Source organism: Antarcticimicrobium sp. (assembly GCF_029212575.1).
GTDB lineage: Bacteria > Pseudomonadota > Alphaproteobacteria > Rhodobacterales > Rhodobacteraceae > Antarcticimicrobium.
In genome coordinates this window covers 55,910-111,858 of the sequence record NZ_JARGPK010000056.1, presented here as the reverse complement: position 1 = coordinate 111,858, position 55,949 = coordinate 55,910, and the positions used below count along the sequence as shown (strand labels likewise).

Sequence of the window (55,949 nt, the reverse complement as noted above, 5' to 3'; positions counted from 1 at the left end):
GGCGCGGCCAGTGTCATGGCCGCTCAGGTGCCACGCGGCGTCAGAGGATGCAAGCGCCGCGCGGCGCTCAGCAGGCCACGTCGCTCAGCACTCGGGCCAGGTCGAACAGGCGGCGGCGCTGGTTCTCCGGAATCGCGTAATAGGAGCGCACCAGGTCCAGCGCCTCTTTGTCGCCCAGAAGATCGGCAGGCACGCCGGGCCTGTCGCCATCCTCGCGCGCTGTTTCCTCCAGCCCTTCGAAGAAGAAGCTGACAGGAACCTCAAGCGCCGCGGCGATGTCCCACAGCCGCGATGCGCTGATCCGGTTGGCGCCGGTTTCATACTTCTGGATCTGCTGGAACTTGATGCCGACCTGTTCGGCCAGTTGCTGCTGGGTCATCCCGACCAGCCACCGGCGATGACGAACCCTCTTGCCGACATGAACGTCAACTCGATGTGGCATGGATTTCTCCCCTAGATTTAATACTGCGTTTTTCACTACCTAGTGCTCGGTAACGCATTCTCCACACGCGAGGAGTGTCCTGGATCACACAAGCGCAGCCGCTGTGAATTTATTCCTAAGGGTATGACGATTCACGCCTTGCAGGCAAGTCAGTTGATTTTCACCCCCGATGACTGCCCTTGCGGTTGTGAATGGTGCCGGTTTGCCATCGGTTTGACAGGATAGCGAACATGCCTGCTTATAGCGTGAAAAGACAGGGGAATATCATGCGTGCCTACCGTATCGAACGCCCGGGCGAACCGGCCGGAATGACAGATCTGCCGGTTCCGGAGCCCGGCCCGGGGCAGATCCGTCTCGCGATCCGGGCCTGCGGGCTGAATTTCGCCGATCTGCTGATGCAGAAAGGCACCTATCAGGATACGCCCCCGGCCCCCTTTACCCTGGGGATGGAGGTGGCGGGCGTCGTCGATGCCATCGGGGCCGGGGTGGATGCGCCGAAGATCGGCGACCGGGTGGCGGTCTACTCCGGGCAGGGCGGGCTGGCCGATTACGGGGTCTTCGAGGCGGCGCGGGCGGTGAAACTCCCTGATGAAATGAGCTTTGAGCATGGCGCCGCGTTCCAGATCGCCTATGGCACCAGCCATATGGCGCTGGATTACCGGGCGCGGTTGCAGCCGGGCGAAACCCTTGTCGTGACTGGCGCGGCCGGCGGCGTCGGGCTGACTGCGGTCGAGATCGGCAAGCTGATGGGCGCCAGGGTGATCGCCCAGGCGCGCGGCGCCGACAAGCTGGAGGTCGCGCGCGCTGCGGGTGCCGACCACCTGATCGACGCCAGCGAGGATCTGCGCGCGCGGGTATTGGAACTGGGCGGCGCCGACGTGGTCTATGACGCGGTCGGCGGCGATACCTTCAAGGCTGCCTTTCGCGCCTGCAACCCCGAGGCGCGGCTGCTGCCGATCGGCTTTGCCGGCGGCGAGGTGCCGCAGATCCCGGCCAATCACCTGCTGGTCAAGAACCTCACTGTCATCGGGTTCTACATCGGCGGCTACCTTAAATTCCGCCCCGAGGCGGTGACCGACAGCCTGACCACCCTGCTCGGCTGGTATCGGGAGGGTCGGCTGAGGCCGCATGTGAGCAACCTGCTGCCGCTGGAACGGGTCGGGGAAGGCATGGAACTGCTGCGCGAGCGCCGCGCCACCGGCAAGGTCGTGATCACCCTGTAACGCCGCCCGCCGCCGGTCAGCTCGCCGCGCGCAGCTGGGTGCCGCCCAGGCTGCTGAAGGTCTGCCGGATCAGCGCCGCCAATTCGACCACCAGCGGGTTGTTCGTGGTCCCGGCGCCATAGAGGTTGATCTGCTGCACCGGCAGGCGCGGCAGGGCGCCGCCGTGGTCGATCAGCTCCTGATGCGAGGGTTCGGTGCCTTCGAGCAGCACCGTCACCGCCAGATCGGCGCTGACCGTGGCCTCGATGGTGCGGTCCGATTCGCTGTCAACCGCCATTTCCCAGACGATCCCGGCATCATCCAGTGCCCCGGTCGCCAGCGAGCGGAAGATGCAGTTGCGGCAGAAGGCCACCCGCAGCGGCCGTTGCCGCCAGGAAGACCCGCTGCGCGCCCCGACCCAGCGCAGCGGCATGTGGTGGATGGTCTCGCCGCCCTCGCCCGCGTTGCTTTCGGTGGTCAGGATCAGGTCATAGACACCGCGCGAGAACCCCTCTCGCAGATGGCGGGTGGCGGAATCGGTCAGGTTCACCTTGACCCGAGGGAAGCTGGCATTGAATCGCTGCAGAACGCGGGGGATGGCCGGATGCACGATGTCGTGCGGCACCCCCAGATTGACCTCGCCCTCGAAGGCCTGGTCGGTCAGCCGGCCGATCACCTCGTCATTCAGCGCCACCATGCGCCGGGCATAGCCCAGAAGCTGCTCGCCCGCCGCGGTCAGGGCGATGCTGCGCCCGGAGCGATCCAGCAGTTGCAGCCCCAGCAACTCCTCCAGCCGCTTGAGCTGCATCGACACCGCCGATTGGGTCAGGTGCAGGAACCCCGCCGCCCGCGTCACGCCGCCGGTATCGGCAACCGCGACAAAGGAGCGGAGCGTGGTGATGTCGAGATTTCTCATGATCACAAACCTTGATGCATCGGATCAAAAACATTCGTTTTTAAAATGGATCACACTCCTCCATATAAATCAAGGAAATTGATTGAACCTGCGCTTCGCATCACAAACCCCGGAAAGGACAAGAGTCATGACCTTTACCACTGCCTCGCACCGCTGCACCACCCGCCGCCCCTCCCTCCTCGCTGCCCTCGGTCACCTTGTGGGGGTCTGGCGCCAGCGCCAGGCGCTGCGCAGCCTCGACGACCGGGCCCTCAGGGACATCGGCGTGAGCCGTGACGCCGCCCGCGCCGAGGCACGCCGCCCGATCTGGGACGCCCCGGAAACCTGGCGCCGCTGATTCGGCCCTCTCCTCATGGATGAATCCGGCAGACCGGCCGCACGCCATTGCAGGCGCGCGGCCGTTTTCACGCGCATCCGGGCGCAAATCGCTCCGGATTGCCTTGAAAAAGCAACGGTCTTCTCCAATATTTGAGCATGAATGCCGTTCGCGCCTGCGAACGGGAAACCGGCTTTGATGGAGACCATGAATGGCTGAATTCGACACGATCCGGACGGCTGCCGGCGCGCGCGCCGCCCAGATTGACGCGGGCCTGCGCGCCCATATGAACAAGGTCTACGGCACCATGTCCGTAGGCATGCTTCTTACTTTCGCTGTGGCCTGGGCGGTGGGCAGCAACCCGCAACTGCTGGGCGTGTTCCGCGACCCGATCACGCTGCAACCCAATATCCTGGGCTGGATTGTCATGTTCGCCCCGCTGGGGATGGTGTTTGCCTTCGGCGCGGCGCTGAACCGGCTTTCGGCAGCCGGCGCGCAACTGTTCTTCTACGTGTTCGCCGCGGTGATGGGCCTGAGCCTGAGCTGGATTTTCGTCGCCTTCACCGGCTTTTCCATCGCGCAGGTGTTCCTGGTGACCTCGATCGCCTTCGCCGGGCTGTCCCTGGTGGGCTACACCACCAAGAAAGACCTCTCGGGAATGGGCACCTTCCTGATCATGGGCGTGATCGGCCTGATCGTTGCCTCGGTCATCAACATCTTCCTGGGCTCGCCCGCGATCATGTTTGCGATCTCGATCCTGGGCGTGCTGATCTTCGCCGGCCTGACCGCCTATGACACCCAGAAGATCAAGACCACCTATCTCCAGCATGCCCACACCGGCGACAGCGAGTGGCTGGGCAAGGCCGCCATCATGGGTGCGCTGAGCCTCTACCTCGACTTCATCAACATGTTTATGTTCCTGCTGCAGTTGATGGGCAATCGCGAGTAACCGCGACGAACCTGTACGTTTCGGGGGCCGGTCTGTACGACCGGCCCTTTTCATTTCGCGGCGACCTGTTGCCGCGCCGCCAGCGCCAACCCATCGACCACCGCAGTGAACGCCTCGGACCTCAGGATCTCGGCCCCCGGGCAGAGCGCGCGGGCCTCCTCCCCGACAAGGCGCATCAGGCTGGAGCCGCCGACGAGGATGATGCGCCCGATGCTCTCCGGCGCGACCCCGGCCAGCACCAGCGTTTCGGCCGCCGCCCCGCGCAGCATGGCGCGCGTCTCGGCCAGCGCCGCATCCAGACTGTCCGGCGTCACCACCTCGGACAGGCCGGGGTCGATGAACCCCATGTCTATGCGTCCCCCGGCGGTGGCGCCGTTGGCGGCGATCTTGCCCCGCTCCACCGCGAAGGCAAGCTCGTGGCCCAGTTCCATTTCCAGCACCGTGGCGAATCGGCCCATCCTTGACGGCTCGACGGCAAGGCGCGCCATGTCGGCCACCATCCTCCGGGTCTCTGGCGTGTAGAGAAACGGGATCCTGGCCCAGGTCGCCAGATCGACATAAGGCGCGCGTGGCACCGGCAGCAGACCCGCGCCCATCTGCCGACGCAATTGCCCGCCAAGGCCAAGATGCGGCATCGCGTGGGTCATCGAGACCGCGTGATCGAAATCGGTACCGCCAAGGCGGATGCCGTGGCTGGCCAGGATCTCGGGCCGCGCCGCGCCGGTGCGGAACACCGAGAAATCCGAGGTGCCACCGCCGATGTCCACGATCAGCCCGGTCTGCCCGGCCGCACCCATGCCCTGACAGGCGATGGCGGCGGCCTCCGGCTCGGGCAGGAAATCGACCGCGTCGAACCCGGCGGCAAGGTAGCAGGCGCGCAGATCGGCCTCGGCCCGGGCGTCCTTGTCGGGATCGGCGGTGTGGAAATGCACCGGTCGCCCCGAAAGCGCCCGGTGAAAACGTAGCCCGGTCGAAGCCTCGGCGCGCTGGCGCAGTTCCGACAGGAAATCGGCGATGATCCCGGACAGCGTGCGGCGGCGGCCGCAGATCAGGCGTTTTTCGTGTAGCAACGACAGGCCCAACACGCTTTTCAGCGCCCGCATGTAGCGCCCCTCCTCCCCCGCGATCAGCGCCTCGGCCGCAGCGGTGCCAAGGCGCATGGCGCCCTTGTCCGCGGGAAAGAACACGGCCGTCGGCAGGGTCTCGGCCCCGCGCTCGATCGGAATGCGATGGAGTCCCTGCGCGGTGGCGATGGCCGCCGCGGAATTGGAGGTTCCGAAGTCGATCGCAAGGGTGTCTGTCGGCATGGTTCTGGCGTCCCGGAAAGGGGGTCGCTGCTAACCTGTTCGCGCGTCGGGTGCAAGCCGGCCAGGCACGCGACAGGCGATCAGGGGGCTGATCCTAGCGGCAGTCGACCGGCACCGCCACACCGGCCGATTTCGCCGGGCGCGTATTCACGTAGGCCGGGCCTACGGCGACGCATCCGGTCAGGCGCGGCACCGCTGCGGAAAAGGCCGGGCCGGCCCCCGCCGCGAGCTTGCCGCGCTGCCCTTCGGGCAGGCGCATCACCGCGAACAACAGGCCGTTCACCTCGACCATGCTGACCCGCAGCGGCGCGTTGCCAAGGGTGGCGGGGATCGAATCCGCGGCGCCCTGCCCGCCGTAGGCAGTGGCGGTGGCCGCCATTTCGGCGGGATCGCCGGTGGCGACCCGGAGCCGCTGCGGCGGGCGTGCCGCCAGCGCCTGGATCGGCCCGGAGGCGCGGCTGACGGTGCCACCGGCCGATGCGGCCCGCGCGCGCGGTTCGCCGTCGATGCCGGTGAAGCCGATGCCGCGCTGGTAGTTCGGTCCGTTGCAGGCGGACAGCACGGTACAGATCAGGCAGGCGGAGGCGAACAGGCGTGTCATGTCAGGGCCATCGGTTGGGGCTGGTCCCGCCACGCTAGCGCCAAGCGCCACCGAATGACAAGCGCCGGAGGGAAAACGCAAAAAGGCCGCGCAATCGCGCGGCCCCCGCATCCGGCCAAGGCCGGTCGGATTGCAAGACCTACTTGATCTTGCCTTCCTTGTACTCCACGTGCTTGCGCACAACGGGGTCGTATTTGCGGACCACCATCTTCTCGGTCATGGTGCGGGCGTTTTTCTTGGCCACGTAGAAGTGGCCGGTGCCTGCGGTCGAGTTCAGGCGGATCTTGATGGTTGTCGGCTTCGCCATTTCATCTCTCCTGCGCCGGGCACAGCCGCGCCCGTGAAATTCTCATGAAGCCTGCCTTTTAACGATGGCGGGGCCCGAGTCAACCGGGTTTTCGCGGCCCGGCGGCAAAGGCCCCGCCCCCCGTGGGCAGTCCGGGCCGGCGCTTCAGTACGAAATGCCCACCGCCCGACGCAGGTATCGCGCGTCGGAAAGCTGGCGGCGCAGGAACTCGGCCACCTCGGCGCGCGGGATCTTGAGCCGAAGCGCCCGGTCGCCGGGGCGCACGCCCTCCTTGAAGGGACCTTGCACGGGGGCGTCGGTAAAGGCGCTGGGGCGCACGATGGTCCAGTCGAGGCCGCTGGCGCGCACCAGCATTTCCTGCAACTCGTGATCGCGGAACACCGGCGCCAGCAGCGCACCGAACATGATCCGCTTCCAGAAGAAGTTCAGGTTGCTCCAGCTTTCATGGGCGCCCAGCGTGGACTGGCAGATCAGCCGCCGCACGCCCTGGGCCTGCATCGCCTGGATCACGTTGAGGGTGGCGTCGGACCGCACCGTGCCCTTGCGCGACATCCCCGCACCGATGGTGATCACCGCCGCGTCCTGCCCCTCGACCGCCGCGAGAACGGCGTCGCGGTCGGTGGCGTCCCCGGCGAACAGCGTGAGGTTTTCGTCGCGCAAGGCCAGCTTCTCGGGGTGGCGGGCAAAGGCGGTGACCTGGTGGCCATCCTCGATCATGCGGGTGACGGCGAGGCGCCCGATGGTTCCGGTGGCACCGAATATTGCGATCTTCATTGGGAAACTCCTTTCCGGGGGTGACGTGTCTGGCGGATGAAACTTTACACTGCGTCAAGTTGACATGACGTCAAATAGGAGTACCTTGACGCTATGTCAAGAAAAAACCAGAGCACCCGAACCCGAATCCTCGACGCCGCCTGGACCTTGCTGGAATCCGGCGGGGCGCGCGGGGTCCGCATGTCCGACATCGCCAAGGCCGCCGGGATCAGCCGGCAGGCGCTCTACCTGCATTTTCCCAGCCGGGCCGAGCTGCTGGTCGCCACCACCCGCCATGTGGACGCGGCCAAGGACGTCGATGCGCGGCTGGCCGAGAGCCGGGCCGCGACGGGTCCGGCGCGGCTCGATGCCTTTGTCGCCGCATGGGGCGGCTACATCCCCGAGATCCACGGGGTGATGCGGGCGTTGGTGGCGATGATGGACACCGACGATGAGGCGCGCGCGGCCTATGACGACCGAATGGCGGCGGTGCGCCACGGCTGCGCCGCGGCGGTGGCGGCGCTGGTGGCCGGGGGGCAGCTGGCCGAGCATCTGTCCGAGGCGGAGGCGACCGATCTGCTCTGGGCGCTGCTTTCGGTCGAGACCTGGGCGCGGCTGACGCGCGACTGCGGCTGGTCGCAGGCCCGCTATGTCGAGGCCATGCAACAGACCGCGCGGGCAGCCCTGCTGCGGCAGGAGGATTAGCGCGGAGGGCCTGTAAGCCGGATTTTGTTCAGGGGTTGCCCCCGTCGATGACCATTCATCTGGGACGCGGCTCGCGCCGCGCCTCGTGCTGCCAACCCGACCCCTTTCGGCTGAAGCGGGCCTAGCGGCGGTTTCCCCTTGCGGGGACCGGCCCGCGCGGGGGTCCTATTTGGCATTGCTCCCGGTGGGGCTTGCCGTGCCGCCCCTGTTGCCAGGGGCGCGGTGGGCTCTTACCCCACCGTTTCATCCTTACCCCGGAGATCTCCGGGGCGGTTTCTTTTCTGTGGCGCTTTCCGTCGGGTTGCCCCGCCCGGGCGTTACCCGGCACCGTTGCTTCAGGGAGTCCGGACTTTCCTCGACGGCACAGGGCCGCCGCGGCCATCCGGCCCTCCGCGCTGTTGCGGGAAATAGGGAGGCCGGCGCGGGGCGTCAATGGGCAAACCCCGGATCGGCGCCGGGGCGTCAGGCGCTGCGCCCGCCGGTCTGCGCCGCGACGAACCCCGCCAGCGCGTCCATGTCCGCCTGCGAGAGCGGCCCCCGGCCCCAGGGTCTGAGCCGGTTTCGCACCGCGGTCAGAACATCCTGCTCCGCCGCCTCGGCCGGGTAGCCCGCCTGCTGCGCCAGCGCGCGGAAGTGGCCCGCCCCCACCGCGCCGCCCGGACACGGTACATGCGCCAGCGCCAGCCCCTGCCGGGCCAGCCGCGCCCAGTCAAACCGCGGGCCGGGATCGCCCTTGCGCCCCGGTGCCATGTCGGAATGGCCGATGACGCCCTCGGGTCCGATGTTCCAGCGGACCAGGATGCCGGGAAGCAGCACCTCCAGCGCCGCCATCTGCGGCTCGGAAAACGGGTGGTCGCCGCGATTGTCCAGCTCGATCCCGATGGAGCGCGAATTGATGTCGTCGCAGCCACGCCACGACCCTGCCCCGGCATGCCAGGCGCGGTCCGCCTCGCGCACCATCTGCCAGACCGTGCCATCGGCCCCGATCAGGTAATGCGCCGAGACCTCGGCCGCCGGACCGCAGAGCCGCTCCAGCGCGGCGCGGGCCCCTTCCATCGCGGTGTAATGCAGAACGACCAAGGTGGGACGCAGCCCGCCCCGCCGCGCGCCGAAACTGGGGGACGGGTGCCAGAGCGGCGTCACACGATCAGTTCTTGACCGCCTGGCGGAACGGCGCCGGATCCCAGTTGCAGGCATAGCCGTCGCCGTCCGGGTCGAGGCCGAGCCGGTCGCGTTGCGGCCCGCCCTTGGACAGGAACGCCATCTGCGCCAGGTCGGAGGAGCCGTATTTGGCGCAGTTGCGCTGCATTTTCGCCCTCGGGTTGGCAGTCAGCCCGCCGCGGGCGTAAAGCTGTGCGCCGCGCGGATTGTTGGTTTGCAGCGCGTATTGCACGATGTTGGGCTGCTGATCGCCGGGCCGGCGCGGCACGGCCGTGGGTTCGATCTGCTGGTAGAGGCCGCGGTTGCGGGCGATGCGCTGCGCGTCGCTTTTGATCGACTCGCGGGTGGAGACCGCCTGAAAATCGTTCTCGTCCGAGATTCCGGGGTTGCTGATGGCCGAGGGTGCCGGATTCGACGGGCTGGCCTGCAACGGCATCTGCCCGGAATTGGCGCGCGCGGCCTGCAGCGCGGCGGCGGTTTCGGCGGCGATATCCGCCGCGCTGTCGTTCGATGACGCCGCAGGCGCGACCGATGCGGTTTGCACCGGCACGGATTGAGGAACCATCGGCTGAGAGGGTTGCGTGCCCTGCTGCGGCACCTGAGCTGAAACCGTCCCGACCGCGGAGAGCGGTTCGGACGACACCGCCTGGGGTGGTGCCACCCCCGACACGGTCGGCGCCAGCCCGCTGAGCTGCGCCTCGCGGGCGCGCTGGGCCTCCACCGAATTGTCAAACCCGACCCCGGCGCCGCTGTCCGGGATCGCCGGAGCACAAGCACTCAGTCCGCCCAATATCAGGGCCGCATGGAGAAAACGCATGGCTGCTGTCCTGCCGTTCTTGTTTTTGTTGGCCGGTGTTTTACCACCATTTCTCCGGTTTGGCCACAAATCCGGCCGCCTGCTCCAGCGCATAGGCCGTATTCAGCAGATCGCCCTCTTCCCAGGGACGCCCGATCAGCTGCAATCCCAGCGGCAGCCCCTGACGATCCAGCCCCGTCGGAACCGCGATGCCCGGCAGGCCGGCAAGGTTCACGGTCACGGTGAAGACGTCGTTGAGATACATCTGCACCGGGTCGGCCTGGCCCATCTCGCCCAGCCTGAAGGCGGCCGAGGGGGTGGCCGGTGTCAGGATCGCGTCGATGCCCTTGGCAAAGACATCCTCGAAGTCCTTCTTGATCAGGGTCCGGACCTTGCGGGCGCGGTTGTAATAGGCATCGTAGAAGCCCGCCGACAGCACGTAGGTGCCCACCATCACCCGGCGCTGCACCTCGGCGCCGAAGCCCTCGGCACGGGTTTTCTCGTACATCTCGGTGATGCCGTCGCCCGCCTCCAGCGTGGCGCGGTGGCCATAGCGCACCCCGTCATAGCGGGCCAGGTTCGACGAGGCCTCGGCCGGGGCGATCACGTAATAGGCGGGCAGCGCGTACTTGGTGTGCGGCAGGCTGATGTCGACGATCTCGGCGCCGGCCGATTTCAGCATCTCGGCGCCCTCGTGCCAGAGCGTTTCGATCTCGTCGGGCATGCCGTCCATGCGGTATTCCTTGGGGATACCGATCCTCTTGCCCTTGATATCGCCGGTCAGCAGCGCCTCGAAATCCGGCACCGCCAGGTCGACAGAGGTGGAATCCTTGGCATCGTGCCCGGCCATCGCGCCCAGCATGATCGCGGCGTCGCGCACCGATTTGGTCATCGGCCCGGCCTGGTCGAGCGATGAGGCAAAGGCCACCACGCCCCAGCGCGAGCAACGCCCGTAGGTGGGTTTGAGCCCGACCGTACCGGTAAAGGCCGCCGGTTGCCGGATCGAGCCGCCGGTATCGGTGCCGGTCGCGGCCAGGCACAGGTCGGCGGCCACGGCGGCGGCGGAACCGCCCGAGGAGCCGCCCGGGGTAAGGGCCGCGTCATCGCCGCCGCGCCGCCAGGGGCTGACCGCGTTGCCGTAGACGCTGGTTTCGTTGGACGAGCCCATGGCGAATTCGTCCATGTTGAGCTTGCCCAGCATCACCGCGCCGGCGTCCTGCAGATTCTGGCTGACCGTGGATTCGTACTCTGGCAGGAACCCTTCCAGGATGCGGCTGCCGGCCTGGCTGGGCACGCCCCTGGTGCAGAACAGGTCCTTGATCCCGATCGGCAGGCCGCACATCGCCGGGGCATCGCCCGCCTTGATCCGCGCGTCGGCCGCGCGGGCGCGCTCCAGCGCGATTTCCGGGGTCTTGTGGACGAAGGCGTTGAGCGCATCGGCGCCCTCGATTTCCGACAGGCAGGCCTCGGTCAGTTCAACCGAGGTGACATCGCCCTTGCGCAGCGCGTCGCGCGCGCCCGCCAGGCCCAGTTTGTTCAGATCGCTCATGTCTTACTCCACCACCTTGGGCACCGCGAAGAACCCCTCGCGCGCGTCGGGGGCATTTGACAGGATCTTGTCCTGCTGGTTGCCGTCGGTCACCACGTCGGCGCGGCGCTTCAGCCGCATCGGCGTGACCCCGGTCATCGGCTCGACTCCCTCGACATCGACCTCGCCCAGTTGCTCGATGAAACCGAGGATGGTGTTGAACTCTGCCGCCAGGGCGGGCAGCGCCTCCTCCTCGACCCGGATACGGGCAAGCTTGGCCACGCGGGCGGCGGTGCTTTCGTCAATCGACATGGAAGACCTCTCGTTATATCCCTGCGGCGTTTACCCCTCCGGCGCGCGGCCTTCAAGACTGCGGTTGGTCACGTGGCGCGGGATTGCCCCGAAAGGGCCCGCACCCCTCTCCCACGGGCACACGCAGACCGGGACTAACGATCTGTCAATACACTTGCGCCATGGTGACCGGCGAAAGGTCATTCTGCGGAGCATGCGCCCTGTCTGGTATCTCCCTCAACGCGATCGCGGCGTCCCTCAGGGAAATCGCATGGCCGGCCATCGACCCCGATGACCGATTGTTGAGCGCACGGCGGCGGATCGTAAGTTCGTTTTCCCTGATCGCCCTGACGGGCAGCTTGATCGAGGGGCTATTGAGCTTCGGGGACTTCCACGCCCTGTCGCCTGCCCGAGCGTATTGGACACTGTCGAACGGGCTCGGCTATTTGCTTCCGCCCATCCTGTTGTGGCGCTCCGGTCATTTGCGCCTCGCTGCCTCGCTGTTGATCAGCTACTTCATCCTGACTGTGACCTACCAAGCCGTGTTTCCGGTCGGCGACGGCTGGTCGATGTCGCTCTATTTCTTCGTGGCACCCCCGATGGCCATATTGCTGCTTGAACCACGCGCCGGCGCGGTCGTCAGCGTGATCACGGTCGCCACAGTGATCACGCTGACCCATTCAACCCTACCCTGGTCGATCGGCGCGATCCTGTTCAACATCACTGCCGCGATGTCCATCGGCATGCTCATTTTCATCTCCGAGGCCGAAAAGACGACAGAGCACCTGGACAACCTGCGCCGGGAGGCACAGTCGGCGAACCAGGCAAAGTCGTTTTTCCTGGCCAACGTCAGCCATGAGATCCGCACCCCCCTGAACGGCGTGATCGGGGCGGTACAACTGCTGGCGGACCAGGCGGTGACGCAGGAGCAAAAGGACCTGCTGCAGACCGCCGACGCCTCTGGCCGGACCCTGCTGCGCATTGTCAACGACATCCTCGATTTCTCACGGATCATCGAACACGGGGTGACGCTGGAACAGACCATCTTCCGGCGCGAGGACCTTGTGACCAACGTCCTGTCCGCGCTGGCCGCCCCGGCCGAGCAGAAGGGAATCGACCTGCGCTGCCATTTCGACGAGGACGTACCGCGTTACCTTGTCGGAGACCCGGCGCGGCTGTCGCAGATCGTGATGAACTATGTCGGCAACGCGGTGAAATTCTCTGACCACGGCACAGTGGAGGTGCGGGTGTCGCGCCAGACGGAACCCGGCGGCAAGAGCGACAAGGACACGGCGCGCGAGATGGTCCGCGTCGAGGTGCGGGACGAGGGCATCGGGCTGACCGAGGAGGCCGCAGCGCGGGTCTTCGAGAAATTCGAGCAGGCGGAAAACTCGACCGCGCGGATCTACGGCGGCACCGGGCTTGGCCTCTCGATCGCCCGCAATCTCGCCGAGCTGCACGGCGGTGAAACCGGAGTGCGCAGCGCGCCGGGCAAGGGCAGCACCTTCTGGTTCACCTTCCCGCTGGTCGTGGGCAGCCGCCCCGCCGAACGGATCAGGGTCGCGTCCCGACCGGGGCGCGCGCGCGTCGGTCATGCCCGGGTCATGGTGGTCGAGGACAACAAGACCAACCAGTTCATCGCCCGCAAGTTCCTGGCCAAGCTGGGGGTCGAGCCCGAGGTCGCCGCCGACGGCGTCGAGGCGGTGGAGGCCGCCACGCGGGAAAAGTTCGACCTGATCTTCATGGACATCCAGATGCCGCGCAAATCGGGTCTCGAGGCCACCCGAGAGATCCGCGCAGGCGGTTTGAACAGGGACACGCCGATCGTGGCGCTCTCGGCCAACGTGATGGCCGATCAGAAGGCCAGCTATCTGGCGGCCGGGATGAACGGCTGCATCGAAAAGCCCTGCAAGCTGAACGACATCGCAGACAGCCTCGACCGCTTCGTCGCCCCCGGGGACCCGCCCGATGCCTGGGATCAGGCGGCAGACCCGCCAGCGGCGGCAGGCAGCGCCGAGGCGGAGCGCGGCAGCGACAACACCAGCAGCAGCGCCAGCACCGACATACCCGTCAGCGTGAGAAAGGCGGGCACGTAGCTGCCGCTGCGGTCGAAGACCATGCCGGTCAGGATCGGCCCGACCGAGCCGCCCAGAGTGCCGGAGAACAGCACGGTTCCGAAGATCGCCCCATGGGCGCGCATGCCGAAGTATTCCGCCACCGTGGGCGAGACCACGACGAAGAGCGCGCCGTGGGAAAATCCGTAGACCGCCACGGTCATGAACAACGCCCAAGGCACGGTCAGGCCGGTCAACCCGCCCAGCCCCGCGATCAGCACCACAAAACACAGGGCAAAGGCCCGACGCCCGCCGATCACGTCGGCCAGCCGCCCGACCGCCAGCCGCCCCGCCACGCTGGCGCCGCCCACCACCGACAGCAGCGCCGCCGCCCCCGCCGGGCTCATGCCGAGGTCCATGCCGTGGATCGGCAGGTGCAGCGGCACCGTCATCAGCGCGGAAAAGAAACAGAACTGCACCGCGCAAAGCGTCCAGAGCACCCGGCTGCGCCGCGCCTGGGCAAAGCTGGCCCCCTCTGCCGGCCCACCCGCCTGCCCCGAGAACCCGGTCCGCACCGGCGGGCTTTTCATGATCAGCGCGGCAAACACCAGCAACACGACCGCGCCACCGCCCATCACCATCACCGCCGGCCGCCATCCCATCCCCGAGATCATCAGCGCCGCCACCGGCGGCACCGTCACCTGGCCGACCGCCGTGCCCACCTTGACCACCGCCGTCATGATGCCGCGCCGCCCCTCGAACCAGCGCGCCACGGTCGACAGCGTGACCACGTCATGGGTGCTTAGCCCCAGCCCGATGAAACTGCCGCAAATGACGAAAAGCTGCCAGGGCTGACTCACCTGCGACAGCAATGCAAAACCCACTCCGTAGAGCACGCCGGTCACCGCCAGCACCCGGGTCGGGCCGAACCGGTCGTTCAGCCGCCCGCCAATCATGCCCAGCACCCCCATCGCCAGGAAGGACAGCGCCGAGGCCGCCGACATCAGCGTGCGCGACCAGCCATACTCGGCCTCGAACACCTTGAAGAACAGGCCAAAGGAAAACAGCAGCCCGATGACGGTGAACTGCGTCAGGCAGGCGCCCGCCACAACCAGATAGCGCGATTGCATTGGGTCTCCTCCCTCTGATCGCTTCAACTGTTAACGGAACTCCGCCGGGCGGTCCATGCGGTGTCGCCGGTAGACCTCGATCATCCAGCCCAGCATCGCCGCGTTCAGCAGGTGCCACATCGGATGCGTGCCCAGCGGCCAGGCGGCGCAAAGCCCCGCGTCGAGCGAGCGGAAGACAAGCGACACCACCAAAAGCCCCGCGCCCAGCGCCAGCCCCCGCGCCGTGCCCGGAGCGCGCCGGTGCAAGAAAGCCGCGTGACCCGCGATCAGCAGCGGCACCGGCCAGTAGCCCGCCGATTCGGAAAATCCCGGCAGCCGGGAAAACACTGGCACCAGAACCGCCGCATAGGGAAAGAACAGCGCCGTCAGCACCAGCGACCAGAGACGTTTCATGCCCCAGACCTCAGCATGAACCGCGTAGATGTAGAGCAGGATAAAGACCAGTATTGGCGCCACGTCCGCCACTCCGGCCCAGGCCCGCGCATGGGTATGCCACAGATAGCTGCCCACCCCGATCGCGGCGAGGATCACCACCATCGCGCGGGCCAGCGGCGCCGTCTGCCCGCGCAGCCGCCACGCCATCACCGCAGCCGCCGCGAGGAAGGCCAGATTGCTGAGCGCATTCGCCGGTTCGACCCAATAGCCGGGCCCGACCCGCTCGCAATAGGCGTCGATTTGCTGCATCCAGTCCATGGATTTTCAGATAACGGATGTTAGGGTCGGACCAAACCGAAAGGAGGCTTCTCATGAAAATCATCTGGCTCGGCCATGGCTCGTTCCGCATCGAGACCGGCAATCACGTTCTGCTGCTCGACCCCTGGCTCACCGGCAACCCGGTGCTGCCCGAGGACAGCCACGACGCCGCCGTCGCGGGCGCCACGCATATCCTGATGACTCACGCGCATTTCGATCACTCCGCCGATGCAGTGGCGCTGTCGAAGAAACTCGGTGTAGCGGTCCACGGACAATATGACGTGATGACCTTCTGGGGCGAGAGCGAGGGGATCGAAACCGTCGGCTTCAACAAGGGCGGCACCATCGACCTGGGCGGTGGAGTCAAGGTGTCGATGGTCAACGCGGTGCATTCCTCGACCTTCTCCTCGCCCAAGGGGCCGCGCAGCGGCGGCACCGAGGCCGGCTTCATGATCCATGCCGAGGGCAAGACCCTTTATTGCAGCGGCGATACCGACATCATGGCGGACATGGAGTGGATGGGCGATTACTACAAACCCGACATCGGCATCCTGTCGGCGGGCGGCTATTTCACCATGGACATGGACAAGGTTGCCTATGCCGCCAAACGCTATTTCAACTTCAAGACGGTGATCCCGGGGCATTACCGCACCTTCCCGATCCTGGAGCAATCGGCCGAGAAACTCACCGCCGCGCTTCCCGGCGTCGATGTTATCGAGCCGCAGGTGATGCAGGCGATCGAGGTTTGAGGCGGAGACAGCGCCGCGACGGTCAACCCTTGCCGCGCTTTTCCGCGAAGAACCGCTTCAACAGGTCTTCCGCCTCAACCGCGCCGATGCCGTCGTAGACCTCCGGCACGTGATGCGCCTGGGAATGCGAGAACACCCGCGCGCCATGCGCCACGCCGCCCGATTTGGGATCGGAAGCACCGTAGTACACCCGCGCGATGCGGGCGGCGGCGATGGCGGCGGCGCACATGGCGCAAGGCTCCAGCGTGACATAAAGGTCATGGCCCACCAGCCGCTCCGACCCGGCGGCGGCACAGGCAGCGCGGATCGCGAGGATCTCGGCATGGGCGGTGGGATCGTTCAACTCGCGGGTGCGGTTGCCCGCCGCCGCGACCACCGTACCGAAGGGATCGACGATCACCGCGCCCACCGGCACCTCGCCGCGCGCCGCTGCTGCCCGCGCCTGATCCAGCGCCTTGTCCATGTGGGATCGGAACACCATGCCCCTTCCCTGCCCCGCAATCGATGCTTTCGCAAGCCTGCCCGATCGGCTAAGGCCGATGCCATGAGCACCCAACCGCCCCCCGGCACGCCCCCCGAGACGCCAAAAGGCGACCGCATCGCCAAGGTCCTGGCCCGCGCCGGCGTTGCCTCGCGCCGCGAGGCCGAGCGCATGATCGAGGCCGGCCGCGTCAGCGTGAACGGCAAGCAGATCGACAGCCCGGCGCTGAACGTCACCGACACCGATCGCATCGCGGTGGACGGCAAGCCGCTGACCGCGCCCGAACCGGCGCGGCTCTGGCTCTATCACAAGCCCGCCGGGCGGGTGACCACGGCGCGCGACGAGTTGGGCCGCCCGACCATCTTCGACGACCTGCCCGAGGAGCTGCCCCGGGTGATGAGCGTCGGACGGCTCGACCTCAACTCCGAGGGGCTGTTGCTGCTGACCAATGACGGCGCGATCAAGCGGCGGCTGGAACTGCCCAGCACCGGCTGGCTGCGCAAGTACCGCGTGCGGATCAAGGGGCGACCGAAGGACGAGGATTTCGCACCGCTGCGCAAGGGGATCAGCATCGACGGCGAACGCTTTCAGCCGATGATCGTGTCGCTGGACCGGCAGCAAGGGGCGAACGCCTGGCTCACCCTCGGGCTGCGCGAGGGCAAGAACCGCGAGATCCGCCGCGCCATGGAGGAGATGGGGTTTTCCGTGAACCGGCTGATCCGGGTTTCCTACGGGCCATTCCAACTCGGCAGCCTGAAACCCGGAGAGGTCGAGGAGGTCCGCCGCCGCGTACTGCGCGACCAGCTCGGGCTGGAGGCCCCGCCGGAAGGCACGGCAACCGCCGAGCGGCCCAAGCCCCGGCTGCGCCGCGATGCGGCGGCAAAGCCGGATGGGCGGCCCGGCAAACCCGGCCCCGGCGGCAAACCCCGCCCCGGCGGCAAACCCGGTGCCAGTGGTAAACCCGGTGCCAGCGGCAAACTCCGCCCCACAGGCAACCGCGGGCCGAAACCGCGCGGCCGTTAGGCAGCGCAACGACCTGACGCGCCTGCACGCCGGTTCCCCCTAGCAAGCCTGCCCCGCATGGCTTACCTTTCCCCCGTAACGATAGGCTGGGGTGCCCGATGTCACGGAGCGGATTGCAGAAAATCGCCTATGCGGCGCTGCTCGTGCTGCTCATCGGGGTGGCGACCGGCTGGCTCGGGGGGCTCTAGGCGATGGCGCAACGTTTCGGCGGCAAATTCAGCCCCGACCCCGAGGCCGAATCGGAGACGCCGCCGCGCAGTGCCTATCACGGCGCGCAGGTCGATCCGGTGGGCGCGCGGGCCAACGCGCTGTTCCTGCCGGCCGCCCTTCTGGTGTTCCTGTCCTTCGGTGGTGGCGCCGTCTCGATGGCGCAGGGTCTTGCTGCCGCCGGCGCGCTGGCGCTTGCGGCCTGGCTGCGGCGCGAGGGGCTGCGCGCCGAGGCCGCCTATGCCGCCCGCCGGGTCGCCCGCCGCCCGGTCCTGCCGCGCAAGATGCTGGCCAGCCTGCTGACCGGCATCGGCGCCGCGCTCGCCGCCTACCGGACCGAGCCGGGTCTGGTGGCGCCTTTGCTCTACGGCGGGGCGGCGACGGTTCTGCATGGACTGGCATTTGGCATCGACCCCCTGCGCGACAAGGGGATGGAGGGGATCGACAGCTTCCAGCAGGATCGCGTCGCCCGCACCGTGGCCGAGGCCGAGGGGTATCTCTCGGCGATGAGCGACGCGGTGCGCCGCGCCGGCGACCGCAAGATCGAGGCCCGCGTCGAGCGATTCCAGAAAACCGCGCGCGAGCTTTTCCGCACCGTCGAGGAGGATCCGCGCGACCTGACCGGCGCCCGCAAGTACATGACCGTCTACCTGATGGGTGCGCGCGACGCGACGATCAAGTTCGCCGATCTCTATGCCCGCACCCCCGACCGACAGGCCCGCGCCGACTACACCGCGCTGCTGGACGACCTGGAACAGAATTTCGCCGCCCGCACCCGCAAGATGCTGACCGACAACCACAGCGATCTGACCGTCGAGATCGAGGTGCTGCGCGACCGGCTGCAACGCGAGGGCGTCCGCCTTGACTGACCCCATTCCCCTTTCAACGAGGATATTCCCCCATGTCTGAAACCATTCGCAAGAAAGCCGAGGAAACCCTGAGCGAGATCGAAGAGGTCACCGCTGTCGTGCTCTCCGATCCGTCCGGCGACATCGTGGTGATGGAGGAGGCCGGCGAAGAGGTCGGCGCCGACATCCGCAAGCGCATGGGCGAGATCGACATGTCCGACACCAACTCGATCGTCGCCTTCGGCTCGGGCGCCCAGGCCGAGTTGCAGGAGATCAGCCAGGCGATGCTGGCCGGGGTGCGCAACAAGGATGTCGGCCCCGCCGGCGACAGCCTGCGCACCATCGTCACCGCGATCCGCGGGTTTTCCGTCTCCGAACTGGACGTGCGACGCGAACGGAGCTTCTGGGAAAAACTGCTGGGCCGCGCCGCCCCCTTTGCCAAGTTCACCGCCCGCTACGAAGAGGTGCAGGGCCAGATCGACCGCATCACCGACGACCTGCTGAAGCATGAGCACACGCTGCTCAAGGACATCAAGTCGCTCGACATGCTCTATGCCAAGACGCTGGATTTCTACGACGAGCTGGCGCTTTACATCGCCGCGGGCGAGGAAAAGCTGGCCGAGCTCGACCGCAACGACATCCCGGCGAAAGAGGCAGAGGTGCAGGCGGCGGCGGAAAACGACCAGGTGATGAAGGCGCAGGAGCTGCGCGACCTGCGCGCCGCCCGCGACGATCTGGAACGCCGGGTGCATGACCTCAAGCTGACCCGCCAGGTGACGATGCAATCGCTGCCCTCGATCCGGCTGGTGCAGGAGAACGACAAGAGCCTGGTGACCAAGATCAACTCGACCATGGTCAACACCGTGCCGCTGTGGGAAACCCAGCTGGCCCAGGCGGTCACCATCCAGCGCAGCGCCGAGGCGGCGGCGGCGGTGCGCGACGCCAACGACCTCACCAACGAGCTGCTGACAGCGAATGCCAAGAACCTGCGCGAGAGCAACAAGATGATCCGCGAGGAAATGGAGCGCGGCGTGTTCGACATCGAGGCGGTGAAACAGGCCAACGCCGACCTGATCGGCACCATCGAGGAAAGTCTGCAAATCGCAGACGAGGGCAAGGCCAAACGCGCCGCCGCCGAGGCCGAGCTGAAAAAGATGGAGGCCGAGCTGCGCGACACGCTGGCCGCCGCCAAGGCGAAAAAGACCGGGTTGGGCGACACCGCCGGAACCGCGGTTCCGGGCTGAGGCGCACATGCGCGGTATGCACCGCATAAGGCGGGCCGGGGTTTCCGGCCTCGTGGCCCTGCTCGGGTCGCTGCTGCTGTCAGGCTGCGAGGAGGCCGGGCCGGTCAGTTCGCCCGCGCCGCAGGCACGCCCCGCCGCGCTCCAGCCGCAGGTGCCGCGACCGCGCTCGGAGCAAAGCCGCGCGCTGGCCCGCTACTATCGCGCGGTGCAGAACGATCTGCTTACCCGGGGCCTGCTGCGCACCGACGGCGGCGGCCCGGATACACCGTTCACCGCCGACCAACTGGCCGAGAATTTCGAGACCATCGCCTTTTTCGACGAATACGCCCGCGGGTCGGTCCCCGCCCGGCGCACCCGCGGTGCCGGCGGCGAGCTCAACCGCTGGACCGCGCCGGTGCAGATCGGGGTGGAATTCGGCGCCAGCGTGCAACCCGCCCAGCGCACCCGCGATGCCAACAACATCACCGGCTATGCCGCGCGGCTGGCCCGGATCACCGGGCACCCGATCTCGATCGCGCGGGGCAATAGCGCGAACTTCCACGTCTTTGTCGCGGGCGAGGATGACCGCGACTATTTCCAGACCCGGCTGCAACAGCTGATCCCTTCGATCAGCGCCCGGGAACTGGCGCTGTTTCGCAACCTGCCGCGCTCGTTCTACTGCCTCGTCGTGGCGGTCTCGGGCAGCCGCAATCCCAACACCTATACCCGCGCGGTGGCGCTGATCCGGGCCGAACACCCGGATCTGGTGCGGCTGTCGTGCATCCACGAGGAACTCGCGCAGGGGCTCGGCCTGCCCAACGACAGCCCCGAGGCGCGCCCGTCGATCTTCAACGATGACGACGAATTCGCGCTGCTGACCAATCATGACGAATTGCTGTTGAAAATGCTCTATGATCCGCGCCTGACCCCGGGCATGACCGCCGACGAGGCGCGCCCGATCACCCGGATCATCGCCCGCGAACTGATGGGACAGGCGCTGTGACCGCCTGCCCGAACTGACAGGAAAAGGATCGGTATTATGGGAATCTTCGACTTTCTCACCGGCGAGTTCATCGACGTCATCCACTGGACCGATGACACCCGCGACACCATGGTCTGGCGTTTCGAACGCGAAGGCCACGAAATCAAGTACGGCGCCAAGCTGACCGTGCGTGAAGGCCAGGCGGCGGTATTCGTCCACGAGGGGCAGTTGGCCGATGTCTTCACCCCCGGTCTCTACATGCTCGAGACCAACAACATGCCGATCCTGACGACGCTGCAGCACTGGGACCACGGCTTCAAATCGCCGTTCAAGTCCGAGATCTACTTCGTCAACACCACCCGGTTCAACAACCTCAAGTGGGGCACCAAGAACCCGATCATGCTGCGCGATCCGGAGTTCGGGCCGACCCGCATCCGCGCCTTCGGCACCTATACCATCCGGGTCAGGGAACCGGCCCGCTTCATGACCGAGATCGTCGGCACCGACGGCGAATTCACCATGGACGAGATCAGCTTCCAGATCCGCAACATCATCGTGCAGGAGTTTTCCCGCGCGATTGCAGGCTCCGGCATCCCGGTGCTGGACATGGCCGCCAACACCGCCGACCTGGGCAAGCTGATCGTGGCCGAGGTTTCCCCGGTGCTGGAACAATACGGGCTGGAGATGCCCGAGTTTTACATCGAGAACATCTCGCTGCCGCCGGCGGTCGAGGCGGCGCTGGACAAGCGCACCTCGATGGGGCTGGCGGGCGATCTGGGCAAGTTCACCCAGTATTCGGCGGCCGAGGCGATGACCGCCGCCGCCTCCAACCCCGCCGGTGGCGGCATGGCCGCCGGGCTTGGCGCCGGCATGGGTATGGCGATGGCGCAGAACATGGCGCGGCCCGGACCCTGGGGCGCGGCACCGCAACCGCAGCAGCAGGCCGCCGCCCCGGTGCCGCCGCCGCCGCCGGTGGAACATGTCTGGCACATCGCCGAGAATGGCGAGACCAGGGGGCCGTTCTCCAGGGCCGACATGGGCCGCATGGCCACCTCGGGCGAGCTGAAACGCGCAACCCATGTCTGGACGGCCGGTCAGGACGGCTGGAAACTGGCCGAGGACGTGCAGGAACTGGCGCAGCTTTTCACCATCCTGCCGCCGCCGCCGCCGCCGGGCGTATGATCCGCAGGTTCGACGACGACAGGCCAGAGGTTTCCCATGCCCGCCCCACCCCCGCCTCCTCCCGCACCCGCCGCGCCGGGCGCCACGGCCCCGGCCGAGCATCGATTTCCCTGCGAACAATGCGGCGGCGATTACCGCTTTGATCCGGCGCGCGGGATGCTGGTTTGTGACCATTGCGGCCACGAGCAGCCGGTGGGCAGCACCCCCTGGGGCGGCGCCAAGCTGCGCGAGCTGGATTTCGACGCCGCCCGCGCCGGGCAGCTCGACGCGACAGAGACCGAGGAAACCCGCGTCCTGTCCTGCCCCAACTGCGGCGCGCAGGTCGAATTCGATCCGGCGACCCATGCCGCCGAATGCCCGTTCTGCGCCACGCCGGTGGTCACCGACACCGGCGTCAGCCGCCATATCAAGCCACGCGGCGTGCTGCCCTTTGCGCTTGACGAACGCTCGGCCCACAAGGCGATGAGCGATTGGTTGGGGCGGCTGTGGTTCGCGCCGAACGGGCTCAAGGAATACGCGCGCAAGGGGCGGAAAATGCAGGGCATCTACGTGCCCTACTGGACCTTCGACGCCGACACCAAGTCGCGCTATCGCGGCGAGCGCGGCACCGTTTATTACGAGACCCGCACCGTGATGCGCGACGGCAAGCGGGTGCAGGAACAGGTCGCACGCGTGCGCTGGACCCCCGCCGCGGGCCGTGTCGCCCGGTTCTTCGACGATGTGCTGGTGCTGGCCTCGAAAAGCCTGCCGAAGCGGTACACCGACGCGCTGGAGCCCTGGGACCTGCCCGCGCTGGAACCCTACCGGCCGGAGTACCTGGCCGGGTTCCGCGCCGAGGCCTATACGGTGGAACTCGACGAGGGCTACACCCAGGCGCGCGACCACATGGCCCGGGTGATCGAACGCGACGTGCGCTTTGACATCGGCGGCGACCGCCAGCGCATCCACGACATCGACACCGATGTTTCCGCCGTCACCTTCAAGCATATCCTGCTGCCGGTCTGGCTGGCAGCGTACAAATATCGCGGCAAAACGTACCGTTTCGTGGTCAACGGCCGCACCGGGCGGGTGCAGGGCGAACGCCCCTGGTCGGCGGTCAAGATCGCCGTGGCGGTGGTGCTGGGGCTGATCGTCGCCGGCGGTATCGGCTACGTCGTGGCGATGAACCAATAGGGCGGTGGCGGCCCGGTCAGACCGCCGCCGCAAGCTTACCCGCGCGCGATGTCGATCTTGCGCGCTTCCTTGGCGGCCTCGGTGCTGCGCTTGGGCACAGTGACGTGCAGCACGCCGTCGACCATCCTGGCGCTGGCCTTGTCGCCGTCGGCATCCTCGGGCAGGCGGAACGACCGGCGGAAAGCGCCGTACTGACGCTCGCTGAAATACCAGGTGTCGCCCTTTTTCTCCTGTTGCGTCTTCTTCTCGCCGCGCACGGTGACGACGCCGTCCTCGACGGTCAGTTCGATATCGTCCTGCGACACGCCGGGCAGTTCCATCGAGATGTCATAGGCGCTGTCGTTGCTCGATGCCTCGGTCGCCGGGCTCAGCCAATCGGCCAGGCGGGTGCCAAGCGCCCGCAGCGGATCGTAGAGCGACGGCCAAAGACCTGCGTGATCGGTTTTCTCGACCATTTCCCAGTCCTCCTGTTCATGCGGATGGGGCGAGTTTAGGCGATTCATCCATCGGCCCTCTTTGATCCGGCTCAAATTGCGCCCCTTGCACCCCCCTCCGGCCACCGCCATTCTGCGCCGCGACACAACAAACAGGCGAGAGCAAACCCATGACCCTAGACGATCTCGATGCGCTGATGGCGCAGCGCTTTTCCTGCCGCGCGTTCCGGCCCGACCCGGTGCCGCGCGAGACCATCGAACAGATCGTCGCCGCGGCCCGGCGGGTGCCGTCCTGGTGCAATGCCCAACCCTGGCAAGTGACCCTGACCAGCGGCGAAGAGACCGACCGCTTTCGCGCCGCGATGATCGAAGAGGCGCGGACCGGCAGCCACGATCCCGACCTGCCCTTTCCCACCGGCTACTCCGGCGCCTGCCGCGAGCGCCGCCGCACCTGCGGCTGGCAGTTGTACGAGGCGGTGGGGGTGGAAAAGGGCGACCGCGCGGGTTCGGCCCGTCAGAGGATGGAGAATTTCGCGCTGTTCGGCGCGCCGCATTGCGCCATCGTCACCAGCCCGGCCGAACTGGGCGCCTATGGTGCGCTTGATTGCGGTGGCTTTGTCACCGCCTTCACCCTGGCCGCCCAAGCCGCCGGGGTGGCGAGCATTCCGCAGGCCGCCGTCGCCTCGCACGCGCCGTTCCTGCACCGCTGGTTCGACATCCCCGAGGACCGACTGGTGCTCTGCGCCATTTCCTTCGGCTATGCCGATCCGGACCACCCCGCCAACGGGTTTCGCACCGATCGGGTCGGGCTGGATGAAATCATCGACTGGCGGGGATGAGCGGCCCGGCGATCCTGTGCTGCGGCGAGGCGGTGCTCGACATGGTGCCCGCCGCGCTTGAGGGGGGCGGCACGGGCTTTCGCCCGGTGCCTGGCGGCGGCGCCTTGAATTGCGCGGTGGCACTGGCGCGGCAGGGGGTAAGGGCGGGCTTCGTCGGCGCGCTCTCGTCCGATCCAGCGGGCGCGCGGCTGGCGGCGCATCTGCAGGCCGAGGGGGTGTCGCTGACCCATGCCGCCCGATCCGACCGCCCCTGCCCGCTGGCGCTGGCGCAGCCGGTCGAAGGGGGCACGCGGTTCGACCTCTACGACAACGACACCGCCGGGGCGCTCTATGCGCTGGCCGACCTGCCTGATCCGCTGCCAGACAGCGCCCGCGCGCTGGTCTTCGGCGGCATCAGCCTGATCGCCCCCCCTGCGGCGGCGGCCTTCGAGGTGCTGGCGCGGCGCGCCGCACCCGACCGGCTGATCTGGCTGGACCTGAACATCCGGCCCGGGCTGGTAAAGGACGCCACCGCCTATCGCGCGCGGCTGATGCGGATGGCGGCGCTGGCCGATGTGGTGAAGGTCTCGGACGAGGATCTGCACTGGCTGGGGTCGGGCGCGCTGGACCACCTGCGGGCCGCGGCACCGCTGTTGTTGCACACCCGCGGGGCGCTGGGAGCAGTGGCGATGCGCGGGGCCGAGATCGTCGGCCTGCCGGCGCCCCGCGCCGAGGTTGCCGATACCGTCGGCGCCGGCGACATCTTCAACGCTGGGTTCATGGCGCATCTGGCCCATGCGGGGCAGTTGAGCAAACCGCTGAACCTGCCGGAGGATGCGTTGCGCGCGGCACTGGCTCATGGCATCGCCATGGCCAGCGACAGCGTCACGCGTCCCGGCGCCGACGCCCCGAAATGGAAGGAGACCCCATGCGCGCCCTGATCCAACGTGTCACCGAGGCCAGCGTCACAGTCGAAGGCGAGAAGATCGGAGAGATCGGCCCCGGCCTGCTGATCCTGGTCTGCGCCATGCAGGGCGATACCGAAGCGCAGGCCGACAAGCTGGCCGCCAAGATCGCCAAGCTGCGCATCTTCAAGGACGAGGCGGACAAGATGAACCGCTCGCTGCTGGATGCGGGCGGCGCGGCGCTGGTGGTCAGCCAGTTCACGCTGGCCGCCGATACCGCGCGCGGCAACCGGCCGGGGTTTTCCACCGCCGCCGCGCCGGAAGAGGGCAAGCGGTTGTATGACTATTTCGCGGACCGGATGGCGGTGCAGGGGGTGGCGGTGGCAACCGGGCAATTCGCCGCCGACATGAAGGTGGCGCTGGTCAATGACGGACCGGTGACGATCTGGATGGAGGTCTGAATGGACCCGCGCGACACCGCAGTGACGCTCTGGCAGGCCGGGGTGGCCGCTGTGGATGGATACGCCGCGACCGGGGCCGCGCTGGAGGGGATCGCCCCTGACCGCATCCTTGCCGTGGGCAAGGCGGCGGGCGCGATGGCCCGTGCCGCGCTGAGGCGGTTTCCCGGCGTGCCGGCGCTGGTGGTGACCAAGGACGGCCACGGCGAGGGGCTGCCCCCAGATGTCGAGGTGATCGAGGCCGCCCACCCGGTGCCCGACGCCCGCAGCCTGCGCGGCGGCGCCGCCCTGCGCGCGGCGGTGGAGGCGATGGCGCCGGGATCGGAGCTGCTGCTGCTGGTCTCCGGCGGCGCCTCGTCGCTGGCCGAGGATCTGGTGCCGGGCAAGGTGCTGGACGACCTGGCGGCGCTGAACCGGCGATTGCTGGCGCAGGGGCTGGACATCACCGCGATGAACGCGGAACGGCGCCGGCTGTCGCGGATCAAGGGCGGCGGGCTGCTGTCGCATTTCCGGGGCGCGCGGGTGCGGGTGCTGGCGATCTCGGACGTGCCGGGCGACGATATCGCGGTGATCGGATCGGGCATCGGGGCCGCGCCCCCTGCCCCCGGTTTTGCCTATGACGTCGGAATCGTGGCCAGCAATGCGCACGCCCGCATGGCGGCGGAACAGGCGGCCCGCGCGCGGGGGATCGCGGTGTTGGAACAGGATGAGGCGCTGCACGACGAGATGAACGCGCTGGCCCGGCGCTGGGGGCCGCGCCTGCGGGCGATGGCACCGGGCGCGATCATCCTCGGCGGTGAGCCCACCGTGGTTCTGCCCGACATTCCGGGCCGCGGCGGGCGCAACCAGGCGCTGGCGCTGGCACTGGCGCGGGAGATCGCGGGCACCACGGGGATCACCGTGTTGGTGGGCGGCACCGATGGCACCGATGGGCCGACCGAGGCCGCCGGCGGCCTTGTCACCGGCACCACCTGGGGGCCGGGGGCGCAAGAGGCACTGGACCGGGCGGACAGCGGCAGCTTCCTCGCCGCGCAGGACGCCCTGCTGGTCACCGGCCCCACCGGCACCAATGTCATGGACCTTCTCGTCGCGGTTCGCACGTGAAGGGTCGTTTCCCACCGAGCCGACCCAGCGTGACGGGGGAACTCTGACGCCATGACACAACCGGAAAACGCCCTGCGCGAGATCGAAGAGATGCCCGACATGGGCATCACGCTCTCCGATGGCTGCCGGCTTTCGGCGCGGGTCTGGCGCCCGGTGGATACGGCGCAGGACCCGGTGCCGGTGATCCTGGAATATCTCCCCTATCGCAAGCGTGACGGCACCACCGCGCGCGATGCGCTGACGCACCCATATTTCGCCAAACGCGGCTACGCCTGCGTGCGGGTGGACATGCGTGGCAATGGCGACAGCCAGGGGGTGATGGAGGATGAATACACCAGCCAGGAACTCGACGACGCGGTCGAGGTGATCCATTGGCTCGCCGCACAGGGCTGGTGCAGCGGCTCGGTCGGCATGATGGGGATCAGCTGGGGCGGGTTCAACGGGTTGCAGGTGGCCGCCCTCGCGCCTGAACCGCTGAAGGCGGTGATCACGCTGTGCTCCACCGTCGACCGCTACGCCGACGACATCCATTTCAAGGGCGGCTGCCTGCTGAACGAGAACCTCGGCTGGGGCGCGACAATGTGGGCGTATTCCTCGCGCGCGCCCGACCCGGCGCTGGTGGGGGACGCCTGGCGCGACATGTGGATGCAGCGGCTGGAGAACGAACCCTTTCTGCCCGCCACATGGCTTCGGCATCAACGGCGCGATGCCTATTGGCGGCATGGCTCGGTCTGCGAGGATTACAGCGCGATCAAGGCGCGGGTGCTGGCGGTGGGCGGCTGGGGCGACGCCTACAAGAACGCGGTGCCGCGGATCGTTGAGAACCTCCCCGGCGCCAAGGGGATCGTCGGGCCCTGGGTGCACAAGTACCCGCATTTCGCCGTGCCCGAGCCGCGCATCGGGTTCCTGCAAGAGGCGCTGCGCTGGTGGGATCGCTGGCTGAAGGGGATCGACACCGGGGTCGAGGACGACCCGGATTACCGCGCCCACCTGATGGACGGGCTGCGCCCCGCCGCCTGGTATGCGGAGCGCCCCGGCCGCTGGATCGCCGAGACCGAGGGGGCGACCTCCCACATCCCCCGGCAATCGCTCCACCTGACCGACGCCGGGTTGTCCGACACCCCCGCCCCGCTGGTCGTGACCGTCAACTCGCCGCATCACTGCGGCATGGCGGCGGGTGAATACTGCGCGATCTGGCTGGGGCCGGAGATGCCCGGCGACCAGCGCGGCGACGATGCGCTCTCGGCCTCGTTCGACGGTGCGCCGCTGGCGGAGGATACCGATATCCTCGGCGCGCCGGTTCTGCACCTGCGGCTGCGGGCGGACAAGCCGCAGGCGCAGATCGCGGTGCGGCTCAACCACGTCCATCCCGACGGCGCCGCGTCCCGGATCACCTATGGCGTGCTGAACCTGGCCCATCGCGACGGGCACGGCGCCCCGTGTCCGCTGGAGCCGGGACAAAGCTATGACATCGCCGTGCCGCTCGATCAGATCGCCTACCGGGTGCCGGCGGGCCACCGGATCCGCGTCGCGATCTCCTCGGCCTATTGGCCGCTGATCTGGCCCTCGCCCGAAAGCGCCACGCTGACGCTGGAGGCCGGGCGGCTGGACCTGCCCGTGCGCCCCACCGCGACGGGGGACGAGTGGCGCTTTCCCCCGCCCGAAGCCGAGGCGCCCTGGCAAACCCGCCCCCTGCGGCCCGAAAATCACGTCCGCCGAATCGAGACGGACATGGTCAGCGGTGCGGTGACGCTGGTGATCGAGGACGATTTCGGCAAGCGCGAGGATCTCGACCACGGGCTGGTCGGCGGCACAATCGCACGCGAACGCTGGACCATCCACCCCGACGATCCGCTGTCGGCGCGCGGGGCCTGCCACTGGACCGACGAGCGCGAGCGCGGCGACTGGCGGCTGCGCACCGAGACCCGGTGCGAGATGTGGTCGGACGCCACGCGGTTCCACCTGACGGCCCGGATAGAGGCGTACGAAAACGACAACCTGTTGTATGAACGCGACATTGCCGATAGCATCGACAGGGATCATCTGTGACATCCCTCTTACATTCAGGGTCAATAAACACTTGCGAGCGTGCGGCGATTGCGCAACGATTGACTGACCAATCAAGAAAAACCGCGCGCCAGTCGTGGACATAATCAACGGGAGAAAAACATGACCAACCACTTGAACTATCTCGCCGCGCGCGCTGGCGCCGGGAAAATGAGCCGCCGCGAATTCATCGGCCGGGCCGGTGCGCTGGGCATCGGCGCCGCGATCGCGAACACGATGTTCGCCCAGGCCGTGCAGGCCGCCGGTCCGCAGAAGGGCGGCACGATCAAGGTGGGCGTCAACGGCTCGGGTTCGGCTGACAGTCTCGATCCCGCCCTGTCGGCGAACCAGGGCCAGACGCTTGTCACCCGCATGTGGGGCGAGCCCCTGCTGGAGCTTGCGCCGGGCAACGCGATCGAGCCGATTCTGGCCGAAAGCTATTCGTCCTCGCCGGATGCGAAGGTCTGGACGTTCAAGATCCGCTCGGGCGTGACCTTCTCGAACGGCAAGACCATGACGGCCGACGACGTGCTGGCGACGATGGAACGCCATTCGGGCGACGAGACCAAGTCAGGCGCGCTTGGGATCATGCGCGGCATCCAGAGCATGCGCGTGGAGGGCGACGAGTTCATCATCGAACTGGAGCAGCCCAACGCCGACCTGCCGTACCTGATGACCGACTATCACCTGCTGATCCAGCCGGGCGGCGGCAAGGACGACCCGACCGCGACGATCGGCACCGGCCCCTACGTCATGAAATCGGCCGATCCGGGCGTGCGCTTCGTGTTCGAGAAGAACGAGAATTACTGGCGCGATTTCGGCAATGCCGGCACCATCGAGCTGATCGTGATCAACGATGATACAGCGCGGGTTGCGGCGCTGCAGTCGGGCCAGGTGGATCTCGTCAACCGGGTGCCGCCGCGCACCGCCGGCTTGATCGACCGCGCGCCGAACATCACCGTGCACAAGACCGCTGGCCCGGGTCACTACGTGTTCATCGCACATCGCGACACCGCGCCGTTCGACAACAACGACGTGATGCTTGCGCTAAAATGGGGCATGAACCGCCAGGAGATGATCGACAAGATCCTGTTCGGCTATGGCTCGGTCGGTAACGATACTCCGATCAACGCCTCGTACCCGCTGTTCACACCGATGGAGCAGCGCGAATACGACCCGGACAAGGCTGCGTTCCACTGGAAGAAATCGGGCCGGACCGACCCTGTCCTGCTGCGCACCTCGGACAACTCGTTCCCGAGCGCGCCGGATGCGGCGGCGCTGTTCCAGCAATCGCTGGGCAATGCAGGCATTCCGCTGGAAATCAAACGCGAGCCAAATGATGGCTACTGGTCGGAGGTGTGGAACAAGCAGCCCTTCTGCACCAGTTACTGGAGCGGCCGCCCGGTTCAAGACCAGATGTATTCCACGGCCTACCTCAGCACGGCTGACTGGAACGACACGCGGTTCAAGAACGAGACCTTCGACCAGCTTCTGCTGGCCGCCAGGGCCGAACTGGACCAGGACAAGCGTAAGCAGATGTATGCCGATATGGGCATGATCCTGCACAACGAGGGCGGGCTGATTTGCCCGATGTTCAACGACTTCCTCGATGCCTCGTCCGATCGCGTAGCAGGCTGGGGCGAATCGGCGGGCTTTGGCCTGATGAACTATTACGCTCCGATGAAAATGTGGGTGGCCGCCTAGGATGGCGCCGGCACTGAAACTGTTGGTCCAGCGCGTCGCGCTGGGCCTCATGCTGCTATTTCTGGTCTCGGCGCTAATCTTCGTCGGCACGCAAATCCTGCCCGGCGACGTGGCGCAATCTATTCTGGGCCAGTCGGCCACGCCCGAGGCGCTCGCCAACCTGCGCCAGGAACTGGGCCTGAACGAACCCGCGTTGACCCGATATTTCGACTGGCTTTTCAACGCGCTGCAGGGTGACTTCGGCACCGCACTGACGAATGGGCAGGACATCGCCCATAGTGTCGGTAACCGGTTGAAGAACACGCTGTTCCTGGCATTTTGGGCCGCGGTTATCGCGGTGCCTCTGGCGATCTTTCTTGGGCTGCTTGCCGTGCGCTTCCGCGACCGCTGGCCGGACAAGCTGATCTCGACGGTCACGCTGGCCTCGATCTCGATCCCGGAGTTCCTGATCGGCTACCTCATCATGTATTTCGTGGCCGTCAAGCTGCGCTGGTTCCCCTCGGTGGCGATGATCAACGACGGCATGAGCCTGGGCGAGAAACTGTCGTCGATCGCGATGCCGGTCATGGTGCTGACGCTGGTTGTGCTGGCGCACATGATGCGGATGACCCGCGCCGCCATCCTCAACGTGATGCAATCGGCCTATATCGAAACCGCCGAGCTCAAGGGGCTGAACCGGTTCCAGGTGATCTATCGCCACGCATTCCCCAATTCGATCGCGCCGATCGTCAATGTGGTGATGCTGAATCTTGCCTACCTCGTGGTGGGTGTCGTCGTGGTCGAGGTGGTGTTCGTCTATCCCGGGATGGGCCAATACCTCGTCGACCATGTGAGCAAGCGGGACGTGCCGGTGGTGCAGGCCTGCGGCCTGATCTTCGCCGCCGTCTACATCGGCCTGAACATGGTGGCCGATGTCGTCTCGATCCTGACCAACCCGCGCCTGAGGCATCCGAAATGATGAGGATCCCGTTCGCCGCCGCGGTCGGCCTGTTCTTTACCGCGCTCTACTTTCTCGCCGCGATCTTCGCGCCGCTTCTGGCCCCCTATGGCATGGCCGAGGTCGTCGGCGACGTCTGGGAACCCTCTTCGGCCACGCACCTGCTGGGCACCGACAACATCGGCCGCGATCTGCTGACGCGGATGATCTACGGCGGGCGCACCACCATCTTCATCGCCACCGCCGCCACCGTTCTCAGCTTTACCACCGGATCGGTGCTGGGCTTTCTCGCAGCGGTGCTGGGCGGCTGGGCCGACCAGCTGCTGTCGCGCGCGGTCGATCTGCTGATGTCGATCCCCTCGCTGATCTTCGCGCTGGTCGTGCTCTCGGTGATGCCGGTCACGGTGCCGGTGCTGATCCTCGTGATGGGGCTGCTCGATTCCACCCGCGTCTTTCGCCTGGCCCGCGCGGTCGCGGTCGACATCAACGTGATGGACTACGTCGAGGCCGCCAAGCTCCGCGGCGAGGGCCGGGTCTGGATCATCTTCCGCGAGATCCTGCCGAACGCGCTCAGCCCGCTGGTGGCCGAGATGGGACTGCGGTTCATCTTCATGGTGCTCTTCGTCTCGACCCTGTCGTTCCTGGGCCTGGGCGTGCAACCGCCCGAGGCCGACTGGGGCGGTATCGTGAAGGAAAACAAGGATGGCATCGTCTATGGCATCCCCGCCGCGCTGATCCCGGCCTTTGCCATCGCCACGCTGGCGATCTCGGTGAACCTTGTGGCGGACTGGGTCCTGAACCGGACCACATCCTTGAAGGGGGGGCGCGGCTGATGGGCGACGCAATGCTTGACGTGCGCGATCTGAAGATCGGCGCAACCGCCTATCCGCCGGGCGAGCCGCCGCAAGAGATCGAGATCGTTCACGGAGTCTCGTTCCAGCTGGAAAAGGGCAAGGTGCTGGGGCTGATCGGCGAATCCGGCGCCGGCAAATCCACCATCGGACTGGCCGCCCTGGGCTATGGCCGCGGCGGGGTCGAGATCACCGGCGGTGAGGTCTGGATCAACGGGCGCGATATCCTCAAGGGCGGGATGCGGGGGCTGCGCAAGCTGCGCGGCGCCGAAGTGACCTATGTCGCGCAATCGGCCGCCGCCGCCTTCAACCCGGCCAAGAAGCTGATGGAACAGGTGACCGAGGCGGCGATCCACCACAACCGCTTTCCCAAGTCCGAGGCCGAAGCGCGCGCGGTGACGCTGTTTGCCAAGCTCGGCCTGCCCGATCCCGAAACCTTCGGCAACCGCTATCCGCACCAGGTCTCCGGCGGCCAGTTGCAGCGCGCCATGACCGCGCTGGCGCTTTGCCCTGAACCGGATCTCGTGGTGTTCGACGAACCCACAACCGCGCTCGACGTGACCACCCAGATCGACGTGCTGGCGGCGATCAAGGAGGCGATCCGCGACACCGGGGTGGCCGCGCTTTACATCACCCACGACCTCGCCGTGGTGGCGCAGGTCAGCGACGACATCATGGTGCTGCGCAACGGCGACAAGGTGGAATACGGATCCACCGACCAGATCATCAACGCCCCGCAGGAGGACTATACCCGCGCGCTGGTCTCGGTCCGCTCGATCGAGCACGAGGAACAGCCGCCCACCCCCGACCCGGTGCTGCGCGTCTCGGGCATCACCGCGCGCTACAAGGGCACGCCCTTCGACGTTCTGCACGACGTCTCGGTCGACCTGCACCCGGGCCAGACGCTGGCCGTGGTGGGCGAAAGCGGCTCGGGAAAATCGACGCTGGCGCGGGTGATCACCGGGCTTCTGCCGCCGCGCTCGGGCGAGATCGAGTTTGCCGGGCGCACCCTGTCCCCGGCGCTGGAGGGGCGCAGCCGCGAGGATCTGCGCGAATTGCAGATGATCTACCAGATGGCCGACGTGGCGATGAACCCGCGCCAGACCGTCGGCACCATCATCGGCCGCCCGCTGGAGTTCTATTTCGGCCTGAAGGGTAAGGAGAAACGGCGCCGCCTGAAAGAGTTGCTCGACGAGATCGAGATGGGCGACGGTTTCATCGACCGCTATCCGGCCGAGCTTTCCGGCGGGCAGAAGCAGCGTGTCTGCATCGCCCGGGCGCTGGCGGCGAAACCGAAGATGATCATCTGCGACGAGGTCACATCAGCCCTCGACCCGCTGGTCGCCGACGGCATTCTCAAGCTGCTGCTGAACCTGCAGAAGATCGAGAACGTGGCCTTTCTCTTCATCACCCACGACATCGCCACGGTGCGCGCCATCGCCGATTCCATCGCCGTGATGTACCGCGGCAAGGTGGTTCGCTATGGCTCGAAAAGCCAGGTTCTGAGCCCGCCGTTCGACGATTACACCGACCTGCTGCTGTCCTCGGTGCCAGAGATGAAGCTGGGCTGGCTGGAGGAGGTGATCGCGCATCGCAAGATGGAGAGCGCCGGGAACTGAGCCCGGGGGCGGCTGAACGGTATTTTTCGCGGTGGGGGCCGGTTTTCGGCGACGGAACCCGCTCTCTCCGCCGTGAAACCCTGTGTTACACAACACAGGAACAAATTCATGCTTATCAAGCCTTTCGCCCGCCTCTTTCTTTTGGGCGGGCTGTCGCTGTCGACGGTTTTTCTCGATCAGGGTGATGCCCAGGGCCGCCCGCCGGAGCCACCCTTTGCCGCCATTGCCTCCGATCTCGGCCTCTCGACCGCGCAGGTCGAATCCTGTTTCCCCAGGATGGAACGACCGGCCAGCCAGTCCGAACCTCCGCAACGCCCTGACATGAACAAGATCGCCTCCTGCCTGAAACAGGCCGACAGTTCGCTAAGCGACAGGCAGGTCCAGGACGCCTTGCGAAACAACCAGCCGAAACGGGGCTGAGCCCCTTGCGGGCCAGGGGCCGATCGCAACCTCCGGTTCCGCAACGGCCCCCATTGTGCCCGGCCCCGCCCTGCGCTTAGGCTGCACCAAATCAGCATCCGCCGGGGGCACGCCATGGACAGGAAACTCCTTCTCATCATTCTCGACGGGGTGCCGTGGCGCAACTGGCGGCGGCTGTTCGGCAATCTCGAGGGCTGGGTCGACAGCGGCGATGCGCGGGTGTGGAAAATCCGCGCGGTGCTGCCCTCGATCTCGGCCAGTTGCTATGCCTCGATCCACACCGGCGTCGCCCCGGCAGAGCATGGCTGCACCGGCAATGGCAACGTGTTCCGGCTGTCCCATCCGGACGTGTTCAGCCAGGTGCGCGCCGGCGGCGGGGTGACCGGCGCGGTGGCGCATTCCTTCTGGTCGGAGTTCTTCAACCGCGCCCCCTTCGATTACGTCCGCGATATCGAATATGACGAACCGGACAGCCAGACCATCAATCACGGCCGGTTTCATAGCATGACCGGATACGGCCTGATCAACCAGATGACGCCGTCGGACGTGGACCTTTTCGCCACGCTCACCAACCTCTGCCTGCGCTTCGGGCTGAACTACGGCATGCTGCATACCTGCACGCTCGACAGCATGGGGCACCGGTTCTTTCACGACTGCCAGGAAATGGACCACGCCTGCGCGGTAATGGACGAGATGCTGGCCCCTTTCATTCCGAAATGGCTTGCGGCGGGATACGAGGTGATCGTCACCGCCGACCACGGGCAGGACGAACGCGGCCATCACGGCGGGCGCGGCGCGTTGCAGCAGGAGGCGGCGCTCTATTACTTCGGGCCGGCACAGGGGCCGGAGGAGGACAGCGTGATCGACCAGTTGCAACTGGCGCCGACGATCCTGAAACGGCTGGGCGCGCCGATCCCCGACACGATGAAGGCGCAGCCATTCCTCGAGTGAGGATAAGGCTGGGGACAACCCGTTTCAGGATGGTGGAACGGTAGCTTGGCGGCCAAGGTTGGCCGCTGGCATCAACCACTCCCCGGTACCTACCCGATCACGGCAGGTTTCCGGCGCAGCGCACCTAGTCGTAGGGCCAGATCCCCTGCCCCAGCGCCTCGATCGCGACCTCGATCCGCTCGAAGCTTGCGCGCGCGCGTTCTGCCATGGTCCGCGCCCGGAGGTAGCCATGCACCAGCCCCTCCTCGTTGATCCGGTGCACCTTGCCCCCGGCCTCGCGCAGCCGCGCCGCGTATTCCGCGCCGTCGTCGCGGATCGGGTCGCAATCGGCGGTGACGATCACCGTGGGCGGCAGGCCGGAGAAATCGCTGTCCTGCAGCGGGGCATAGGTGGGATCGCCCACCGGAACCGCCTGCCCCTCGGCCAGGCGGATGTTTTCATAGAACCGGACCTCGGCCAGGGTCAGCATTGGTGCCTCGGCGTTTTCCTCGAATGAGGGTGCGCTGCCATCGCCGCCCAGCCCGGGATAGATCAGAACCTGCCCCAGGATGCTGTCAAGCCGGCCGCGCGCGTGATGGGCCACCGCCGCGGCAAGGTTGCCACCAGCGCTGTCCCCGGCCAGCACCAGCTCGCAGGCATATTCCTGCGCCGCCCATCGCGTCGCCGCCCAGCAATCGTCAAAGGCGGCGGGATGGTGATGCTCGGGCGACAGACGGTAATCCACCGACACCACGCGATACCCGGTCATGGCGCAGATCTCGGCGCAGACATCGTCATGGCTGTCGAGCCCGCCGACGACGAAGCCGCCGCCGTGGAAATACATCACCGTGCAACTGGGATCGCCGGCGGAATAGATCCGCACCGGCACGCCGTCTGCGCTCCGGTCTTCGACCGTGACACCCTTGGGCCGGCCCTGGTGAAACACCGCGCACATGGTGTCATAGACGCGGCGCTGGTCGGCGATGCTGCCCGCGACCGCATCCTCGGGATAGCTTTCCGCCGTCTTTCGGATAAAGGCCCAGACCTCCTCGTCGATCAGCTTGGCATAGTCGCGCGCGGCGCTCACTGCTCCCACTCCCAGGGGCGGGTGAAGTTGCCCAGCACTTGCGCCACATCGGCCTCATCCGCGCCGTGGCGACGCAGCTCTGCGACCAGCCCGCGGGTCTTGTCGTCGATCACCGAGACGACGCGGGCCTGAATTCCTTCGTCTTCGAGCGCCGCATTGAAGACGCGCGTGATCGCCATCTTGCGCAGGTCGGGCTTGAAGATCTTGCCCACCGCCGTTTTGGGCAGTTCGTCCACGATGCCGATGAACTTGGGCCGCGCGGCGCGCTCGTGCACGTGGACCTTGCAGTGCTCCATCAGTTCTTCTCCGCTGACCGTCGCGCCCTCGACCAGTTCGACATAGGCGCAGGGCATCTCGCCTGCATAGGCGTCGGGCTGGCCGATGGCGCCGGCAAAGGCCACCGCTTCATGCGCCAGCAGCGCCTCCTCGATCTCGCCGGGGTCGATGTTGTGGCCGCCGCGAATGATCAGATCCTTGGCGCGCCCGGTGATCCAGAGGTAGCCGTCCGGGTCGATCCGGCCAAGGTCGCCGGTGCGCAGGTACTTGTCATCGTAGAACAGGTCGCTGTTCTTCGCGGCCTCGGTATAGGTGTTGCCGGCATAGACCCCGGGGTTGGAAATGCAGATCTCGCCGATCTCGTCCACGGCGCAGTCCTGCGGGCCTTCGGGGGTGCCGCGCATGATCCTGACATCGGTGTAGGGAAAGGGGATGCCGATCGAGCCGACCTTCTTCTCGCCCGCCGGCGGATTGCAGGAGACAAGACAGGTTGCCTCGGTCAGCCCGTAGCCCTCGACGATGGTCACGCCCGAGGCGCTCTCGAACCGCTTGAACAGCTCCAGCGGCATCGGCGCGGAGCCGGAAAAGGCCGTTTTCACCGTGGAGATATCGGCATCGACCTTGCGCTGCATCAGCGCCGAGACGGCGGTGGGCACGGTGATGATGAAGCTGATCTTCCAGCGTTCGATCAGTTTCCAGAAGTTGTCGAACACCCCGTCGCCGCGATAGCCCGCCGGGGTCGGGTACACCACATGCGCGCCCGAGGCGACCGCCGCCATGCCGATCACGTGGCAGGCGAAAACGTGGAACAGCGGCAGCGGGCACATGATGTTGTCGTTTTCGGTGAACAGCAGACGGTGCCCCAGCCAGCCATTGTAGATGGCGCCGGAATACTTGTGCTGGGCGACCTTGGGCATGCCGGTGGTGCCGCCGGTGTGGAAGTAGAAGGCGACCCGGTCCTGGCCGCCGTCGTCGAAGCTCAGGGTGTCGGGCTGTTTCGACACCTCCTTGTTGAAATCCTTGTAATCTGCGTGCGCGATCAAGGCCTTGCCCTCGATCCTGGGGCGCAGCAGCGGCACCAGCCAGGACTTTGGCGGGGTGAGGTAGCGGTTCAGGTCGATCTCGAGCACGGTGTCGACATGCGGGGCGTGGCGGACCGCTTCGGCGACCTTCTGCGCGACGTCGGTTTTCGGGAAGGGTTTGAGGGTGACGACCACCTTGGCGTTGGTCTCGCGCAGGATGGATGCGATCTGCTCCGGTTCCAGCAAGGGGTTGATAGGATTGACGATTCCGGCGATGGCGCCGCCCAGGATGGTGACGAAGGTCTCGGTGCAGTTGGGCAGCACGCAGGCGACGACGTCCTTTTCCCCGACCCCGAGCGAGCGGAACAGGTTGGCGGCCTGGCTGGTGCGGGCCAAGAGCTGCGCCCAGGTCAGGGTCTCGGCCCGGTCGGAGGGGCCGGACAGCAATTGATAGCTTATCGCCTTGTTTTCAGGGAACTTATGCGCGGTGCGGGCCAGCAGGTGATAGAGCGTCTTGGGAAGGTCGCGGGCCTCCCACGGCATCTCGTTCTCGATCGCGATCCGATCGTCCATTCCGGCAAATGTCATTCCTGCGTCCTCCCCGACCGCGCTCAATCCTGGCGGCAAGGATGGTTGGAAACCCGGCGCGGCGCAAGGTATTGGCGCGGCGAATCCCCCGGCGCGGGCGGGTGACGTGACGCCAAGTGACGCCACGAAACGGGGAGTTCCGGGGGGATTCCGTACAGTTTGCCACCCCCGCCCGGCCCCCGGTTTTTCCGGTTTGGGGAGTTTCGGCGCCGTTTCGTACAAAGAGGGTTTCCGGCCAGTTGATATCCGGGCAGCGCCCGGCGGGTTTACCGGGCGGTAACGCCACGGCGGCAAGCTCTGCGCGCGTGACCCCTGCCCCGACGAAAGGCCCCGCCCATGCTCCACCTCTGCCCGATCACCCGGCTGCGCGACCGGCTCGGCGGCTACGTGCGCCTTGTCGCCCATGACGGCGACCGGGTGATGATCACCCGCAACGGCAAGGAACTGGCCGGGCTGGTGCCCGCCCGGGAACTGGCCCTGCTCGACGCCGCCGCCACCCGCAGCCTGGACTACAAGGCCTACCAGGTGGCGCAGGAGCTGATGCGCTGGCGGATCGTGAAGGAGGGGTTGGAGGAGGTGGGGAGGTAGGGGGATGGGCGTGGAAGCGGAAGTTGGCTGCATTCAAGACGAACGACAGCAACGGCGCAAACCCAGACGACGTTCTACTCAACACTTGGCCAAAGTTCGGCACAGAGCAAGATGCCGCCTACCGATACTCCGAAGGGCCGTCCTGGCAAACAAGCATCAGTTGACAGGCGGTCGCATCCTACTACCCTCAATGGCGCGCTCAAACGAAGGTGGGAGAATCCGGCATGTTATTGTTTCGTCAGGAAATTCCAGGCTCTTGCTCCTCTTTCCGGTATTTCCACCGCGCGCAGCCCGCCTTGACTTTGTCAGCCAGGTAGACTAAATGACCAGTGTCGCTGATGCGACTCCTCCGAGCCTTATGGCTTTGGATTTGGCTTCCGCCCCGTGAGCCCGATAATCACGGGGCATACTCTCCCTACTGAACAGTCTTGAAGCCGTGTGTTGTCCTTTTGAAATCGGGCACAGGCTGCGGATATGCCGATGAAAACTTCCAGCCGACTGGTCGGCCACCTTCAACCCTGAGGGGCTCAAGCCATACGACATAGTTGCGTTCGTAGCAGTAATAGGCGCGCTTCCACCGGGGCGGAGGTGACTTCTCTTTGCATGTTACTTTGGGGCGTGTCTTGCTTATCAAGTCCTTGATCCACAGGATTCTCTCGATCCTGTCTATTGCTACCTTCGATTTATCATAAGCGCGCCGAGCCCTGTCAGGAGAAGTTCGAAATGCGTGGTCATACCGATCAGCATAGAACACCACATTTTCGCCATCATGAGTTATCATTTGGCCGCGGTTATGAGATTGATTTAGGAATTCCTCGGAATAGATCTGTCGACCGTATTTGAATATGTCTTCCGGATCAGTCAAGCCATTCAGCTGCATAAGTTCAACAGGCATCTCTCAGGCTGCCCCCCCTGAGCGCAATGCGAAATACGTTGAACTTACCCATGGCTGGGGACGTGGACCGGGCGGATAGGGGGGACACCCCTCGACGGTGCTCCATATATTTTATTAGTTCATGCTTAGGTGAGCCAGTCGGTAGGCCGTTCGCGTCTGCCGACAAAGCTCCAGTGAATAGATCACATACTTGGGATAAGTTGGATTGCTTCGAGTCGATGCTGGTTAAGTTGCTGACCGAGGCACCCCTTGCATTGCAGTAATTATGAAGCATGCGCCGCAATACAGGAAGTCGCCTTGCGTTGGAGTTGTTCTTGAAATCAAGGAGAATATTGTAGTCATTTCCGGCGAGGAGCCACTTCTCAAGCATCTCGTAATAGAATTTGTAGAATCCAAGTTCCATGTCACCATCGTGAAAGCTTTTGTAATCGACAGTGTCTTGATCGACTACAATCGCTCTGTAGTGTAAGTGGGGGCAGTCCCAGTAGTAATCCACAACGCGCTTGTAGGGCTCGAGTTTTAGCCTGCTTACCTTTGACCACTTCAGTTCTGCAGATACATCATTTGCAGTCTTTAAGCCACGAAGCTCTTTGCTGATGGCATCTCGCCTCTCGCGAGCAACCCACAGCCCGCCGATAACCGCATATTTGCAATCGGCACCACCTGTATGGCGACTTTCGTCGCAGTAAACCGTATAATTCATACTCGCCTCAGTAAAAGTCCCTATACGCCTAACCGAACTTTCGAGTGGCGTAGGGTTGAATACCAAGGTGAACGCGCACCCGCAATCAATCGTGAGGCATCGACGACCTTCACGTATCTCGCGCTGCCTGTCTACCGTTGGCACATCCATCTTGGTTTAGCATCCGCGCCTCATGGGATCCTGGTGCAAGCAACAGTTGGGACATTCGGCGGTTTTAACCTCGAAAGCGGTCATCTGTCGAACAACGCGCAAACGGCCGGTCAGGGCCGTAAGGACACATCTAACACAAACCGCCCCCGCCCGATCAGCGCCGCAGGCGCCGGGCGAGCGACGGCCCGTTCCGTCGCACCAAAGGTGCGCCGCCTATTGATCGGCACGCCTCTGGCGTGACGGGCTGGCGCTTTGGCGATCTCGCGCTTCGTTTGAGGGGAGGATGTATTTGGCTGGGATAAAGTGCGCTGTTCAACGGTTGCAGCGCCATCCCACGGGCCGCCGCGCGCCCGGCTCGGGTGGCGCATTGGTGTCCTTCCCGCGCGAGTGGGGATCTATTTACATGGGCGGTTGCGGGGGGAGGTCCCCGCTTTCGCGGGGATGACAGGGGGACGGGTGGCCCCCCCCTATTGCGCCGCGATGGCGCCGTCGGTGAATTGCAGCCGGGCGAGGCGGGCGTAGAGGCCGCCGGCCGCGACCAGCTCGTCATGGGTGCCCATGGCGGTGATGCGACCCTGGTCCATCACCACGATGCGGTCGGCCTTTTTCACCGTGGCGAGGCGGTGGGCGACGATCAGGGTGGTGCGGGTCTGGCTGAGCGCGTCGACCGCCTGCTGCACCGCGCGTTCGCTTTCGGCGTCGAGTGCGCTGGTGGCCTCGTCCAGCAGCAGCACCGGGGTGTCGCGCAGGATGGCGCGGGCGATGGCGATGCGCTGTTTCTGCCCGCCCGAGAGCATCACGCCGCGCTCGCCCACGTAGCTGTCGTAGCCCTCGGGCAGGGCGCTGATGAAGTCATGCGCGGCGGCGGCGCGGGCGGCGGCCTCGACCTCCTGGTCGCTGGCCTCGGGGCGGCCGAAGCGGATGTTGTCGCGCGCCGATCCGGCGAAGATTACCGGGTCCTGCGGCACCAGGGCGATGGCGCGTCGGAAGTCGGCGCGGGTCATCGCGGTGAGCGGCACCCCGTCGAGGGTGATGCGCCCTTCGTCGGGATCGAAAAAGCGCAGGACAAGCTGGATGATGGTGGTCTTGCCCGCCCCCGAGGGGCCGACGAAGGCCACGGTTTCGCCCGGCGCGATGTGCAGCGCGATGTCGTCGAGCGCCAGCGTCTCTGGCCGGGCGGGGTAGCGGAAGCTGACGCCGTCGAAGCCGATCTCGCCGCGCACCGGGGCGGAGAGGGCGGCGGGGGTGGCGGGATCGTTGACGGTGTCGATGGCCTGCAGCAGTTCCACCAGCCGCTCGGTGGCGCCGGCGGCGCGCTGCAGCTCGCTCCAGATTTCCGACAGGGCGGCGACCGAGCCCGCGACCAGCACCGCGTAGATCACGAACTGCACCAGAGAGCCCTCGGACATGGCGCCGGCGCGCACGTCGTTCGCCCCGATCCAGAGCACCCCGACGATGCCGGTGAACACCAGGAAGATCACGATCACGGTGAGCAGCGCGCGGGTGAGGATGCGACGTTGGGAGACCTGGTAGGAGATCTCGGTCATCTCGGAAAAGCGGGCGCGACTTGGCCCCTCATGGGTATAGGCCTGCACCGTCTGCACCGCGCCCAGCGCCTCGCCGGCGTTGCCGGAGGAGGCGGCGATCCAGTCCTGGTTCTCGCGGCTGATGGCGCGCAGGCGGCGGCCCAGCACCAGGATCGGCACCACCACGGCGGGCACGATCAGCAGCACCATGCCGGTGAGCTTGGGCGAGGTCAGCAGCATCAGCACCAGCCCGCCGATGAAGATCAGCAGGTTGCGCAGCGCGATCGAGATCGAGGAGCCGATCACCGACTGGATCAGGGTGGTGTCGGTGGTGATGCGGGAGAGCACCTCGCCGGTCATGATCTTCTCAAAAAACTGCGGGCTCATGCCGATGACGCGGTCGAAGACGGCCTTGCGCAGGTCGGCGACGACGCGCTCGCCCAGCTTGGTCACCAGCGCGTAGCGCAGCCCGGTGCCCACCGCCAAAAGCGCCGCGATGCCCAGCGCGGCGAGGAAATACTGGTCCAGCAGCTCGCTGGAGCCGTCGCGGAAATTGTCGACCACCCGGCGCACCGCCAGCGGCAGGGTCAGCGAGACCGCCGAGGTAAAGACCAGCGCCACCCCGGCGGCGATAATCAACCCCAGGTAGGGCCGCATGTAGGGCCAGAGCGCTGCGAGAATGCCGATCCTGCGCGACCTTGCGCGGTCTTCCTCCTGGCCGGGGGCGGGCGGCGGGGCGGATCGGGCGGTTGCGGCGCGGGCCATGGCGGCTCCTTTGCTTGGAAAAGGGCGGCCGGGCCGGCCCATTGTCGGTGGGCCGTTTCATGGCCGGGCTGGCGGCGCGGGTCAAGCGGCCAGTTGCCGCGCCGGAGCGCGGGGCATGCGGGCAGGCGACGCGGGCGGGCAGCGACGGGTTTGAAACGCCAGTCTTCGATCCTACGCCGGGCGGGTCCCTTGCGGCGCCCCGTCAACGATGGCTCGGCAGCCTTCGGGACGCGGTGGACCCGCCGTCTCGGGTGGGCTTGTGCACCATCGCCACGTAGCCACGAGAATTGCGGCAAACGCCGAAATCGGGTACAGGTGGTGGCGCGCTGCAAGCGGATTATCACAAGTCGGACAGTTTTTTCCGAGAGTTCTCCGGAGTTTTTTCGATGCCGGACGTTGAGTTCAATTACGTTTATCTGAGCCGGGACATGACTTCGGTGAGCCTGGGCCGCACGAACGATGTCGTGTCCGGCGGCAGCATGAGCCCGTTCGAGCTGGACCGCCGCTGGGTCGGTGATCACTACGAGCAATACATCACCACACCGGCCTTCGATGGCCGCTTCACGATCAATCTCGGCGGCGGCGACGATTTCATCCTCAATTCAAGCGGCGATGACCGGATCGACGGCGGCGGCGGCATCGACATGATCAGTTTCCAGAGAGAGACCTTTTGGTCCAGAAGCTCCTGGGAATTCAGCCTGCCCCATCCGGTCTATTTCGTCGAGGTGAACCTTGCTGCCGGAACCGCGACCTGGAAAGGGCGCGATATAACCGAGGTGCATGACGAATTTGTATTCGAGGACGGCGGCGTCGTCGATACCATTACCTACAAATTCCCGATCAAGAACTTCGGCGGATTCTCCCATACGCTCAGCAATTTCGAGGCGGTGCGCGGCAGCCCCGGCGACGATACGATCATCGGCAGCGACCAGCCCTTCGAGTTGTTCGATCTCAGCGACAACGGCAAGGATACCGTGGATGGCGGCAAGGGGGAGGACTGGGTCTCCTACGGGAAGATAACCGGGCTTCTCTTCGACGACCTCACCGCGCTGAAGCTGGATCTCAAGGCGGGGACCGCACGCACGCGGGAGTATATCTATCCCGATACTGTGACCCATATCTCGCGCCTGAAGGGGATCGAAAACGTCATCGGGTCGATCAATGACGATGTGATCTCCGGCGACAAGAAGAACAACAAGATCTTTGGCGGGTTCGGCGACGACACGCTGGACGGACGCGGCGGCAAGGACACGCTGCTGTACGAGCTCGACCTGTCGCCGGGGCTGTTGCGGGTCGTGGATACCACCCGCGAAGATTATTCCTATGGCGATCCCGACCCGGACGCCGGGGTGACGGTGAACCTCAAGACCGGCACCGCCGTGGACGATCTCGGCAACTCCGACACGATCAAGAATTTCGAGAACGTCTCCGGCACATCGCGTGACGACAGTCTGACCGGCGACGGTAAGAAAAATACGCTGACCGGTCTCGACGGCGACGACATCCTGATCGGCGGCAAGGGCAACGACCGGCTCATCGGCGGCGGCGGCGTCGATGAGTTGACCGGCGGCGGCGGCAGGGATGTCTTTGTTCTGGATCCCGGGGGTCCGGTGGACATCATCACCGATTTCGAGTTCGGCGTGGACCGGATCGAGTACGGCAGCGGCGGGGCGGCCCCCCCTGCGGACGATACGCTGCCGGAGGCGATATCGATCGGTGGCGCACTCAATATCGCGACGATCGTCGACGCGCTTGGTGTTCCGACCGAGCTGGAAATCCGGCTGGGCAAGCTGACCATGGCGCGGCTGCCCAACGGCCTGGAGGCGCTTTCCGACTATTTCCAGAAGGCCGAGGCCGGGAAGGGAGAGGTCACGCTGGGCACCGAAAAGGGCGACGTGATCGACGCCAAGCCAGGCAGCCCGACGTTTGGCCTGTCCGGCACGGATATCATCCGCGGGACCGACCGCAGCGACCTGATCTTCGGCAATGGCAGCGCCGACACGCTGAGGGGAAACGGCGGCCCCGATATCCTGATCGGCGGCGCCGGGGACAACACCATTTATGGCGGCGACGGCAACGATCTTCTGGTCGGCGAGGGCGACACCGACCTGCTGATCGGAGGCAAGGGCAACGACACGCTGATCGGCGGCGCCTATCTCGACCGGCTGCAAGGAGGGGCCGGGCGCGATGTCTTCGTGATTTCCAACAATTCCCTTGAGGCGCACCCCTTGCAGGACGTCATCAGGGATTTCGAGGTCGGCAAGGACAGGATCGACCTCTCGGGTCTGCGCGACAAGAGCGACGCGCTGAAACTATCCGACCTCGACCTGGTGAAGTACAAAGGGAAGTTCTGGCTAACCACCCCCAGCACGATTGACAGCGAGGGGCGCGACCGGATGGTCCACGTCAACTTTTCCGGCGGGGGCGGCAAGCTCGAAGAGCTGCGCGAGAGTTTCCTGGTGGCCGATCATTTCATCTTCAAGGGCGGCTATGGCGCGCTGGTCTCCGGCCGCGACGCGGCAAAACTTTTTGGCACGAAGTCCGGTGATCTGATCATGGGCAATGGCCTTGCGAACACCATTTCCGGCGGCAAGGGGGCGGATACGCTTCTGGGCGGGGCATCGGGCGACACGCTGAGGGGTGGCCCGGGCAAGGACGTGCTGAGCGGCGGTTTCGGCAACGACCGGCTTGAGGGCGACGGGGGCGACGACATCCTCGAGGGTGGCGAAGGCGACGACAGGCTGATCGGCGGCGGCGGGGACGACAGGCTGATCGGCGGCCCCGGCAGCAACCGGCTCACCGGCGGGCCGGGGGCGGACGAGTTCCACTTCTCGGCGCTGCGGACGATCATCAACACCAACCGGATCACCGATTTCGAGCCCGGCATCGACAAGATCGTCATCGACGAGGATATCCGCGACGACCTGGTGTTCACCATCACCGATGGCGAGGTGACGATCAGCGGCAAGGATCTGGACGAGGCCAAGGCCTCGCTCACCTTCGACTATCTCGAGGCGATGGATCTGCTGCTGCGCGACGGCGTCCTGCCCGACGGCCTGTGAAAGACCGGATCGCCGAAGGGCGCGCCCTTTGGCTTGGACGGCGGCGGGCTTTGCCGGTAACATCGGCCTTCAACGGGTTCCATGAGGCCTTCGTCGCAGCCATGCCGTCACCAGCGATCCGATGCGCCGCGCGCGCCCTGACCGGCCTGCGGAGAGTACGCCGGATGGTGGTGTTCGCCTCGGTTCTGGTGCTGCTCGCGCTGCCCGCCCCCGAGGCCCGGGCCGAGACCCGCAACAGGGTCGAGGCGCAGTTCAGGACCTGGCTGGAGCAGACGGTCTGGCCCCGCGCACGGGCCGATGGCGTGTCGCGCGCCACCTTCGATGCCGCGTTTTCAGGTGTCCGGCTGAACTGGGAGCTGCCCGACCTGGTGCCGCCCGGCACAAGGCCGAAAACCCCGAAGGCGCAGCGGCAGGCGGAGTTCGGCGCGCCGGGCAGGTATTTCAGCCCCGGCGCGGTGCGGGGCGCCGCATCGGCCGGGCGGCAGATGGCCAAGCGGCACGCGCACACGCTGGCGCGGGTGGAACGGTCGACCGGCGTGCCCGGGCGCATCGTGCTGGGCATCTGGGGGCGCGAGAGCGGCTATGGCAAGGTGCCGATCCGTCACGACGCCTTTCAGGTGCTGGGCACAAAGGGGTTCATGAGCACCCGGGCGGCCTATTTCACCGACGAGCTGATCGCCGCGCTGCGGATCGCCGAGGCCGGCCATGTGCCGCCGCGCGGCATGAAGAGCAGCTGGGCCGGCGCGCTGGGGCAGCCGCAGTTCATGCCCACGAGCTTCCTGCGCTTCGCCGCCGACGGCGACGGCGACGGGCGCGCCGATATCTGGGGGTCCGAGGCCGATACCATCGCCTCGATCGCCGCCTACCTGCAACGCCACGGCTGGGTGGCGGGGCGCGACTGGGGATTCGAGGTGGTGGTGCCGGCCTCGGTTTCCTGCGCGCTGGAGGGGCCGGACCAGGGCCGGACGATTGCCGCGTGGGAGGCGATGGGGATCACGCGCAGCTCCGGCCGGCCGTTCCCCGACCATGAGCGGCGCGGCGAGGGCTATCTGCTGATGCCCGCCGGGCGGCATGGGCCGGCCTTCGTGGTGACGCCGAATTTCTACGTGCTGAAGGATTACAACATGAGCGATCTCTACGCGCTCTTCGTCGGTCACGTGGGCGACCGGATTCAGTACGGCATGGGCGATTTCAGCGCCGGCTGGGGCGATGTCGGCGGGCTCTATCGCTCGGACATCGCGGCGATGCAGCGGGCGCTGGAGAAGATGGGCCATGACGTGGGCGGCGCCGACGGGCTGCCGGGATTCAAGACCCGCCGCTCCATCGGCCGATGGCAGGCGGCGACAGGGCGCAAGCCGACCTGCTTTCCTGAAAAGGGCATGACATCCGCGTTGGCCCCCTAGCCGGCCAGCGTCCGGTTGCGCGGCAGCGGCGGCGGCAGATACCCGGCGATCTCGTCCGGCGCGACGCTGAGCGCGCGGACCCCGCGCGCCTCGACCAGCGCCCGCACCAGGTAGCGCGCGCTTTGCAGGGTCTGGACCGAGAAAAAGCTCATGTCGTTGCCGACAGCTTCGCCGATCACCCGGCGCGGACGCGGGCAGAACAGCAACGGCCCACCGGCGATATAGATCGCCTCGTCGCGGGCAAAGGCCAATGTGGTCACGCTGACCCCGCCCCCCGGCGCGGCAAGGCGGATGCCGTTGACGCCGACCAGCGCCCGGGCGGGCACCACCGCGAAGGGATCGCCGAGGATCTCCAACGCCTTGTCGCTTTCCAGCAGCACCCCCTGATCCGGCATCAGCCAGAACGGCGCATCGTTTCCCAAGGCGGCCACCGGCACCTCGACCGCCTGCTGCGCCGCCACCGGACGCCCCGCGGCGACCGCGCCCAGACGGTCGCGCTGGAGATCGGCCAGGGGCTGCATCCCGTTGTCGAAACTCAGCAGCCGGTCGCCGGTGCACAGCGTTTCCACCGGGCGCCAGCCGGATTCGGTGGCGACCTGGGTTCCCGCGACCAGTCCGGCCCGGCCGGTGATCAGCATCCCCTCCGGTGCGTTCTCGCGGTCATCCGGCGCGGAGTCGGGACTGATGAGTTCCTTGAGCAGTCGCAGCATGTCTTCGGCCTTCCCCGGGGCGGGCGCGCAATTGGCGCCGGTCGTTTCCTGTCCGCCAGGTGACACCGGCGGGGTGCCAGCCTTGGGCCGGAAAAAAGGAAAGGTCGTGGCATTGTTTCGCACCCGGACAAGATGCGGCCCGCGCGCCTTGAATTGGTGCCGGCAGGCGCCCCCGCCCGGCGCTGTCACCCCGGCCCTCGGACCGGAGTCTGTGGAGGCATCCGGCAGATCCCGGGTCAGGCCCGGGATGACAGGCGGGACCGGGAGCGCGCGCGCGTGGGCGGCTTCAACCGAACCGGTAGCCGAACCGCGCGATGTCCTCGGCGCAGGCTTCGGCGATCGCCTCGGCGGCGCGGGTGGAATAGGCGGCGCGGTAATCCTCGGGGCGGTCGGAGCGGTTGGTGCGCGGCAGGTCCAGCCGGAACCCCAGATGCGCCACCAGCGGTTCGGCGTCCTCCTCGAACCGTTCGATGCGAATATAGGCGTCGCAGCGTTCGCGCCCGTCCGAGCGCCGCATGTAGGCCGCCGCCGGGGTATCGCGGAACCCTGACCGGGTCTCCGGGTGAAGGATGAAATCGTTGAAGTCCAGCCGTTTGGACAGGTCAACGGCGGGATGATCGAACCCCTGCCCGCGCAGCCAGTGATAATAGCTTACCGCCCGGTCCCAGGGGTTGCGGACCAGGGTGAAGGCGAACAGCCCCTCCAGCACCGTGTCGGGCACCAGCCCCTCGATATCGGCCCGGGTCGAATGTTTCCACAGCCGCCCGCGCGCCGGTGAACCCTGCGCCCGCCGCCGGCGCCGGCGGGCTTTCGGCGTGTCGCCCAGCATGATGTCATCCTTCATCGCGCGCGCCTCCAGCGCCAGCGCCAGGGCGGTGCCGCCGGTCTTGGGGATATGGATGAAAACGTAGCCGCGCCCGGGGCTGAGGATCATGGGCCCGAGCCTAATCTATTTCGACCGCACCGCAATGATCGCCCCGGCGGCAGCAATCAGCGCAATGCCCGCCACCTGCCATGGCCCCACCGGTTGCCCGAAGGCGACCCAGGCGAACAGCGGGCCGAACACCATCACCGAGTATTCGAACACCGAAACGTAAGACGGCTCGCCCTGCTGATAGGCCTTGATGATCAGGAACACGCCGGCGACCGAGCCCACCGCCTGCACCACCACCCAGGGCAGGGCGCGCTGCATCGGCCAGACCCAGCCGCGGGTCACGAACCCGTCCGGGCCGGGCAGGGTTTCGACCGGGAACAGCGCCAGCCAGACCAGTCCCGCCGCCCCCATCAGCCCCAGCGCGATCAGCATACCGGTGAGCAGCGCCACCGTGCTTTCGCCGGCGCAAAGGCTGCGGGTGGCGATCGCCCCCATCGCGTAGAACAGCCCGCCCGCCACCGGGATCAGCACCGACCAGTCGAAATTGCCCGGATCGGGCTGCAACACCAGAAGGATGCCCGAGAACCCCACCGCGACGGCCAGGATACGCCAGGGCCCGATGCGCTGACCCATCCCCAGCGCGGTGATCAGCAGGATGAAGATCGGCGAGGTGAACAGCCCGGCCAGCGCCTGGGCGATCGGCATGATCGCCAGCGCCGAGAAATAGAACAGCATCGCCAACGCCACCAGCACCGAGCGCAGCGCCACCCGGCCCGGCCGCCGCGGCATCAACCGCCCCAGCCCGAGGCCCGCCATCGCCGCCGCCAGCGGCAGCGCCATCAGCGTGCGCAGCAGGTGGAATTGCCACAGCCCGATGTCCTGCGCCAGGGTCACGATCACGTTGTCGATCACCCCGATGATCGCCATGGCGCAGATCATCACCAGCGCGGCGGTCACGGGCCGGGTTTCATCCGGCAGGGTCGCGGGCATCGTCATGGGCTTTTCATTGCCTCTCAGGCGGCGCAATATCCAGTCTGAAAACGACAGCATTGCGTCATTTGGGGAGGATCGCGCATGGGGTGGATGACGGATGAAACCGGGCTTGGCAAGACGGCGGCGAACTACGTGCCGCTCACGCCGTTGTCGGCGTTGAAGCGGGCGGCGCATGTCTATGCCAACGAGCTGGCGGTGGTCTATGGTCCCAACCACCGCAAGAGCTATGCCGAATATTACGACCGGGTGACGCGGCTGGCCTCGGCGCTGGCCGGGCTGGGGGTGCAGCCCGGCGATGTGGTGGCGACGCTGATCCCCAACCTTCCGGCCCAGGCCGAGGCGCATTTCGGCGTGCCCGCCTGCGGCGCGGTGCTGAACACCGTCAACACCCGGCTCGACGTCGGCACGGTCAGCTATATCCTCGATCACGGCGGCGCCAGGGTGGTGCTGGCCGACAGCCAGTTCATCGCGCTGGCCGAGGCGGCGCTGGAGCAGATAGAGGGGCACCGGCCGATCCTGATCGAGGTGCCCGACCCCCACGCCGGCCATCCCGCGACCGGGCGGCACACCGAGTACGAGACGCTGCTGGCCAACGCCGAGCATGATTTCGACTGGATCATGCCGCAGGACGAATGGGAGAGCATCGCGCTCAACTATACCTCGGGCACCACCGGGCGGCCCAAGGGCGTGGTCTATCACCACCGCGGCGCCTATCTGAACGCGATGGGCCAGATCCTGAGCTGGCGCATGGTGCTGCGGCCGACCTACCTGACCATCGTGCCGCTGTTTCACTGCAACGGCTGGTGCCACACCTGGATGATGCCGATGCTGGGCGGCACGCTGGTGTGCTGCCGCGACATCACCGCGCCCGCGATCTATGACGCCATCGCCGACGAGGGGGTGACCCATTTCGGCGGTGCGCCGATCGTGCTGAACGCGCTGGTGAACGCGCCGGAGGAGGAGCGGCGCGCCTTCGACCATGTGGTCGAGGTTTTCACCGCCGGCGCCCCGCCCGCCCCGGCGACGCTGGCCAAGATCGAACCGATGGGCTTTCACGTCACCCAGGTCTACGGGCTGACCGAAGTCTATGGCCCGGCCACCGAATGCACCTGGGGGCCGCATTGGGACCACCTGGAGGGCGAGGACCGCGCCGCGATCAAGGCACGCCAAGGGGTGGCGATGCCGATTTTCGAGCATATCACCGTGATGGACGCGCAGATGCGCCAGATCCCGATGGACGGCGAGACCCAGGGCGAGATCATGATGCGCGGCAACGGGGTGATGAAGGGCTATTACAAGAACCAGTCGGCCACCGAGGAGGCCTTTGCCGGCGGCTATTTCCATTCCGGCGACATCGCTGTGCAGCATCCCGACGGCTATATCCAGATCACCGACCGGGCCAAGGACGTGATCATCTCGGGCGGCGAAAACGTCAGCTCGGTCGAGGTCGAGAACGCGCTGATGGCGCATCCCGACGTGAACCTTGCCGCCGTGGTGGCCAAGCCGGACGAGAAATGGGGCGAGGTGCCCTGCGCCTTCGTCGAGCTGAAACCGGGCGCGGCAGAGGACGAGGCGGCGCTGATCGCCTTCACCCGCCAGTCGCTGTCGGGGTTCAAGACGCCGAAGAAGGTGGTGTTCCAGGAGTTGCCCAAGACCTCGACCGGCAAGATCCAGAAGTTCGAGCTGCGCCGGCTGGCCAGGGAGCTTTAGGCGCGGGGCCGGATCACCCGCAAGGGCCGGGTCCGGGGAGGCGAGCGCGCCCCTCGGCCCTTCTTCTCGTTCGGAAATACTCCCGCCGGAGGCGTCCTGCGTCGGCCACCCAGCGCGGCATTTTGGCAGGATAGCCGGGACCCGGCTTGCAAAACTGACGTTACATTCCTAAATCTGAATACAATGGTGCGGGAACGCGCCGCCAGTGCAATGGAGTTTACCAAGATGACGATCAATCAAGCTGTTACAGCCTTCGCCGGTTTCATGGTCCTGCTGTCGGTGGTGCTGACCTATTACGTGTCGCCCTATTTCGTCTGGCTGACCGTCTTTGTCGGCGCCAACCTGTTCCAGTCGGCCTTTACCGGGATCTGCCCGGCGGGGACCATCATGTCCAAGCTGGGCTTCAAGCCCGCATAAGCCAGGGCTTGCCCAGACCGGACCACGGGCGGCGAAGCCGTTTGCCGCCCCTGCCCCCGCCGTGCTAATCTGAAAAGAAAAACAGAGGCACGGCGGATGCAGGCGACATGACGGCGCTGCGCGAATACGAGCGGCTGGAAGCCAGCGGGCTGTGGCGCCCCACCCCCGAGGAGCAAAGACGCGAGGTCATCGTCTCGATCGGCGAGGCGACTCTGACCATCACCGACCTGAACGACCGGGCGCTGGCGCATTGGTCGCTGGCTGCGGTCGAGCGTAAGGTCCCCGGCCATTTCCCCGCGATCTATCACCCCGACGGCGACCCCGGCGAAACGCTGGAACTGGCCGAGGACGAAACCGCGATGATCGAGGCAATCGAGCGGTTGCGCGCGGCCATTTCGCGCGCCCGCCCGCGCCCGGGGCGGCTGCGGCTGCTGGGCGTGGGGGCCAGTATGGCGGCGGTGCTGACGGTGCTGCTGGTCTGGTTGCCAGGCGCGATGCTGCGCCACACGGTGCAGGTGGTGCCCGAGATCAAGCGGCAGGAGATCGGCGCCGCCCTGCTCGACCGGATCGAGCGGGTTGCCGGGCGCGCCTGTGCAGCACCCGAAACCGGCCCGGTGCTCGACGCGCTGGCGCAGCGGACCGGCGCCGGGCGGCTGGTGGTTCTGCGCACCGGCGTGAAGACCGCTCTGAACCTGCCCGGAGGCATCGTCCTGCTGAACCGATCCGTGGTCGAGGATCACGAAGACCCGTCGGTCGCCGCCGGGTATATCGTGGTGGAACTGGCCCGCGCGCGCGACGTGGACCCGCTGGCCGAGTTCCTCGACCACAGCGGCCCGGCCGCCACATTTCGGCTGCTGACCAGCGGTCATGTGACCCGGGGCGCGCTCGACAGCTATGCGGAGCAGGTGCTGGTGGCGCCGCGCCCGGAGCTGGACCCGTCAATCATTCTGGCCGCCTTCGCGCAGGCAGAGGTGCCCGCGGCCCCCTATGCCTATGCGCGCGACATCACCGGGGAAAGCGTGCTGACCCTGATCGAGGCCGATCCGATGGCCGGCCGCGATCCGGCGCCGGTCCTGCCGGATCGGGACTGGGTTCTGTTGCAGGGAATCTGCGGCGGCTGAAGCGTCAGTTGTTCAGAGTGGCGCCGGAGTAGCCGGCGGCATGCACCCGCTGCAGCGCGTCCTGCGCCTGTGCCGCGCTGGTGAAGGGACCGGCCAGAACCACACGCTGGGTTGCCCCGCCGCGCTGCACGGTGCCCAGCCGCATCGGCAGCCCGCCGCGCGCCATGGCCTGCGCCGCCTGCCGCGCCTGCGCCTCGCTGCCGAAGGTGGCGACACGCACGTAGCGGCGCGGCGCGCTGGCTTTCACCGGGGCCGATCGGGTGGACAGGCGGATGAGCGTCTTGCGCTCCGCCTCGGCGGGGGATTTCGCGACCTCGCGCGGCACGGTGACGATCTGCCGGTCGGTGGGCAGCGGCACCAGGGTGCGCGGCACGGTCCGGGTCCAGATCTGGTCGGCCTGGGCATTGCCCGCCGCGCTGCGCGGTCCGCGATTCGGGTTCAGCCGGTTATCCGCGCGCGCGACGGCGCGATAGCCCGCCGGCGGGGCCGAACCCGCGCGCAACTGCGCCGGGGTCAATCGGCGCTCGGCCCGGTAGGGGTTGAGGCGATCGTCGCTCCAGATTGGCCGGTAGCCCTCGGGGACCGACACGCTGCGGGTGTTGCGGCGGTTGTCGTAGACATGGCGCGGCACCGCGCGGGTTTGCGGCGAGACATAGGGCATGGTCGCCGTGCCCCGCGGCGAGAGTGCCGATTGCCGGTCCCAGCCACGGCCATAGGTCACCGGCGGCTCGGCCTGCGGGCCGCAGCGCACGTCGGGCGCGCGGTTGATGTACCGCTGGCTGAACGGCGACGCGTTGGAACAGGGGCCGCCGGTCGCCGCCGGGGCGCGGCGCGGCGCGATCACCTGCGCCGGGCGCGGCGCGGTGACGGCGGGCTTGCGAACAGGCGCCGGGGCAGGTGCGGGGCGGCGCACGATGACAGGCGCCGCCTGCGGCGCGGCGGGCACGGTGGCGACGCGGGGCGTGGGCGCGGGCGCGGGCCGGGCCGCGGGGTTGGCAACTGCCGGCGGCAGCGGCCGGGTCTGCTGCGCGGCGGCGGGAACCGTGATCTCGACCGGCTTGGCAGCCGGTGCCGGGGCGGTCGTGGCCCCGGCAACTGTGGTGGGGTTGAAGCCGCAGACCTGCTTGCGGTCGCGACCGACCCGCGGCACCCAGGTGACGTTGCCGTCGATGCCGGCGCGGATGTAAATGCAGCCACGGCTGTCGACATATTGCTTGCCGGTATAGGAGGACGGCGGAAATTCCGCCGGGGGTGCGGCATTGCGCAGGTTCTGCGCCGGTGCCGAAACCGCGGAAATCGCCGCAGCGATGATCGAAAGCGCAATAACCCTTGTTAAATACATCCCTGCCCCCACAAGATATGGCGGAAGGATGCCGCAATTCGCGCGCCCAGTAAAGGCATCTGTTGCGCCTTATTTGGTGCCGAACATCCGATCCCCGGCATCGCCCAGTCCCGGCAGGATATACCCCTTGCTGTTCAGCTCGCGGTCGATCGACGCGGTGACGATCGGCACGTCCGGGTGTGCCTCTTTCATCCGCTCCACGCCCTCGGGCGCGGCCAGCAGGCACAGAAAGCGAATATCGGTCGCACCGGCCTGTTTCAGCAGGTCGATGGCGGCGGCCGAGCTGTTGCCGGTGGCCAGCATCGGATCGACCACGATCACCAGGCGGTTGTTCAGCCCCTCGGGCACCTTGAAGTAATACTGCACCGGCTTCAGGGTTTCCTCGTCGCGGTACAGCCCGACGAATCCGACCCGCGCCGAGGGGACCAGTTCCAGCACCCCGTCGAGCATGCCGTTGCCCGCCCGCAGGATCGAGACCAGCGCCAGTTTCTTGCCCGCAAGGATCGGCGCGTCCATCTCTTCCATCGGGGTTTCGATGGCGCGCGTGGTCATCGGCATCTCGCGGGTGATCTCATAGGCCAGCAGCAGTGTGATCTCGTGCAGCAACTGCCGGAACTCGGCCGAGGAGGCCCCCTTGTCGCGCATCAGTGTCAGCTTGTGCTGGACCAGCGGATGATCGACGACGGTCAGATGCTCGGACATGCTCTCACTCCCGGTTGTGCGGCGTATCCCCTATTAGGCCCGCCCGGCCCGCCGCCGCAACCCGCAACCAGGCGCCGGGCGACTGTTCGGGGCGGAATTTCGCGGCTCAGAGAAAGCTGCGGCCCGGCCCGCGCTCGGCCAGCCCCAGGTGATCGGCGATGGAGGCCGCGACGTCGGTGAAGCCCAGCTGCCCCACCGCGCCCGCGCCGCGCCCGGCGGCCAGCACCGGCACACGTTCGCGGGTGTGATCGGTGCCGCTCCAACTGGGATCGTTGCCGTGATCGGCGGTCAGGATCATCAGATCGCCCTCCCGCAGGCGGGCGAGGATCGGGCCGAGCGCCGCATCGAACCACTCCAGCGCCCGAGCGTATCCGGCGATGTCGCGGCGGTGGCCGTAGAGGCTGTCGAACTCGACGAAATTGGCGAAGGTCAGGCTGCCCTCCTCGGCGCTATCGACCAGGTCGCCCAGATCCTTCATCAGCTTGGCATCACTGCCCTTCACCACGTCGTCGATCCCCTGCATCGAGAAGATGTCGCCGATCTTGCCCACCGCGTGCACGCGCCCCCCGGCGGCCTGCACCCAGTCGGTCAGCACCGGCGCGGGCGGCGCGATGGCATAGTCGCGGCGGTTGGTGGTGCGGGTGAACCCGGTCCCGGGCGTGCCGACAAAGGGGCGCGCGATCACCCGGCCCACCTTCATCGCGTGCAGCATGGGCGCGATGTCGCGGCAGAGTTTCAGCAGCCGGTCCAGCCCGAACCCCTCCTCATGC

54 protein-coding genes and 1 other RNA gene (2 of these 55 running past the window's edge) are annotated in these 55,949 nt (G+C 66.8%); 29 read left to right on the top strand and 26 right to left on the bottom strand.

Annotated features, from left to right (window positions below; translation table 11 throughout):
* Positions 1-17 carry the 5' portion of a histidinol-phosphatase gene (gene hisN, locus P1U75_RS12765; RefSeq protein WP_300243960.1) on the bottom strand. It extends 775 nt beyond the left edge of the window, so only the first 17 of its 792 coding nucleotides appear in the window; it begins with the start codon at positions 15-17; the stop codon falls past the left edge of the window.
* A 50-nt stretch (positions 18-67) separates the two neighbouring features.
* On the bottom strand, positions 68-442 hold the full coding sequence (locus P1U75_RS12760) for a helix-turn-helix transcriptional regulator (RefSeq protein ID WP_300243957.1): 375 nt from the start codon (positions 440-442) through the stop codon (positions 68-70).
* Between the two features lie 266 nt (positions 443-708).
* Between P1U75_RS12760 and P1U75_RS12755 the strand changes: the two genes are divergently transcribed.
* A complete protein-coding gene (locus tag P1U75_RS12755; protein WP_300243954.1) occupies positions 709-1,665 on the top strand; it encodes an NADPH:quinone oxidoreductase family protein in 957 nt (318 codons plus the stop codon).
* Positions 1,666-1,681: 16 nt separating this feature from the next.
* Here P1U75_RS12755 and P1U75_RS12750 read toward each other — a convergent pair whose 3' ends face one another.
* Positions 1,682-2,560 carry a LysR family transcriptional regulator gene (locus tag P1U75_RS12750; protein WP_300243952.1) on the bottom strand — a complete coding sequence of 293 codons (879 nt, stop codon included), beginning with the start codon at positions 2,558-2,560 and terminating at the stop codon, positions 1,682-1,684.
* A gap of 127 nt (positions 2,561-2,687) precedes the next feature.
* On the opposite strand from P1U75_RS12750, the gene P1U75_RS12745 reads away from it, so the two are divergent.
* Positions 2,688-2,897, top strand: coding sequence for a DUF1127 domain-containing protein (locus P1U75_RS12745; RefSeq protein WP_300243950.1), 210 nt, complete (start codon positions 2,688-2,690; stop codon positions 2,895-2,897).
* A gap of 190 nt (positions 2,898-3,087) precedes the next feature.
* Positions 3,088-3,825: a Bax inhibitor-1/YccA family protein gene (locus P1U75_RS12740; RefSeq protein WP_300243948.1), complete on the top strand. Its 738-nt coding sequence runs from the start codon at positions 3,088-3,090 to the stop codon at positions 3,823-3,825.
* Between the two features lie 50 nt (positions 3,826-3,875).
* On the opposite strand, the gene P1U75_RS12735 is transcribed toward P1U75_RS12740, so the two are convergent.
* From P1U75_RS12735 to P1U75_RS12720, 4 genes are all read right to left on the bottom strand, one after another.
* Positions 3,876-5,132, bottom strand: a complete 1,257-nt coding sequence (locus P1U75_RS12735; RefSeq protein ID WP_300243946.1) for an Hsp70 family protein — start codon at positions 5,130-5,132, stop codon at positions 3,876-3,878.
* A 94-nt stretch (positions 5,133-5,226) separates the two neighbouring features.
* Positions 5,227-5,733 (bottom strand): hypothetical protein, encoded by a 507-nt coding sequence (locus P1U75_RS12730; protein ID WP_300243944.1) that lies wholly within the window; start codon positions 5,731-5,733, stop codon positions 5,227-5,229.
* A 139-nt stretch (positions 5,734-5,872) separates the two neighbouring features.
* Entirely contained in the window at positions 5,873-6,040 is a 168-nt protein-coding gene (gene rpmG, locus P1U75_RS12725) for a 50S ribosomal protein L33 (RefSeq protein ID WP_132831491.1), read from the bottom strand.
* A gap of 144 nt (positions 6,041-6,184) precedes the next feature.
* Entirely contained in the window at positions 6,185-6,814 is a 630-nt protein-coding gene (locus P1U75_RS12720; RefSeq protein WP_300243937.1) for an NAD(P)-dependent oxidoreductase, read from the bottom strand.
* 93 nt (positions 6,815-6,907) lie between these two features.
* On the opposite strand from P1U75_RS12720, the gene P1U75_RS12715 reads away from it, so the two are divergent.
* Positions 6,908-7,498: a TetR/AcrR family transcriptional regulator gene (locus P1U75_RS12715; RefSeq protein WP_300243935.1), complete on the top strand. Its 591-nt coding sequence runs from the start codon at positions 6,908-6,910 to the stop codon at positions 7,496-7,498.
* On the opposite strand, the gene rnpB is transcribed toward P1U75_RS12715, so the two are convergent.
* The 5 genes from rnpB to gatC form a co-directional block, all read right to left on the bottom strand.
* Positions 7,496-7,892: RNase P RNA component class A (gene rnpB / locus P1U75_RS12710), an RNA gene on the bottom strand. The genes P1U75_RS12715 and rnpB overlap by 3 nt on opposite strands.
* 68 nt (positions 7,893-7,960) lie before the next feature.
* Positions 7,961-8,641, bottom strand: a complete 681-nt coding sequence (locus tag P1U75_RS12705; RefSeq protein ID WP_300243932.1) for an N-acetylmuramoyl-L-alanine amidase — start codon at positions 8,639-8,641, stop codon at positions 7,961-7,963.
* Between the two features lie 4 nt (positions 8,642-8,645).
* Positions 8,646-9,476 carry a hypothetical protein gene (locus P1U75_RS12700; protein ID WP_300243930.1) on the bottom strand — a complete coding sequence of 277 codons (831 nt, stop codon included), beginning with the start codon at positions 9,474-9,476 and terminating at the stop codon, positions 8,646-8,648.
* Positions 9,477-9,516: 40 nt separating this feature from the next.
* Positions 9,517-11,004 carry an Asp-tRNA(Asn)/Glu-tRNA(Gln) amidotransferase subunit GatA gene (gene gatA, locus P1U75_RS12695; protein WP_300243928.1) on the bottom strand — a complete coding sequence of 496 codons (1,488 nt, stop codon included), beginning with the start codon at positions 11,002-11,004 and terminating at the stop codon, positions 9,517-9,519.
* 3 nt (positions 11,005-11,007) lie between these two features.
* Complete coding sequence (gene gatC / locus P1U75_RS12690; protein WP_300243925.1) at positions 11,008-11,295, bottom strand: Asp-tRNA(Asn)/Glu-tRNA(Gln) amidotransferase subunit GatC; 288 nt, start codon at positions 11,293-11,295, stop codon at positions 11,008-11,010.
* A gap of 281 nt (positions 11,296-11,576) precedes the next feature.
* Here gatC and P1U75_RS12685 point away from each other — a divergent pair, with 281 nt between their 5' ends.
* The gene (locus P1U75_RS12685; protein WP_300243923.1) at positions 11,577-13,370 is read left to right on the top strand and encodes an ATP-binding protein; all 1,794 of its coding nucleotides are present in this window, start codon (positions 11,577-11,579) and stop codon (positions 13,368-13,370) included.
* Here P1U75_RS12685 and P1U75_RS12680 read toward each other — a convergent pair.
* Both P1U75_RS12680 and P1U75_RS12675 read right to left on the bottom strand, forming a co-directional pair.
* Positions 13,253-14,458 carry an MFS transporter gene (locus tag P1U75_RS12680; RefSeq protein WP_300243921.1) on the bottom strand — a complete coding sequence of 402 codons (1,206 nt, stop codon included), beginning with the start codon at positions 14,456-14,458 and terminating at the stop codon, positions 13,253-13,255. The genes P1U75_RS12685 and P1U75_RS12680 overlap by 118 nt on opposite strands.
* 30 nt (positions 14,459-14,488) lie before the next feature.
* Positions 14,489-15,151, bottom strand: a complete 663-nt coding sequence (locus tag P1U75_RS12675; protein ID WP_300243919.1) for a hypothetical protein — start codon at positions 15,149-15,151, stop codon at positions 14,489-14,491.
* Positions 15,152-15,204: 53 nt separating this feature from the next.
* On the opposite strand from P1U75_RS12675, the gene P1U75_RS12670 reads away from it, so the two are divergent.
* A complete protein-coding gene (locus P1U75_RS12670; RefSeq protein ID WP_300243917.1) occupies positions 15,205-15,900 on the top strand; it encodes a metal-dependent hydrolase in 696 nt (231 codons plus the stop codon).
* A 22-nt stretch (positions 15,901-15,922) separates the two neighbouring features.
* Here the strand turns inward: P1U75_RS12670 and P1U75_RS12665 are convergent, their stop codons facing one another.
* Complete coding sequence (locus P1U75_RS12665) at positions 15,923-16,381, bottom strand: nucleoside deaminase (RefSeq protein ID WP_300243915.1); 459 nt, start codon at positions 16,379-16,381, stop codon at positions 15,923-15,925.
* Between the two features lie 63 nt (positions 16,382-16,444).
* Here P1U75_RS12665 and P1U75_RS12660 point away from each other — a divergent pair, with 63 nt between their 5' ends.
* From P1U75_RS12660 to P1U75_RS12635, 6 genes are all read left to right on the top strand, one after another.
* Positions 16,445-17,404 carry a pseudouridine synthase gene (locus P1U75_RS12660; protein ID WP_300243913.1) on the top strand — a complete coding sequence of 320 codons (960 nt, stop codon included), beginning with the start codon at positions 16,445-16,447 and terminating at the stop codon, positions 17,402-17,404.
* 191 nt (positions 17,405-17,595) lie between these two features.
* Positions 17,596-18,480, top strand: coding sequence for a 5-bromo-4-chloroindolyl phosphate hydrolysis family protein (locus P1U75_RS12655; RefSeq protein WP_300243909.1), 885 nt, complete (start codon positions 17,596-17,598; stop codon positions 18,478-18,480).
* A 32-nt stretch (positions 18,481-18,512) separates the two neighbouring features.
* A complete protein-coding gene (locus P1U75_RS12650) occupies positions 18,513-19,703 on the top strand; it encodes a toxic anion resistance protein (RefSeq protein ID WP_300243906.1) in 1,191 nt (396 codons plus the stop codon).
* A 16-nt stretch (positions 19,704-19,719) separates the two neighbouring features.
* Entirely contained in the window at positions 19,720-20,685 is a 966-nt protein-coding gene (locus P1U75_RS12645) for a DUF2927 domain-containing protein (protein ID WP_300244297.1), read from the top strand.
* A gap of 36 nt (positions 20,686-20,721) precedes the next feature.
* Positions 20,722-21,846: an SPFH domain-containing protein gene (locus P1U75_RS12640; RefSeq protein ID WP_300243904.1), complete on the top strand. Its 1,125-nt coding sequence runs from the start codon at positions 20,722-20,724 to the stop codon at positions 21,844-21,846.
* A gap of 36 nt (positions 21,847-21,882) precedes the next feature.
* Complete coding sequence (locus P1U75_RS12635; protein WP_300243902.1) at positions 21,883-23,019, top strand: TFIIB-type zinc finger domain-containing protein; 1,137 nt, start codon at positions 21,883-21,885, stop codon at positions 23,017-23,019.
* Positions 23,020-23,054: 35 nt separating this feature from the next.
* Here the strand turns inward: P1U75_RS12635 and P1U75_RS12630 are convergent, their stop codons facing one another.
* On the bottom strand, positions 23,055-23,522 hold the full coding sequence (locus P1U75_RS12630) for an Hsp20/alpha crystallin family protein (protein ID WP_300243900.1): 468 nt from the start codon (positions 23,520-23,522) through the stop codon (positions 23,055-23,057).
* 101 nt (positions 23,523-23,623) lie between these two features.
* Between P1U75_RS12630 and P1U75_RS12625 the strand changes: the two genes are divergently transcribed.
* The 11 genes from P1U75_RS12625 (at position 23,624) to P1U75_RS12575 (ending at position 35,266) form a co-directional block, all read left to right on the top strand.
* Positions 23,624-24,292: a nitroreductase gene (locus tag P1U75_RS12625; protein WP_300243898.1), complete on the top strand. Its 669-nt coding sequence runs from the start codon at positions 23,624-23,626 to the stop codon at positions 24,290-24,292.
* Positions 24,289-25,212, top strand: a complete 924-nt coding sequence (locus P1U75_RS12620; RefSeq protein ID WP_300243896.1) for a carbohydrate kinase — start codon at positions 24,289-24,291, stop codon at positions 25,210-25,212. Before P1U75_RS12625 ends, P1U75_RS12620 begins: the two co-directional genes overlap by 4 nt.
* Positions 25,200-25,637 (top strand): D-aminoacyl-tRNA deacylase, encoded by a 438-nt coding sequence (gene dtd / locus P1U75_RS12615; RefSeq protein WP_300243893.1) that lies wholly within the window; start codon positions 25,200-25,202, stop codon positions 25,635-25,637. The genes P1U75_RS12620 and dtd overlap by 13 nt, the downstream gene beginning before the upstream one ends.
* On the top strand, positions 25,638-26,738 hold the full coding sequence (locus P1U75_RS12610) for a DUF4147 domain-containing protein (protein WP_300243890.1): 1,101 nt from the start codon (positions 25,638-25,640) through the stop codon (positions 26,736-26,738).
* Between the two features lie 51 nt (positions 26,739-26,789).
* Positions 26,790-28,787, top strand: coding sequence for a CocE/NonD family hydrolase (locus tag P1U75_RS12605; RefSeq protein ID WP_300243888.1), 1,998 nt, complete (start codon positions 26,790-26,792; stop codon positions 28,785-28,787).
* Positions 28,788-28,907: 120 nt separating this feature from the next.
* On the top strand, positions 28,908-30,488 hold the full coding sequence (locus tag P1U75_RS12600; protein WP_300243886.1) for an ABC transporter substrate-binding protein: 1,581 nt from the start codon (positions 28,908-28,910) through the stop codon (positions 30,486-30,488).
* A gap of 1 nt (position 30,489) precedes the next feature.
* Positions 30,490-31,446, top strand: a complete 957-nt coding sequence (locus P1U75_RS12595; protein ID WP_300243884.1) for an ABC transporter permease — start codon at positions 30,490-30,492, stop codon at positions 31,444-31,446.
* Complete coding sequence (locus tag P1U75_RS12590; protein ID WP_300243882.1) at positions 31,443-32,258, top strand: ABC transporter permease; 816 nt, start codon at positions 31,443-31,445, stop codon at positions 32,256-32,258. Before P1U75_RS12595 ends, P1U75_RS12590 begins: the two co-directional genes overlap by 4 nt.
* The gene (locus P1U75_RS12585; protein ID WP_300243879.1) at positions 32,258-33,895 is read left to right on the top strand and encodes an ABC transporter ATP-binding protein; all 1,638 of its coding nucleotides are present in this window, start codon (positions 32,258-32,260) and stop codon (positions 33,893-33,895) included. Before P1U75_RS12590 ends, P1U75_RS12585 begins: the two co-directional genes overlap by 1 nt.
* Positions 33,896-34,003: 108 nt before the next feature.
* Complete coding sequence (locus P1U75_RS12580) at positions 34,004-34,315, top strand: hypothetical protein (protein ID WP_300243876.1); 312 nt, start codon at positions 34,004-34,006, stop codon at positions 34,313-34,315.
* A gap of 114 nt (positions 34,316-34,429) precedes the next feature.
* Positions 34,430-35,266 carry an alkaline phosphatase family protein gene (locus P1U75_RS12575; protein WP_300243874.1) on the top strand — a complete coding sequence of 279 codons (837 nt, stop codon included), beginning with the start codon at positions 34,430-34,432 and terminating at the stop codon, positions 35,264-35,266.
* A gap of 124 nt (positions 35,267-35,390) precedes the next feature.
* On the opposite strand, the gene P1U75_RS12570 is transcribed toward P1U75_RS12575, so the two are convergent.
* Together P1U75_RS12570 and P1U75_RS12565 are read right to left on the bottom strand one after the other, a co-directional pair.
* A complete protein-coding gene (locus tag P1U75_RS12570) occupies positions 35,391-36,332 on the bottom strand; it encodes an alpha/beta hydrolase (RefSeq protein ID WP_300243872.1) in 942 nt (313 codons plus the stop codon).
* Complete coding sequence (locus P1U75_RS12565; protein ID WP_300243870.1) at positions 36,329-38,218, bottom strand: acyl-CoA synthetase; 1,890 nt, start codon at positions 38,216-38,218, stop codon at positions 36,329-36,331. Before P1U75_RS12565 ends, P1U75_RS12570 begins: the two co-directional genes overlap by 4 nt.
* Before the next feature lie 336 nt (positions 38,219-38,554).
* Here P1U75_RS12565 and P1U75_RS12560 point away from each other — a divergent pair, with 336 nt between their 5' ends.
* A complete protein-coding gene (locus tag P1U75_RS12560; RefSeq protein WP_300243869.1) occupies positions 38,555-38,806 on the top strand; it encodes a type II toxin-antitoxin system prevent-host-death family antitoxin in 252 nt (83 codons plus the stop codon).
* Positions 38,807-39,690: 884 nt separating this feature from the next.
* On the opposite strand, the gene P1U75_RS12555 is transcribed toward P1U75_RS12560, so the two are convergent.
* A complete protein-coding gene (locus tag P1U75_RS12555) occupies positions 39,691-40,404 on the bottom strand; it encodes a DUF3800 domain-containing protein (RefSeq protein ID WP_300243867.1) in 714 nt (237 codons plus the stop codon).
* 617 nt (positions 40,405-41,021) lie between these two features.
* Positions 41,022-42,845 (bottom strand): ABC transporter transmembrane domain-containing protein, encoded by a 1,824-nt coding sequence (locus P1U75_RS12550; protein ID WP_300243865.1) that lies wholly within the window; start codon positions 42,843-42,845, stop codon positions 41,022-41,024.
* A 386-nt stretch (positions 42,846-43,231) separates the two neighbouring features.
* Between P1U75_RS12550 and P1U75_RS12545 the strand changes: the two genes are divergently transcribed.
* Both P1U75_RS12545 and P1U75_RS12540 read left to right on the top strand, forming a co-directional pair.
* Complete coding sequence (locus P1U75_RS12545) at positions 43,232-45,907, top strand: calcium-binding protein (RefSeq protein WP_300243862.1); 2,676 nt, start codon at positions 43,232-43,234, stop codon at positions 45,905-45,907.
* Positions 45,908-46,071: 164 nt separating this feature from the next.
* Positions 46,072-47,310 (top strand): lytic murein transglycosylase, encoded by a 1,239-nt coding sequence (locus P1U75_RS12540; RefSeq protein WP_300244294.1) that lies wholly within the window; start codon positions 46,072-46,074, stop codon positions 47,308-47,310.
* On the opposite strand, the gene P1U75_RS12535 is transcribed toward P1U75_RS12540, so the two are convergent.
* From P1U75_RS12535 to P1U75_RS12525, 3 genes are all read right to left on the bottom strand, one after another.
* Positions 47,307-48,020 (bottom strand): Hint domain-containing protein, encoded by a 714-nt coding sequence (locus tag P1U75_RS12535; RefSeq protein WP_300243860.1) that lies wholly within the window; start codon positions 48,018-48,020, stop codon positions 47,307-47,309. The genes P1U75_RS12540 and P1U75_RS12535 overlap by 4 nt on opposite strands.
* A 286-nt stretch (positions 48,021-48,306) precedes the next feature.
* The gene (locus P1U75_RS12530; protein ID WP_300243857.1) at positions 48,307-48,954 is read right to left on the bottom strand and encodes a sulfotransferase family 2 domain-containing protein; all 648 of its coding nucleotides are present in this window, start codon (positions 48,952-48,954) and stop codon (positions 48,307-48,309) included.
* Positions 48,955-48,969: 15 nt separating this feature from the next.
* Complete coding sequence (locus P1U75_RS12525) at positions 48,970-49,890, bottom strand: DMT family transporter (RefSeq protein ID WP_300243854.1); 921 nt, start codon at positions 49,888-49,890, stop codon at positions 48,970-48,972.
* Between the two features lie 78 nt (positions 49,891-49,968).
* Between P1U75_RS12525 and P1U75_RS12520 the strand changes: the two genes are divergently transcribed.
* From P1U75_RS12520 to P1U75_RS12510, 3 genes are all read left to right on the top strand, one after another.
* Entirely contained in the window at positions 49,969-51,597 is a 1,629-nt protein-coding gene (locus P1U75_RS12520) for an AMP-binding protein (RefSeq protein ID WP_300243851.1), read from the top strand.
* Positions 51,598-51,822: 225 nt separating this feature from the next.
* Complete coding sequence (locus tag P1U75_RS12515) at positions 51,823-52,014, top strand: DUF2892 domain-containing protein (protein ID WP_300243848.1); 192 nt, start codon at positions 51,823-51,825, stop codon at positions 52,012-52,014.
* A gap of 107 nt (positions 52,015-52,121) precedes the next feature.
* Positions 52,122-53,135, top strand: a complete 1,014-nt coding sequence (locus P1U75_RS12510; protein ID WP_300243846.1) for a hypothetical protein — start codon at positions 52,122-52,124, stop codon at positions 53,133-53,135.
* A gap of 4 nt (positions 53,136-53,139) precedes the next feature.
* Here the strand turns inward: P1U75_RS12510 and P1U75_RS12505 are convergent, their stop codons facing one another.
* The 3 genes from P1U75_RS12505 to P1U75_RS12495 all read right to left on the bottom strand — a co-directional run.
* Positions 53,140-54,477 carry an SPOR domain-containing protein gene (locus P1U75_RS12505; RefSeq protein ID WP_300243844.1) on the bottom strand — a complete coding sequence of 446 codons (1,338 nt, stop codon included), beginning with the start codon at positions 54,475-54,477 and terminating at the stop codon, positions 53,140-53,142.
* Between the two features lie 69 nt (positions 54,478-54,546).
* Positions 54,547-55,179 (bottom strand): uracil phosphoribosyltransferase, encoded by a 633-nt coding sequence (gene upp / locus P1U75_RS12500; protein WP_300243842.1) that lies wholly within the window; start codon positions 55,177-55,179, stop codon positions 54,547-54,549.
* Positions 55,180-55,285: 106 nt separating this feature from the next.
* On the bottom strand, positions 55,286-55,949 hold the 3' portion of the coding sequence (locus P1U75_RS12495; protein ID WP_300243838.1) for a phosphopentomutase. Its footprint extends 548 nt past the window's final position; 664 of the gene's 1,212 nt are visible here — the last part of the coding sequence; its start codon lies off the right edge, out of view — the gene reads right to left on this strand; it ends in the stop codon at positions 55,286-55,288.

Bases quoted from the DNA above. Each gene is read 5' to 3' on its own strand.
- P1U75_RS12575 (WP_300243874.1), top strand. From the start codon at position 34,430: ATGGACAGGAAACTCCTTCTCATCATTCTCGACGGGGTGCCGTGGCGC.
- P1U75_RS12635 (WP_300243902.1), top strand. From the start codon at position 21,883: ATGCCCGCCCCACCCCCGCCTCCTCCCGCACCCGCCGCGCCGGGCGCC.
- P1U75_RS12735 (WP_300243946.1), bottom strand. From the start codon at position 5,132: ATGCCGACAGACACCCTTGCGATCGACTTCGGAACCTCCAATTCCGCG.
- P1U75_RS12515 (WP_300243848.1), top strand. From the start codon at position 51,823: ATGACGATCAATCAAGCTGTTACAGCCTTCGCCGGTTTCATGGTCCTG.
- P1U75_RS12610 (WP_300243890.1), top strand. From the start codon at position 25,638: ATGGACCCGCGCGACACCGCAGTGACGCTCTGGCAGGCCGGGGTGGCC.
- dtd (WP_300243893.1), top strand. From the start codon at position 25,200: ATGCGCGCCCTGATCCAACGTGTCACCGAGGCCAGCGTCACAGTCGAA.
- P1U75_RS12720 (WP_300243937.1), bottom strand. From the start codon at position 6,814: ATGAAGATCGCAATATTCGGTGCCACCGGAACCATCGGGCGCCTCGCC.
- P1U75_RS12640 (WP_300243904.1), top strand. From the start codon at position 20,722: ATGGGAATCTTCGACTTTCTCACCGGCGAGTTCATCGACGTCATCCAC.
- P1U75_RS12625 (WP_300243898.1), top strand. From the start codon at position 23,624: ATGACCCTAGACGATCTCGATGCGCTGATGGCGCAGCGCTTTTCCTGC.
- P1U75_RS12755 (WP_300243954.1), top strand. From the start codon at position 709: ATGCGTGCCTACCGTATCGAACGCCCGGGCGAACCGGCCGGAATGACA.
- gatA (WP_300243928.1), bottom strand. From the start codon at position 11,004: ATGAGCGATCTGAACAAACTGGGCCTGGCGGGCGCGCGCGACGCGCTG.
- P1U75_RS12550 (WP_300243865.1), bottom strand. From the start codon at position 42,845: ATGGCCCGCGCCGCAACCGCCCGATCCGCCCCGCCGCCCGCCCCCGGC.
- P1U75_RS12650 (WP_300243906.1), top strand. From the start codon at position 18,513: ATGTCTGAAACCATTCGCAAGAAAGCCGAGGAAACCCTGAGCGAGATC.
- P1U75_RS12750 (WP_300243952.1), bottom strand. From the start codon at position 2,560: ATGAGAAATCTCGACATCACCACGCTCCGCTCCTTTGTCGCGGTTGCC.
- P1U75_RS12655 (WP_300243909.1), top strand. From the start codon at position 17,596: ATGGCGCAACGTTTCGGCGGCAAATTCAGCCCCGACCCCGAGGCCGAA.
- P1U75_RS12680 (WP_300243921.1), bottom strand. From the start codon at position 14,458: ATGCAATCGCGCTATCTGGTTGTGGCGGGCGCCTGCCTGACGCAGTTC.
- P1U75_RS12565 (WP_300243870.1), bottom strand. From the start codon at position 38,218: ATGACATTTGCCGGAATGGACGATCGGATCGCGATCGAGAACGAGATG.
- P1U75_RS12600 (WP_300243886.1), top strand. From the start codon at position 28,908: ATGACCAACCACTTGAACTATCTCGCCGCGCGCGCTGGCGCCGGGAAA.
- P1U75_RS12675 (WP_300243919.1), bottom strand. From the start codon at position 15,151: ATGGACTGGATGCAGCAAATCGACGCCTATTGCGAGCGGGTCGGGCCC.
- P1U75_RS12740 (WP_300243948.1), top strand. From the start codon at position 3,088: ATGGCTGAATTCGACACGATCCGGACGGCTGCCGGCGCGCGCGCCGCC.
- gatC (WP_300243925.1), bottom strand. From the start codon at position 11,295: ATGTCGATTGACGAAAGCACCGCCGCCCGCGTGGCCAAGCTTGCCCGT.
- P1U75_RS12670 (WP_300243917.1), top strand. From the start codon at position 15,205: ATGAAAATCATCTGGCTCGGCCATGGCTCGTTCCGCATCGAGACCGGC.
- P1U75_RS12510 (WP_300243846.1), top strand. From the start codon at position 52,122: ATGACGGCGCTGCGCGAATACGAGCGGCTGGAAGCCAGCGGGCTGTGG.
- P1U75_RS12520 (WP_300243851.1), top strand. From the start codon at position 49,969: ATGGGGTGGATGACGGATGAAACCGGGCTTGGCAAGACGGCGGCGAAC.
- P1U75_RS12660 (WP_300243913.1), top strand. From the start codon at position 16,445: ATGAGCACCCAACCGCCCCCCGGCACGCCCCCCGAGACGCCAAAAGGC.
- P1U75_RS12605 (WP_300243888.1), top strand. From the start codon at position 26,790: ATGACACAACCGGAAAACGCCCTGCGCGAGATCGAAGAGATGCCCGAC.
- rpmG (WP_132831491.1), bottom strand. From the start codon at position 6,040: ATGGCGAAGCCGACAACCATCAAGATCCGCCTGAACTCGACCGCAGGC.
- P1U75_RS12730 (WP_300243944.1), bottom strand. From the start codon at position 5,733: ATGACACGCCTGTTCGCCTCCGCCTGCCTGATCTGTACCGTGCTGTCC.
- P1U75_RS12545 (WP_300243862.1), top strand. From the start codon at position 43,232: ATGCCGGACGTTGAGTTCAATTACGTTTATCTGAGCCGGGACATGACT.
- P1U75_RS12540 (WP_300244294.1), top strand. From the start codon at position 46,072: ATGGTGGTGTTCGCCTCGGTTCTGGTGCTGCTCGCGCTGCCCGCCCCC.
- P1U75_RS12590 (WP_300243882.1), top strand. From the start codon at position 31,443: ATGATGAGGATCCCGTTCGCCGCCGCGGTCGGCCTGTTCTTTACCGCG.
- P1U75_RS12505 (WP_300243844.1), bottom strand. From the start codon at position 54,477: ATGTATTTAACAAGGGTTATTGCGCTTTCGATCATCGCTGCGGCGATT.
- P1U75_RS12535 (WP_300243860.1), bottom strand. From the start codon at position 48,020: ATGCTGCGACTGCTCAAGGAACTCATCAGTCCCGACTCCGCGCCGGAT.
- P1U75_RS12715 (WP_300243935.1), top strand. From the start codon at position 6,908: ATGTCAAGAAAAAACCAGAGCACCCGAACCCGAATCCTCGACGCCGCC.
- P1U75_RS12595 (WP_300243884.1), top strand. From the start codon at position 30,490: ATGGCGCCGGCACTGAAACTGTTGGTCCAGCGCGTCGCGCTGGGCCTC.
- P1U75_RS12645 (WP_300244297.1), top strand. From the start codon at position 19,720: ATGCACCGCATAAGGCGGGCCGGGGTTTCCGGCCTCGTGGCCCTGCTC.
- P1U75_RS12525 (WP_300243854.1), bottom strand. From the start codon at position 49,890: ATGACGATGCCCGCGACCCTGCCGGATGAAACCCGGCCCGTGACCGCC.
- P1U75_RS12560 (WP_300243869.1), top strand. From the start codon at position 38,555: ATGCTCCACCTCTGCCCGATCACCCGGCTGCGCGACCGGCTCGGCGGC.
- P1U75_RS12620 (WP_300243896.1), top strand. From the start codon at position 24,289: ATGAGCGGCCCGGCGATCCTGTGCTGCGGCGAGGCGGTGCTCGACATG.
- P1U75_RS12585 (WP_300243879.1), top strand. From the start codon at position 32,258: ATGGGCGACGCAATGCTTGACGTGCGCGATCTGAAGATCGGCGCAACC.
- P1U75_RS12580 (WP_300243876.1), top strand. From the start codon at position 34,004: ATGCTTATCAAGCCTTTCGCCCGCCTCTTTCTTTTGGGCGGGCTGTCG.
- P1U75_RS12555 (WP_300243867.1), bottom strand. From the start codon at position 40,404: ATGAATTATACGGTTTACTGCGACGAAAGTCGCCATACAGGTGGTGCC.
- P1U75_RS12745 (WP_300243950.1), top strand. From the start codon at position 2,688: ATGACCTTTACCACTGCCTCGCACCGCTGCACCACCCGCCGCCCCTCC.
- P1U75_RS12630 (WP_300243900.1), bottom strand. From the start codon at position 23,522: ATGAATCGCCTAAACTCGCCCCATCCGCATGAACAGGAGGACTGGGAA.
- upp (WP_300243842.1), bottom strand. From the start codon at position 55,179: ATGTCCGAGCATCTGACCGTCGTCGATCATCCGCTGGTCCAGCACAAG.
- P1U75_RS12530 (WP_300243857.1), bottom strand. From the start codon at position 48,954: ATGATCCTCAGCCCCGGGCGCGGCTACGTTTTCATCCATATCCCCAAG.
- P1U75_RS12700 (WP_300243930.1), bottom strand. From the start codon at position 9,476: ATGCGTTTTCTCCATGCGGCCCTGATATTGGGCGGACTGAGTGCTTGT.
- P1U75_RS12760 (WP_300243957.1), bottom strand. From the start codon at position 442: ATGCCACATCGAGTTGACGTTCATGTCGGCAAGAGGGTTCGTCATCGC.
- P1U75_RS12665 (WP_300243915.1), bottom strand. From the start codon at position 16,381: ATGGTGTTCCGATCCCACATGGACAAGGCGCTGGATCAGGCGCGGGCA.